Below are 56,057 nucleotides of genomic sequence, written 5' to 3'. Positions count from 1 at the left end.
TTGCCCACGTGTTGGAATGGTCGCCGTATTCCTTTTTGACGCCAAATGAATTGGAAGAACGTCATAAGCGCCGTGGTGAAGAACTAGAGCGCGCAGAAGCTGCGATAATTACTCCAGCTGTTGAAAGCCTGAAAGATAGCGGGCTGCAGGTCGACACCGCACTTAAATACGGAAATATCGCCACGACCCTTGGTGATATTGCCAACGAATGTGGTGCTAACCAGATCGTGATCGGCCGCAATGGCGAGCCTGGTCTTTCTTCGCGTGTATTCGGTTCCGTTGCTATCAGCCTTGCACAGGCTGCACCGGTGCCAGTGACCATCGTGCCTTAAAGCGAACAGGAAACATCATGACCAATCAAATTAAGGCGGCAGCCCTTGCTGTGCCCGCCATGTTGGCAGCATCCGCGCCAGCCATGGCACAATCATTGGACCAGACCATCAATGAAGGTTTCGCAAGCGCGACCGGATGGTTTGTAAGCTTAATCTTCAGCCCGTTCCCCGGAACCACCTTCCCGTGGATCGTGATGTGGCTGGTTATCGCCGCAACCGTATTCACGCTTTATTTCGGCTTTATCCAGTTCCGGGCATTCCCGCACTCGATCTCGCTGGTCAAAGGTGACTACTCCGACCCCAATGACGCCGGCGAGGTTAGCCACTTCCAAGCACTTGCAACTGCCCTTTCAGGCACCGTGGGCCTTGGCAACATTGCCGGCGTCGCAGTCGCGGTCGGCATTGGTGGACCCGGTGCAACATTCTGGATGATCCTCGCTGGCCTAATGGGCATGGCGTCGAAGTTCACCGAATGTACGCTGGGCGTGAAGTACCGCAATGAGTACGAGGACGGCACCGTTTCCGGTGGCCCTATGTACTATATGACCAAAGGCTTTGCCGAACGTGGTCTGCCAGCAGGCAGCTTCATGGCGGTCCTGTTCTCGGTCTTCTGTATCCTGGGTGCTTTGGGTGGCGGCAACATGTTCCAAGCCAACCAAGCGCATGCACAGATTGCAAACGTTGTCGGTGACTTCCCGGGTTGGATCACAGGTGTGATCTTTGCCGTAATCGTATTTGCCGTGATCGTTGGTGGCCTGAAATCCATTGCCAAGGTAACTGAAAAAGTCGTTCCCTTCATGGGCGTGCTTTATGTGCTGACCGCACTGGTTATCCTGATCATGAACGCAAACATGATCGGCTGGGCTTTTGGCGAGATCTTCTCTGGTGCATTTACCGGAGCCGGTGTTGCTGGTGGCATGGTCGGCGCTCTGATCCAAGGCTTCAAACGGGCTGCGTTCTCGAACGAAGCTGGTGTTGGTTCCGCAGCGATTGCCCACTCGGCAGTTCGTACGAAAGAACCTATCACCGAGGGCTTCGTGTCCCTGCTTGAGCCGTTCATTGATACCGTTGTGATCTGTACGATGACCGCTTTGGTGATCATCATCACTGGCCAGCTGGTCAGCGATCCGAACACAGGCCTGTATCTGCTGGATGAAGGTGCATCGACCATTCAAACGGTTGATGGCAACAAAGGCGTCGCGCTGACATCTGCAGCGTTCTCGTCAGCCATTCCTTTCTTCAAGTACATCCTGGCGATTGCGGTTATCTTGTTTGCTTTCTCGACCATGATCAGCTGGTCCTACTACGGCCTTAAGGCCTGGACCTTCCTGTTCGGTGAAGGCCACACCAAAGAGCTGGTGTTCAAGGTCATCTTCTGCATCTTCGTTGTAATAGGCGCTTCGGCCAACCTTGGCCCTGTGATCGATTTCTCAGACGCAGCAATCTTCGCCATGGCGGTGGTCAACATCGTCGCGTTGTACTTCCTGATGCCCGTGGTGAAAGGCGAGCTGGACAGCTACCTGTCACGCCTCAAGTCAGGCGAAATCAAAAAGTTCCACTAGTGTAGATACTTCCCCTTTACGAGGGATCGGAACACAAAGCCGCCGGGTTTTCTCGGCGGCTTTTTTCTTTTCTGATTCTACGGAAATTCAGAAACATCAATCCAAGCAGCGTTCGCCCGCTCAGACGATCCCTGAGAACAACATCTTCTATTGATCTGAAAATATGGCGATCCCGGGAGGACTCGAACCCCCAACCCTCTGCTTAGAAGGCAGATGCTCTATCCAGTTGAGCTACGGGACCGCACACCAGAGCATTACCCTTGCGTGCGCCCGTAATTCAACCTGAAACTTTCAAGTCATGCGTCGATCTGTTTGGCAATGAACCACGAGACCGGAAGACCGACCAAGAACCCTGCCGCGGCGGCCCAGATGATGGGCTGTGCGGTGTCCATGCCCATGGTCAGCGCTGCGACCATGAAGATACCTGCAAGAGATGTGCCAATGATGGCGTAAAGGACCAAAGCCAAGCGGAGCATCGTGAATTCCTTGTGTTAGATGCGATATATCGAATGGATATAGGCACCCCGTTTGAACCGCTTCTTTGATCCGGATCAATCGCCCATCATTGCGCGCGCGACATAGTAACTCACCGGCAGACCGATCACGAATCCAACCGCCGCCGCGCCCAGCAATGGCCACAGGCCCGTGACACCGTTCACCAACGCGATCACCACCAGCACAGATGCCAGCGTGGACCCGATGATCCCGTAAAATGTCATGACGATTTTGAATAATGGCGAGCGCATGAGGGGTCTCCTTGCCGGGCGGAATAGCCGACAGACCCTGCCCTGCCTACTTCTTCTTCACGAACTGCGTCAGTATGACAATGCGCTGCCCTTCAACGCGACCCTCGATATGTTCCGGGTTGTCCGCCACAAGGCTGATCCCACGCACCGCTGTGCCGCGTTTCGCCGTGAACCCCGCGCCCTTCACGGGCAAGTCCTTGATCAACACCACGTTGTCGCCTTGGTTCAGCACCGCCCCGTTGGCATCCTTGTGGTTGGAGGCCGCGGCAACATTGTCGACCCACGCCTGCGTGTCCTCGTCCAGATACACTTGGTCCAGCAAATCCTGCGCCCAAGAGGCCTCAATCCGCTTCAACATCCGCACAGACAACACCTGAACCGCCACATCCTCGGACCACATCGAGGACGCGAGTCCCCGCCAATGGGTCTCTTCCGGTGTGCCGTCGATCTGAGCGGCGCAGGTGGCGCAAATCTCAGCCGAGGCATCTGCGGGTCCGCCGGGAACGGGGATGGAGGATAGAGGGGCGTCTGAGGCGCAGAGGGGGCAGGTCATGTGGGCTCCGGGGTTGGGTGAGGGAGCTATAGGGGGGATTGGGAATGGGAGTCACGCGGAAATTTGGAGGCGGCGCCTGACTATGACAAGCCAGCTATTTTAAGGAAGATGAAACATCTTTCACCAGTGTTCCCAACATTTTCAGAACATTTGGATCAAAGTTTGTCTCACCATGTGAATCTTTGGACTCTTCAGTTTCTTGCCCAAAAAGCCGTTCACTAAACTTCGCAATCAGCTCTTTTCGTTTAGTCTCGTCTAAAGATTCGATGAATGGCCCTATCGCCTTGACTTCAAGCGCAAACCAACGCGTTCGCTTCTCATTTTGTCTATGAAGGCTTGATTGTTTAGAGGAAAAGACAGCTCCGTAGAGTAGGACCGCGGTCAACGAAGCCGCTTTCGCAATTTGCGCCCAGTCGAGTGTCCCTGCAAACGAAATGTTCACAGAGCCTTCAGCCGTAGAAAAACTCATAGTGTTCCAGTAGGTGAGAGCGATCCACAACACTGTCAATCCAATGAAGACTATAGATATCCAACGCCATACATTTGCTTGCCCTCGTTCGTGGTCTGCCAAACTTTTGTAACCACCTGCAACGCTGTCTTCTGCAACAAGCCCGTGCATTTCCAAGATTGAAGCATGACGATTTTCAGAATCCTTCGTTATCTCGTCAACTTTCGATTTGAAGTTCTCAAAGAGTGCGTTGGTTTTCTTCACCCATGCAGCATCTCTTTTTTGAAAGACAGCATCCTTTTCAGTTTGAAACATCTGGGACCATGCCGAGTATTGCTCATCTCGATCTATTTGCTTTTCTGAGAACTCCTTAGCGCGCTGTGATTGGTCGCTAGAAAATTGCTCAAGCCATTCTGACATCTTTTCCCTCTGTGAACCATCAAGAGCATCCACGGCGTCACTTAGAGCCTGTTCCTTTTGCTTTAGGCTTTCGAGTGCGGCTTTTTGATTGCCAAGCTCGACTGAGAATTCGGACGATTTCTTTGTAATTGAGGAACAAAAGGAGTCGAATGTTTCTTCTAGGGTTTTCTGGCTATTTATCACGGTAACATCGGTAGAAAAACCTGAGAGTTGGAATATTGCTGCTGCCTGACTGCTAATATAGTTGTTTGCTGTGGTTAGATGGCCAACGGTAGGGGAATTGTGAAAAGTGCTCAACTGACCCCAAAAACTCGGATTTTTTAGGTGTTGTTCAATTTGATCCATCAGAACTATTGGCGTAATCTCTGGATCAATCGAGGCAAGCACACCATTGAGATTTTCGAGGACCTTTTTTAGCCTACGTAGTTCAATGGTGAGTTCTTCGTTTGGCTCGTCGATAGCAATCTCTAGCCACTCTTGTGACTGTCTGACTGTTTCATGAATGGCATGCTTTTCGAACTCAGTTTTCCAGCGGGACACGGGCTACCTCAGAATATATTTCCGTTTAACGAACCAGAAATACCCATGGTTGAAGCGCAGAGCAACAACTATCGGCAACGGATCTGGCATGCCGTAAACTGAAAGCAAGAAAAGTGCAGCAAGGGTTCGCACGCGATTTGCTTTGCAATTCGCTGCCGCGCACTGTGCTCATAAACGGATTACTTTAGTCATCCATTTTTAAAGCACTAATGAAAGCTTCCTGCGGGATATCCACTTTCCCGAATTGACGCATTTTCTTCTTACCCTTTTTCTGCTTCTCCAGCAGTTTCTTCTTCCGGGTCGCGTCGCCGCCGTAGCATTTCGCGGTCACGTCTTTGCGCAGGGCAGACAGAGTCTCGCGCGCAATCACCTTGCCGCCAATCGCCGCTTGGATCGGGATTTTGAACATGTGGCGGGGGATCAGGTCTTTCAGCTTTTCAACCATCGCGCGGCCACGCATTTCGGCGCGGTCACGGTGAACCATGGTGGACAGCGCGTCGACGGGTTCGTCATTCACAAGGATCGACATCTTGACCAGATTGTCCTCGCGATAGCCCTCCATCTGATAATCAAATGACGCGTAGCCCTTCGTGACCGATTTCAGGCGATCGTAGAAGTCGAACACAACCTCGTTCAACGGCAGGTCATAGACAGCCATGGCGCGCGACCCGGCATAGGTCAGGTCCAACTGGATGCCCCGGCGGTCCTGACACAGTTTCAGCACGTCGCCCAGATATTCGTCCGGCACAAGGATCGTCGCCTTGATGCGCGGCTCTTCCATGTGATCGACCGTTGACAAGTCGGGCATGTCGGCGGGGTTGTGCAGCTCGATCATCGAGCCGTCTTTCATATAGATGTGATAGATCACCGACGGCGCGGTGGTGATCAGTTCAATGTTGTATTCACGTTCGATCCGGTCGCGGATCACCTCAAGGTGCAGCAGACCAAGGAAGCCACAGCGGAAACCAAAGCCCAGCGCGGCGGATGTTTCCATCTCGGAGCTAAACGACGCGTCGTTCAGCGCCAGCTTTTCGATGCTGTCACGCAGGTCTTCGAACTCGGAACTGTCCACAGGGAACAGGCCACAGAACACAACCGGTTGCGCAGGCTTAAAGCCCGGCAGAGCATCTTCGGTGCCTTTCTTCTCGTGGGTGATCGTGTCGCCCACCCGCGTGTCACGCACCTGCTTGATCGAGGCGGTCAGGAACCCGATTTCACCCGGTCCCAGCACGTCAATCGGCTGCATCTCGGGCGTGAAGACACCCACACGGTCGACGGGATACACAGCGTTGGTCGACAGCATGCGAATACGCTCGCCCTTTTTCAGTTTGCCGTCGATCACGCGGATCAAGACGATCACGCCCAGATAAGAGTCATACCAACTGTCCACCAGCATCGCCTTCAGCGGCGCGTCTGGGTCGCCCTGCGGGGCGGGCAATTCGTTCACGATGGCTTCCAGCGTTTCGTGGATGCCCTGCCCTGTCTTGGCGGACACCTGAATAGCGCCAGACGCGTCGATGCCAATCACATCTTCGATTTGCTCGGCCACACGGTCACAATCGGACGCGGGCAGGTCGATTTTGTTCAGGATCGGCACAATGTCGTGGTCCGCGTCGATGGCCTGATACACATTCGCCAGCGTCTGCGCCTCAACCCCTTGAGTCGAGTCCACAACCAGCAAAGACCCTTCGACCGCGCGCATCGACCGGCTGACCTCATACGCGAAATCCACGTGGCCGGGGGTGTCGATCAGGTTCAGGACGTATTCCTGCCCACTGTCGGCGGTGTAGTCGATCCGCACCGTGTTCGCCTTGATGGTAATCCCGCGTTCCCGCTCGATATCCATACTGTCGAGCATCTGCTCTTTCATGTCACGGTCAGCAACGGTGTTCGTCTCTTGGATCAGACGATCAGCAAGCGTGGATTTCCCGTGGTCGATATGTGCGACGATCGAGAAATTGCGGATATGTTTCAGGTCGGTCATGGGCCGGATATGATGTGGATTTAAAGGGTCGTCAAGGACTTCGATGCTTCCCTCACTCCATCGGCAGCACATTCCGCTTCACCATAGTCCGCAAGGTGAAGCTTGACCGCATCCTTGCGATGCCTTCGACGCGCATGAGTTTTTCCTCCATGAAGCGATCAAAGGCGGTCAGGTCGGCGACGACGATGCGTAGAAGGATGTCTCGGTTGCCGCTCATCAAATGGCATTCCATCACCTCATCCATGCGCGATACGGCGCGTTCGAAATGGGTGATAGCTTCGCGTTTTTGGCTTTCCAATTCGACGGAAATGAAGACCGTCACAGGCAGCCCCAACTTCGACTGGTCCACCCGCGCGCCGTAGCCGGTAATGACCCCATTTTGCTCTAACGCTGCAATCCGTCGGGCGCAGGGCGTAGGGGACAGACCGACGGAATCAGCAAGGTCGCCGAGCTTCTGGCGTCCGTCCTCTTGCAGGGCGGCGATGATGCGGTGGTCGATGGCGTCCATTAGATAAATCTCGTTTTGGCGGGTTTCTCATCAGATAATCGCCAAGATTTCACAAGTCCACGCCTAATTTTGGTGAAATTCCCCCAAGTCACGTTGTTAGCTTGTGCAGAACACGGAGGACATCATGAACATCACACAAGTGGCAACGCCCACCCACGAAGGCGTGTATCGCGTCGAAGCACCCGAGTTCGGCTTGGTTGGATTTATCGCTATTCACTCGACCACGCTTGGCCCTGCGGCAGGCGGTTTGCGGATGAAGCCATATGGATCAGAAGACGAGGCGCTGACCGATGCGCTGCGCTTGTCCGAAGGCATGACTTATAAGAATGCAGCGGCGGGGCTGCCTTTGGGTGGCGGCAAATCTGTCATCATGGGCGATCCAACAAGCTTGAAGACACCAGACCTTCTGCGTGCCTTCGGCCAAGCTGTAGACGCTTGCGAGGGGCGGTATTGGACTGCTGAAGATATGGGCATGACCCCGGCGGATATGGCTGAAGTGGCCAAGGAAACGCGGTTTGTTGCGGGGCTGGCCGACGGTAAGTTTGCGTCCGGCGATCCGTCCCCCATCACTGCGCGTGGTATCTTCAACTCGATCCGTCAGGTCGCCCGTCATGGTTTGGGGGACGCCCGATTGAAGGGACGTACTGTGTCCGTTCAAGGCTTGGGGCATGTCGGGTGGCATCTGTGTCATCGTCTGAAAGCGGCTGGTGCCAATCTGGTCGTCACGGATATCGACGCAGACCGCGTGCAAGCCGCTGTTACCGGGTTTGGCGCAGAGGCCGTTTCTCTGGACGAGATTTATGGCGTCAAAGCTGATATTTTCGCGCCCTGCGCGATTGGCGGAATTTTGAATGCAAAGACCATTCCGAACCTGAATGTAAAAGCTGTGGCAGGTGGTGCAAACAACCAATTGGCGACGTCGCAAGATGCGGAACTTCTGCACGGTCGCGGCATCCTGTATGCACCTGATTATGTCGCCAATGGCGGTGGTATCATCAACGCAGCGGCTGAGATTCTTGAGATCGAAACCCGCGTAGAATGGGTTGATGAAAAACTGCGCGCTTTAGACGATACGATGAACAACATCCTGATTTCTGCGAAAGATGCAGGCGTCAGCCCGGCCGTGGTTGCGCAGGATGTTGTGGCGCGTTCAATGACCTCGCGCGCGGCATAAACCAGAAGGGGGCGTTGTGGCGCCCCCATTCTCGGCTTAGTCTCTGGCTAAAAGCCCGAGAGACATGACCCAAACACAATCAGACATACTGACCATCACGCTGAACCCAGCGCTGGACATGTCCACTCAAATGGGCAGTGTGCGCGCAAACGAGAAATTGCGCTGTGATGCACCCGCAATAGACCCCGGTGGTGGTGGCATCAATGTCGCCCGTGCGATCCGGTATCTTGGGGGCGACGCAACGGCCTTTGTCGCTTTGGCGGGGTCGCGAGGGCAACAGCTTTCCGACCTTTTGGCGCAAGAGGGCGTACCGCAGTTGGTGCTGAATCTTCCTGGGGAAACCCGGTTCTCTCTGGCTGTCACCGAACAGTCGGCGCAGTCTCAATATCGCTTTGTCATGCCCGGCCCCGAATGGACGGAGGATCATGTTGCAGAGCTGTGTGAACGTCTAAGGCAAGAGCTGCGCGAAGGGGCGCATGTTGTGCTGTCTGGTTCGCAACCCCCCGGTCTTCCAGCGCAATTTCCATCACAGCTGGTCAAACTGGCGCATGCCAAAGGGGCCATCGTTTATCTGGACACATCAGGCCCAGCCATGATGGCTTTGCAGGAAAACGCATCACTTGCACCAGATGTTCTAAGGCTTGATGGCACAGAAAGCGAAGCACTGGCAGGGCGGCCGCTTGAAACTGTTTTGGATGCCGTGCAGTTCGCACAAAAGCTGGTCGAAACCAGCAAGGCGCATTGCGTCGTCCTAGCGCGTGGGGCCGAGGGGTCGGTGCTTGTGACCCCAGATCTCGCCCTGCATGCGCAAACGCCCCCTGTGCCGGTCCAAAGCAAAGTTGGGGCCGGTGACAGTTTCATGGGCGGATTTATCCTGTCGCGTGCACGCGGTGAAAGCTGGGCAGACGCGCTGCGATGTGGTGTCGCATCGGCAAGTGCGGCTGTAATGAGCCCCGCCACAGAACTTTGTAACGCAAAGGATGTCGCCCGCCTGATGCCCGAGGTCTCGATCACGGAACTTTGACCCATTACACAAATTGCATTCGACTGATCCAATCTGTATTCTGAAGACTAAGCGGGCAATTCAGACCTGCATATGAGGCGGACATTTAAGAGGGTAAAGATGAAACGAGTGGTTCTTGCGGCGACGCTGATGGCGGCGCTTTTACCAGGACAATCTGCAATTGCTGGTGGCACGATTGAACGCGCTTGCATGAAAGCCGATCGACCCAGCGCGACGCGTAGCCTTTGCAGCTGTGTTCAGAAAGTTGCCAACGCGACATTGACCGGCGGAGAACGCTCAAAAGTCGCCAAGTTCTTCAAAGAACCCCACAAAAGCCAATCGACCCGGCAATCTGATCGCCGCACGGACGAGAAGTTCTGGAAGAAATACAAGAAATTCGGCGCTCTTGTCGCCAAACACTGCAGCTAATCCAAGTGCTTGATCAATCCGACTGACGCCGCCTGAACCAGATCCAGCGTCTGGTCGAAGTCACGCGTGTAGTATGGGTCGGGAACGTGATCCATGCCTGCCTCGGGCGCGAAATCGGTGAACAATCTTACCGGCGTAAGGGACCCTTCTGGGCGCAGGTGTTCGATGTTCTCGATATTGCTGTCATCCATCCCAATGATCAGATCGAACTGCTCAAAATCTCGGGCCGTGAATTGCCGCGCACGAAGGTCGGACAGGTCAAAATCGCGAAGCTTTGCAGCCGCTTGCATCGGCGCATAGGGCGGATCGCCTACGTGCCAGTTTGATGTACCAGCGCTGTCCGTCAAAACATCCAACCCTGCTTCGGTCGCAAGAGAACGAAAGACGCCTTCGGCGCTGGGGGAACGGCAGATATTGCCAAGGCAAACGAATAAAACGTGTGTGGTCATAAGGCGGTTGTAACAATGCCGGGCGGGGCTGTCACGAACCAGCCGGTTTGTCGCGCCAGATCATTTTCATATACAAGCGTCCGCCTTCCAGTTCGTTGCACATTTGATCAATACGCTTTTGTCGTGTCTCAGGGCGTTTGGCTTGTGCAATCCACCCAAGATAATCGTTTTTCTGATAGGGCGGGCGCTTGTCATAAGCGTGTTGCAACCCTTCGGATCGCAGCCGAGCAGCAACATCAGAAGGCATTGGTTGTTTAGGGCGTTTCAGTGCCATGTACTCAGGATGCAACGCCTGTTGAAACCGGTCAACCAAACGCAACGGGCGCTGTTTCGCTTAAACTGCACTTCCTCTCTTGCAGGCCCCTTAGCACTGCGCCAAAAGCATCTCATGTCGCGCGCAAAACCATACTCTTTGAACTGTCCGATTTCCCTATCCCTTGACCTTTTGGGCAACCGTTGGGCCTTGCATGTCCTGCGCGAGCTGCATGCGGGTCCGTCAGGCTTTGGCAAGCTGCGAGAGGGCTTGCCGGGGATCGCCACGAACATGCTATCGTCCCGTCTGGCTGAACTGGTCGAAGCGGGTCTGGTTTCAAAAGCCGGACGAACCTATGCATTAACCGATCGCGGGAATGCGACACGTGGCATCTTGTTTGAACTTGCGCGGTTTGGACGGGATATTCCTGTGCCGGAAGGGGGCGTTTCTATGAATGCCCCGTCGTCCCGCGTTGCCATTCTTGCCGGTGCCATTGAACGTGCCGCCGGACCATTGGACGAATTGCGCGCCGAAATCTGGCTTGATGAAACCCCGTTTGCCTTGACGGTCTCCAAGGGGCGCGCCGCACTTCTGGCAGGGCAAATGCCACTTGCGCCTGTAAGGTTGGGCTTTTCATGGTGCGACCTAGAAGCCGTAGCCGAAGGTCATCAACGGGTTGCCAATTTCGCCGCACAAGGCGAGATCGAGGCGCAAGATCCCTTGCAAGTGGCCGCTCTGCTTGATCTGCTACAAAAAGCTATGGACATATACGGCGGCTTCAAATGACCCACATCCTGATCCTGACCGGCGCTGGAATTTCAGCTGAAAGCGGGTTGGGGACGTTTCGCGATGTAGATGGGCTTTGGACGAAGTACGATCTGGAAGACGTGGCGACACCCGAGGGGTTCGCGCGCAATCCGGTATCTGGTTCATGAATTCTATAATGCCCGCCGCGCCAATTGTCTGGATGCCACGCCCAATGCGGCCCATGATGCGCTGGGACGGTTGCAGGCAGAGCATACGGGGCGTGTCACGCTGATCACACAGAATGTGGATGACCTTCATGAACGCGGTGGCGCGACCGAGGTGATCCATATGCACGGAGAACTGGCAGGCGCACTTTGCGCGGATTGCGGGCACCGCTGGTCCGCCCCGCGCGAAATGTCGGCGGCTGCCCCCTGCCCCAACTGCTCCGTACCGCGCACCCGACCCGACATCGTCTGGTTTGGCGAACTGCCGTACCAGATGGATGAAATCTATGCAGCACTTGGCGAAGCCGACCTTTTCGTCGCGATCGGTACGTCAGGCAATGTCTATCCCGCTGCAGGTTTTGTGACCGAGGCGCGGAGCATGGGAATACCAAACCTAGAGCTGAACCTTGAGCCGTCGGATACGGCACGGATATTTGACGACGCACGCTTTGGCCCAGCGACCGAGCTGGTGCCGATTTGGGTGGACGACATTCTGGCGCAAGCTACCAGGTCTTGAAAAAGAAAGGCCGCAGCGAAACGCTACGGCCATCCGGGGTTGACGAAACCCCTATTCAGGGTGCGGGGCTGGGGACGCATTCACCGCCCCGCACCCCTTATCCTTAGTTGGTACCGGTGCCGCCTTGGACCGTGGCCCCGTGACCTTCGCCCATTTTGCCGTCTTCAGGCTTACCGTGCTGCATGCCACCACCCATTGGGTTGCGCTTCAGAATCCACGGGGATTTCGACCGTCATTTCTCCGGCTTTTTCGAAGACCAGCGTTACGGTCACGGTTTCACCATCCACAAAGGGTTGGGTCAGGCCCATGAACATGACGTGATCGCCACCACGCTGAAGTGAATGCATGCCACCCGCTTCCACGGGGAAGCCTTCTTCGACTTCCATCATCTTCATCACGCCGTCGCCCATATCCTTGTGGGTATGCAGCTCAACGCGTTTGGAGGCATCAGATTTGGCGGCAATCAGACGGTCATCTTCTGCGCCGTGGTTCATGATCTGGAAGAAGGCCGCGCCGGCCTTAGCGTTCATACCCGAGGCACGCGCGTAGGCATCGTTGATCATGATGTCGCCAGCCAGAGCGGGCAGAGCAAAAAGGGCAGCTGCACCGGCAGCCAGAATGGTTTTAATAGGGGTCATTGTCTTTTCCTTAGGTCTTTGGATTGGTCTTGATTGAAGGGATCAAACCAGAACCGGGGGACCTCGGGCAGACGGGGACAGTTCATCGCGTCCGGCAAGCGGCGTGACCTGCGAAGGAACAATGCGGGACACAAGCCGGGTTTCGGGCGCGTACATGGCGGGAAGGGCAAATGACGCCGCAAAGATCGATGTGCCATCAGGACAGAGATGCACCGATTCGATGGGTTCGCCATCTGGGCCAAGTGTGATCGTGGTCATACCGGTGCCCGTACAAAGCACCATCTCAAACGACCCGCCAAGATCAGGACTATCACCACGGGCATCTGCCAGCGCAAAGCTGGTGATGGTCAGCGCAAAGGCCAAAACATATGCAAATGCCACACGGATCATGCCCATTAGCTATGCTTCTTTTTCGGGCAGAACAAGCGACAAAGTGTATCAGGTGATCGACACGCGAAAACCGCCCAAAGCGTTAGCTTTAGGCGGCTCAATTCCGGTCGATCCGGGAAACGCTAGAGCTTAGGCGGCTGCCTGAGCTTTTGCGACTTCCTTTTTAATCTTCAATGCGTTGGTCGACAGTTCGTCGTTCTTGGCTTTCGCCAGGAACGCGTCCAAACCACCACGGTGGTCTACCGAACGCAGGGCCGCAGCCGAGATGCGAAACTTGAACGAGCGACCCAGTGCTTCAGACTGAAGCGTCACGTCGTTCAGGTTCGGCAGGAACCGGCGGCGGGTTCTGTTTTTGGCGTGGCTGACATTGTTGCCAGTCATCGGGCCTTTTCCGGTCAGTTCGCAAACACGCGACATGCTCTTATCCTTGCTCTCTCGGGCCAGATTGGTGAGATTTTCAGCGCGCCCTCGCGCTGCTCACGTCCAGCCGGTCAATACAAACGGGCGCCGCAATGGCAGCGCCCCGAATTCCGTTCGCGGTAATTAGACGCCTTTCAGGGGCGCGTCAAGTGAGTCGCAAGCAGAAGTTCACGCGCTGTATACGTGCCAGTCTTTGGCGTCGGATATTGCCTATTTCGTTGATAGACAAGGGCGAACTGGACGGCCTGAACAGGTATCTCAGACTACTCGGCCGCTCTGACCTGCCCCCCTGCGGACGCAAAATGATCCTGTGACCAACTGTAAGCTCCGAAACAGGGCTCAAAGCCCGCGCGATCGCAGCTTGCGCCGTGCTCGGCCAACAGAAAAATGGACCTGTCCCCAAGCGAAGTTGTGATGTTGCCCTCGCCCAGAAATTCGAACTGTTGATAGCCATGTTCTGCTTGCTCGGAAGATACGAAAACCACAATCAAGCGCCCGCCGGTGCCGCTGTTGAATGACGCCATCGTCGAGCAGGTATAGATGCCCGTATCAAGGATCGGATCTGTGATGCCATCCCCATTAAAATCCGCAACGGTCTGTAATCCACCTTGGTTGGTTTCAAGCGTACCGTTTTCGAACGATGCGCAATCCTTGGCCAAATCAACCTCGTAAGCCTCAAGCGCTGGCGCGAAAGCAGCTGAATGGTTTTCCCCGGGCATCTGCTGCGCCCCGACCACAGTCGCGGAAATCAACACGCTGGCAATGGCGAAGAAGGACAAACGGAATGACATGAATGATCCTTTCAAAGACGCGTATGCCATACAAAGATAAGTATCTGGATTGGCGACCGGAAGAGGATACATCGATAGATCGGTGGAACCGGCCAATAACAGCCTAATGAGGTTCCTTTGAACCACTCCTCGTCATTTTAATCGAGGCTCCGTGCCCAACTTCATACGCATCAGCCACGTTGTACTGGCATGACGTCCAGTGTGCTTCCAATCCTTTTGGCCACTGCGATGGATCCAGTAAAACCCGAATGATATCCCCTTCAAAAAACTGGACAGCCCCTGCCCGTGTATCAACATCCATTGGGTCAATATGTGATTGATAGTCAGCTCTGAAACGTTTTGCTGTTTCCCAGATTGAGTGCGATACCTGCATATCCACATAGACCTTTTCCAAGTCGCCATCATAGTCACGCTTTTTCGTCTGCCTGATAAACAGCATTTGGTCGCGCGGGATATCCAGAACAGCAATGTCTGACTGTGGTCCCGAGCTGGAATTTACATAGTCAAAAAAGTTCAGCCGTATCTGATTGGGCTGAAAGCACAAATACCATGCGTTTGCGCTTTTCAACCGCTTGGCCATGCGCACCGCGAAAATCGCCCCAATGCCGGACATCACAGCGATCAGAAGCAGAATGCGACGAAAGAACTGATCCACAGGAAGCAGCATTGCAGCAGCCGTCACAATCGATAGGCACAGCAAAACGATGCCAAGCGATGAATAACTATATGAACGATAGGTCAGGACCAAGGAATCTGAAGAAGTATTTTCAGTCATATCAACGGTTCGCCCAATGCCTATCTTTCAAAACCCTTACCTAAAAGGTTACCCTTGCCCCCGCTTGCGATCAACAAGCGAAGACAAGGGGTAAGATTTGAACGGCGATCAATCCTCGCCCAAGAAACCACCCGACTGACGTTCCCACAATCCGGCGTAGATGCCTTTTGTGGTCAGAAGCTGGTCGTGGCTTCCGTCTTCGATCACGCGCCCCTGATCCAGAACAACGATCCGGTCCATCTGGGCGATGGTGGATAGACGGTGGGCAATTGCGATCACGGTTTTGCCTTTCATCATTCCATAAAGCGTTTTCTGGATGGCGGCTTCGACCTCGCTGTCCAACGCAGACGTCGCTTCGTCCAGCACCAGAATGGGCGCGTTCTTAAGCATAACTCGCGCAATGGCGACACGCTGGCGTTGCCCGCCAGAAAGCTTCACGCCACGTTCGCCCACATGGGCATCATAGCCAGTGCGCCCCTTGGGGTCTTCCAGCGTCTGAATAAACTCATGCGCTTCGGCCCGATTGGCGGCAGCGATCATCTCGGCTTCGCTGGCCGAGGGACGACCATACAGCAAGTTCGCGCGAACCGACCTGTGCAGAAGAGAGCTGTCTTGCGTGACCATACCGATCTGTGCCCGCAGGCTGTCCTGCGTGACGCCTGCCACATCCTGACCGTCGATCAGGATACGCCCGCCTTCAGGATCACGAAAACGCAGCAGCAGGTTTACAAGGCTGGATTTGCCCGCGCCGGACCGACCAACCAAGCCCACTTTTTCACCGGGTTTCACCGACAGGTTCACTCCATCAAGACCGCCCGAACCTTTCCCATAATGATGGGTCAGTTCGTCAAAACGGATCTCTCCTTTCGACAGCTTGAGCGCAGGGGCATTCGGCGCATCGGTGACTTCGTGCTCGACCGAGATTGAGCGCAGACCTTCACGGATAACGCCTGCATGTTCAAACAGCCGCACGGTGACCCACATGATCCAACCGGACATGCCGTTCAGACGAATGGTCAAGGCGGATGCCGCGGCGACCTCGCCCACGGACACGACACCGCGGCTCCAGAACCAGATCGACGTACCCAGAACGCCCGTAATCAAGAACCCGTTCAGGATGTTTAAGCCAAAGCTAAGTTCCGTCATCAGGCGCAAGAACCGTTGAAGACGCAAACGGTGGCGTTTCAGGGCGGAAAGCACATAGCGTTCTTCGCTTTCGCCTTGGCTGAACAGCTTGACGCTTTCGATATTGGCATAGGCATCCACGATCCGTCCGGACAGCAGCGAACGTGCGTCGGACCATTTCTCGGACGCCTCAGCGACGCGCAAGGCGACCCATCGGGTATAAAAGATGTAAAACACCAGCCAGATCACAAGCGGCAGCGCCAGACGTGGATCGATCTGGCTTAGGATCAAGGCAGCCGCGATGACATAAGTCAGTGCGTACCAAATGCCTTCGAATGCCATATAGGTGCCGTCTTCAACTGCGCCACCCAGCTGCATCACACGGTTGGACAACCGCCCCGCAAAATCGTTCTGGAAGAAGCCCATGCTTTGGCCCAACAGGTGCTTGTGCGCACGCCACCTGACCTGATCATGCAGGTTGCCCACAAGGGTCTGTTCCAGCAGCAAGTGGTTTAAGCCGATCATGGACGGGCGCAGAAACAAGATGAACAGTGCAGCCAACAGCAGCTCCAACCCGTGGGTCTGGAAAAACGTCGGCGCGTCGGTGCCGTCCATCAGGTCGATCACGCGACCGGAATAAAAGATCAGCCCTGTTTCGATCAGGGCCACAACAACACCCGACAACGCCATAAGGGCCATCAGCTTACCAAAGCCGTCATATTGCGTCTTCAGAAAGGGCCACAGTTTCGTGGGTGGAGTTTTGTCCGAAAAAGGACGGAAAGGGTCGATAAGATTTTCGAAAAACCGAAACATGATGCGCTCCGTGCGCTAAAGGAAATACAAAGGATAATCGGGGCTGACGTCAGCCCAACAGGACCAGCGTCTAGTGTCGCGGTGGGGTCCTGAGCTGATTCATCCTGCACTCTCCTGCATGTTTCGAAGTCACGCTAACCCAGCTGTTAGCGCATATCAACCCCCGATGGCAGAGCCATGGATTTCAGCTATCAGACGCCAATTTCAGGTGGGCGAGCATCTCGTCCGCAGCGCGCGAGGCCAACAATTCACCTGCCGCCACCTGCCCACCAAGCACGTCAATCTGCGCGCGCGCATCACCCGTTTCCAGCGCCGCCAAAAGGCCGATGCGCAGGTCTTCTTCGAACCAGTGGCGCGCCTGCGCGGCACGGCGTTTGTCCCAGTGGCCGTGTTCACGACGCCAAGCAATCAGCTCTTCCATGGTCTCCCATGCATCAGGCAACCCATCATGTGTGACGGCGGACACCATCATCGCCTTGGGAAAGCCTTCCGGGTCATAGACACGCTTGCGCAAAAGACGCAAAGCGCCCGCATAGTCAGCACAGGTGCGCATGGCGGTATCTTTCAGCGGTCCGTCAGCCTTGTTCACTAAGATCAGGTCGGCGATCTCCATGATGCCGCGTTTTACGCCTTGCAGCTCATCGCCACCGGCAGGCGCAAGGAGCAGAAGGAAAAGGTCCGACATCTCGGCCACCATCGTTTCGGACTGGCCGACGCCCACGGTTTCGATCAGAACTATGTCAAAGCCTGCAGCCTCACACAGTGCGACAGCCTCGCGGGTGCGGCGTGCGACCCCGCCCATATGGGTCTGCGAAGGTGACGGGCGGATGAAGGCATTTTTCTCGCGGCTCAGGCTTTCCATCCGGGTCTTGTCGCCCAGAATAGAGCCGCCCGAACGGGCCGAGCTGGGATCAACCGCCAACACAGCAACCTTCAACCCTTTTTCAATCAGGAACATCCCGAAGGCTTCGATGAAGGTGGACTTGCCCACACCGGGCGTGCCGGATAGTCCGATACGCAACGCTTGGCGACCTTCTGGCGCTGTGGCTTCAAGCAACTTAACCGCTTGTTCGCGATGATCTGCACGCCCGCTTTCAACCAACGTAATGGCGCGCGCTAAGGCACGGCGCTCGCCTGCAATCACCCGTTTGGCCAGATCCTGAATGTCCATGTTGCCTCCGCCTGTTCGCACCGTTTTTGACGCCTGCACCTGCGCCTGTCCAGAGGCCGTGCACATGTTAGCGCCGATTGGGTCAAGGATTGGAGCCAAGTTCCGGGCTGGACCCGGCAGGCGGGGCATCGGATAAGGGCAGGATGACGGATCAACTGCCCATCCATGACGCAATCCCCGCGCTGCTTTCCGCGCTGGCGGATCAAGGCCGCGCGGTGCTGATGGCGCCGCCGGGGGCCGGTAAGACCACCGTTGTTCCGCTTGAGATGCTGAAGGCCGGTGCGTTTACCGGGCGACTTGTCATGTTGGAACCCCGCCGTTTGGCGGCACGCGGGGCCGCCGAACGCATGGCGCAGACCTTGGGCGAGAAGGTAGGCGAGACCGTCGGCTATCGCATTCGTGGCGAAGCCAAGGTGTCTAAAACCACACGGATCGAAGTGGTGACCGAAGGCATCCTGACACGCATGCTGCAATCGGATCCATCACTGGACGGCGTCGGTGCGGTGATCTTTGATGAATTTCACGAACGCTCGCTGAATGCGGACCTTGGGCTGGCCCTGACATGGGAGGCGATGGGGGCGCTGCGCGATGACCTGAAGCTGGTCGTTATGTCCGCCACGCTGGACGCGGATCCGGTGGCAAAACTGTTGGATGACGCGCCCATCATACGCTCCGAAGGTCGGGCGTTTCCGGTCGAGACCAAGCATCTGGACCGCCCCTTGGCAAAAGGCGCACGACTTCCCGAGGTAACAGCCGATCTGGTTCTGACTGCACTGCGTGAGACCGAAGGCGGCGTTTTGGTCTTCCTACCGGGCGAAGGTGAGAATCCGGCGGTGCGAAGGCGCGCTTAAGGGGCATTTGCCCGGCGATTGCCAGTTGCACACTCTTTTCGGTGCGATGGAGTTTACCGCCCAGCGCGCGGCCATTCAGCCTGCCAAGACCGGGCGTAAGATTGTGCTGGCGACCGCGATTGCCGAGACATCCCTGACCATTCAGGACATCCGTGTTGTAGTGGATGCAGGACGGGCGCGGCGTGCCAGGTTTGATCCGGGTTCCGGCATGTCGCGACTGGTGACCGAGCGTGTGTCTAAGGCCGAAGCGGAACAGCGCCGTGGTCGTGCGGGGCGTGTCGCCCCCGGCACCTGTTACCGGCTTTGGACCAAAGGCGAGGAAGGCGGAATGCCCCCCTTCGCACCGGCCGAGATCGAGACCGCCGACCTTGCCCCGCTTGCTTTGGAGCTGGCAGGCTGGGGCAGCCCGGATGGGACGGGCTTAGCCTTTCTGACACCGCCAAATTCGGGCGTGCTGGCCGAAGCACAGAGCCTTCTAAGAAGCCTCGGCGCGCTTGATGATGGCGGGCGGATCACCGATCATGGCACAAAGCTTGCCCGCTTGCCGCTGCATCCGCGCCTTGGGCATATGCTTCTGACCGCGGGTTCTGACGCCGCGGATTCTGGCCGCGCTATGGGGTGACCGTGACCCCCTGCCCCGTGGCGCTCCGATGGATCTGACGCTGAGGCTTGAAGCGATCCGTGATCCAAAAGGCTTTGCGGCGAAACGCGGGGTTCAGGCAAATCGCGGCGGGATCGAGCGTATCCGAACCGAAGCCAAACGGCTGCGGCGGATGGCCGGCGATGCGCGCCCAGACCTCAGTCCTGCACAGATGGCCGCGCTGGCCTATCCCGACCGTGCGGCGCTGCGCCGCCCCGGTGACATTCCACGCTTCGTGATGTCCGGCGGAAAAGGCGGGATCATGGACGAAGGCGACGTGTTGGCGGGGGCACGACTTATCGTGGTGACCGACACGGACGGCAACCCCCGCGAGGCACGTATTCGGCAAGCGACCCATATCAGCGAAGGAGAGCTACGCGATCTGTTCACGGATCAGATTGCGTGGGTCGAAAGCTGCGCTTGGTCGAAACGCGACGGGCGGGTGGTGGCACGGCGGCAGGAATGTCTGGGCGCCGTGGTGTTGGATGATCGCATCTGGAAAGACGCACCTGCTGACGCCGTTGCGCGTGCGATGTTGGATGGGGTGCGCGACCTGGGGTTGCGCCCGTCGGATGCAGCCAAACGGTTCATCGCGCGGGTCGAATTGGTGCGCGCGGGCGGGGACACCCTTCCAGACATGAGTGAAGATGCGTTGATGGCAACGCTCGACAATTGGCTGCTGCCACATCTGTCCGGCGTGAAGACCTCTGCCGGTTGGAAGAAGTTCGACATACTGGAAGCTCTGCGCGGCCGGCTGGATTGGAACCAAATGTCACGGCTGGATAAAGAAGCCCCCGCGCATTTCTCAACGCCATTGGGGCACAAAACGCCCATCGACTATTCTGGGGATACGCCGGAAATCAGCCTGCGCCTGCAAGAAATGTTTGGCGTTACCCGCCACCCAATGGTGGGCAAAACACCCCTGCGCGTGACGCTTTTGTCACCTGCCCGCCGTCCTGTTCAGACGACAACCGACATCCCCAATTTCTGGGCGACAAGTTATGCCGACGTGCGCAAGGACATGCGCGGACAGTACCCAAAACACCCCTGGCCCGAGGACCCCACGCAAGCCGATCCCACCCTTCGCGCCAAGCGAAGAGGCACCTGACCCACGTCACTTCACCGTGATGAAATCCCATTAAATCTCTAGTTTACTTGCATTTTTACCTCGTTTCCCCATATAGTGACCGTTAATCAATATCGTTCAAAAACGAATGCAGGTACAAAATGTCATCGCTTCTAAAACAAGCCTGGGAAGAGGTTGTCTTTCCTATGTTCAAACGCCCCAACCGACTGCAGGTGGCGGCGCTCTGCTATCGTGGCGCAGGTGATGACAAAGAGGTTCTTTTGGTCACATCCCGCGGCACAGGTCGCTGGATCCTACCCAAAGGCTGGCCAATGGACGGCAAAAACGCAGCCGAAGCCGCACGTGAAGAAGCGTGGGAAGAGGCCGGCGTTAGCGAAGGTCAGCTCGACCGCGCACCGATTGGCGAATACTCTTACGACAAAGCGTTGGACACAGGCGGCGTGGCACGTTGTTCGGCATCAGTTTATCCGCTGAAGGTGGAAAAGCTGGTTGAGGAATTCCCGGAATCCGACGAACGCACGCGCAAGTGGGTGTCCCCGGAAGAAGCCGCGGAAATGGTCGATGAAAAAGACCTAAGCCAACTTCTGCGCGACTTCTAAGACGCGGGCACCGGTATCCATCCCTTTCCCCATCGAATCTATTGCATTTGAAACGCCGACGGGCTAGCGCAGGCGCTGAATTGTAACGTCTAAGTTACAGCCAGAAGACAGCTGCAGCGCGGGGGACAGGCCATGAGCGGCGAGAATAACGGCAACCAGTGGAAAACACTGGATAAAGACTTGAACCGGATCAGTCAGGTCGAATACGCCACACAATACGTCGCGCGTCCCTTGGTGGGCATGGGCGTTGCATTGGCGTTCATCGTGCTGGCAGCCCTTGGGGCGGCCGTGTTCTTTGGGCAAACTCCCACCTCGCTTGTCGTCGTGATCGCAGCCGCTTTTGGTGCCTATATGGCGCTGAACATCGGCGCGAATGACGTTGCCAACAACATGGGTCCCGCAGTGGGTGCAAACGCGCTGACAATGGGCGGCGCCATCGTGATCGCCATTTTTTGCGAAAGCGCTGGTGCCTTGTTGGCCGGGGGGGACGTGGTCTCGACCATCTCAAAGGGTATTATTGATCCATCAGGTTTTGATCATTCGCGCACATTCGTCTGGGCAATGATGGCGGCACTAATCTCGTCTGCGCTTTGGGTGAACCTTGCCACTTGGGTTGGCGCGCCAGTCTCGACCACACACTCGGTCGTAGGCGGAGTGATGGGCGCAGGCATTGCAGCAGCAGGATTTGCTGCGGTCAGCTGGCCCACAATGAGCAAGATTGCTGCCAGCTGGGTTATCTCTCCTGTTCTGGGCGGCGTCATCGCAGCCCTATTTCTGGCCCTGATCAAGCACAAGATCGTCTATCAGGAAGACAAGATCGCCGCTGCAAAACGCTGGGTGCCCGTGCTGATCGGGATCATGGCTGCAGCTTTCGGGGCGTATCTGTCGATCAAAGGTCTAAAGCGGATTGTTAAGATTGATCTGGGAACCGCGCTGATGATCGGTGCCGCCGTGGGCGTGATTGCCTATGTCGTCACCGCACCGCTGATCGCGCGTCAGGCTGCGGGCCTTGAGAACCGCACCAAATCCCTGAAGACACTGTTTGCTCTACCGCTCATTTTCTCAGCCGCACTTCTCTCATTTGCACACGGCGCCAATGACGTCGCCAATGCAGTGGGTCCGCTTGCCGCCATCGTTCACGTGGAAAGCGTTGGTGATTTCGCCGCGAAGGTGACGATCCCAACATGGGTCATGGTCATTGGCGCGTTCGGCATCAGCTTTGGCCTGATGCTGTTCGGCCCGAAACTGATCCGCATGGTGGGCAGCCAGATCACAAAGCTGAACCCAATGCGCGCCTATTGCGTGGCGTTGTCTGCCGCCATCACTGTGATTGTGGCCAGCTGGCTGGGCCTGCCCGTAAGCTCGACCCATATTGCTGTGGGGGGTGTTTTTGGTGTGGGTTTCTATCGCGAATTCCATATGGAGCGCCGGTTACGTAAGTCCATGGCAGCACGGCCTCAAGCCAAGCGCATCGCATCCGAGGAACGCCGCCGCCGTAAACTGGTCCGCCGTTCGCATTTCATGACCATCGTCGCTGCTTGGGTGATCACTGTCCCCGCGGCCGCCCTGATGTCCGCTGCGATCTTCTATGTTCTGAACTCGGTTATGGCTTGATTGCCAAGACACAGAATAGAAAAAGGCGCTCAATTTGAGCGCCTTTTTTTGTGGGAACTGAGCTGATTTACTTCCCCAAGCACCATCGCATCACGGCCTTCTGCGCATGCAGACGGTTTTCGGCTTCGTCAAAAATCACTGATTGCGGGCCGTCCATAACCGAGTTCGTCACTTCCTCTTCCCGGTGGGCCGGAAGGCAGTGCATGAACAGTGCATCTGGTTTGGCATGCGCCATAAGTTCGTCATTGATCTGGTAGGCTCGCAGCAAGTTATGGCGCCGCTCACGAGCAGACGGTGCATCGTGCATCGACACCCACGTGTCTGCGACGAGTAGATCGGCACCTTCAACAGCTGCAATGGGGTCACGGACAATATCGACATTCACTCCCTTTGCGCGCGCTTCTTCCACAAAGCCCATTTCGGGATCCAAGGGCTCCGGCCCTGTGAAGGTCAGATCAAACCCGAACTGCCCGGCGGCATGTAGGAAGGAGGCGCAAACATTGTTGCCGTCACCTGCCCAGACCACCTTTTTCCCTGCGATCGACCCGCGATGTTCTTCGTAGGTCAGAATGTCGGCCATGATCTGGCACGGGTGCGAGCGGTTGGTCAGGCCGTTGATCACCGGCACATCAGCGTATTCCGCCATTTCCTGAAGCGTCGCCTCTTCAAAGGTACGGATCATGATCATATCGACGTAGCGGCTTAGCACTTTTGCGGTGTCCGCAACTGTTTCACCGTGGCCAAGCTGCATTTCCGAGCCCGACAGAACCATCGTCTGCCCGCCCATCTGGCGCACACCCATATCAAAGCTGACGCGCGTCCGGGTCGAGGGCTTTTCAAAGATCAAAGCAACCATGTGACCATCCAACGGACGTTCGTCATCAAGCGTCCCTTTGGGTTGGCCAGCGCGCGCGCCTTTGATCCGATGCGCTTCTGAAATGATGCCCTTAAGATCTTCAGGGGATGTGGCGTTGATATCCAGAAAATGTTTCATTTGCTCTGGCCCTCATGGGTTTGTGTTGTGGCCGTGGCGGCTTGATCAAGCCGCGATATGGCCTCTCCGATGTCTTCGTCTTCGATGGTGAGTGCGGGTAGAATACGTAGCACGTTGTCTGCCGCGGGGACGCACAGCACGCCCGCGTCATAGCATTTCGACAGCACGTCCAAGTTTGTCACTTTGCACTTGAGACCCAGCATCAGGCCCGATCCTCGCACGGCTTCGAACACATCGGGATGAGCAGCGATGAGGCCTTCCAGTTTCTGACGGAATAGCCCTGCTTTGCGGCTGACATCCGCGAGGAAATCAGGATCCGCGACAATCTCGGTCACTTTCGATCCGACCGCACAGGCCAGCGGGTTGCCGCCATAAGTCGACCCGTGGGTGCCTGCGACCATGCCGCTTGCCGCATCCTCGGTCGCTAGAACAGCACCCAAAGGAAAGCCGCCGCCAATGCCCTTCGCGACCATCATGATATCTGGCGTGATGCCCGAGAACTCATGCGCAAATAGCTTGCCAGTCCGGCCCATGCCGCATTGCACCTCGTCAAAGATCAAAAGCGCACCGGCTTCGTCACACGCAGCCCGGATCGCTTTCAGCTCATCATCCGGGACGGGGCGAATTCCACCCTCTCCCTGAATAGGTTCTATGATCACGGCGGCCACATCACCTTCCGAAAGCGCATTGGTCAGACCGTCAAGGTCGCCAAACGGCAGATGGGTAAAGCCGGGCAATAGCGGGCCAAAACCAGTGGTCAGTTTCTCGCCACCTGCGGCAGCAATCCCAGCGGACGACCTGCCATGGAACGAGCCGTCAAAGCCGATGATCTGCGTGCGGTCATGCTGGCCTTTGTCATGCCAATACTTACGCGCCATCTTCACGGCCAGTTCGCAAGCTTCGGTGCCGGAGTTGGTAAAGAACACCGTGTCCGCAAAACTCAGATCGACCAGCTGGTCCGCCAGTTTCTGCTGCTGCGGGATCTTATAAAGGTTCGAAACATGCCAAAGCTTTGCGCCTTGCTCGGCCAGAACCTCGACCAACGCAGGATGCGCATGGCCCAGCGCGTTCACCGCGATGCCCGCACCCAGATCCAAATATCGTTCGCCCCCATCCGTGACAAGCCAGCTGCCCTGGCCATGCTCGAAAGCAAGATCAACACGGTTATAGGTCGGCAAAAGCGACGGGATCATGGTGGTATCCTCTTCAAAAAGAAGCCTTTGGGTGCCGGATGGCAGGCCTCAAGTCAACAATTTCCAGATGGGTTTAGATGGGTTTGCGCAAACGGAGCGCAGGATCAAACGGGGACGGACGTCAGGCGCGGGTGCATCGGCGTCGGGTGTCAGCGATATGTGTCTGTTTGATCATGAGGGCGGGATAGGGGATCACGCGCGCGCTGTCCAGCCTTTTCAATCCCCACAAGGGCGCATAGGAGGGTGATATGGAAACGCGCAATTCCCCCTTAGCGGCGGCTGGCTTTATGCTGGTTGCTGCGGTCTTCATCGCAGGCACAACCCTGATGGCAAAGCTTGCTGGGCGGGACCTGTTGGGCGACGCTTTGCACCCCTTTCAGATCACCCACGGCCGTTTCACCTTCGCGTTCTTGGCCATTGGCAGCTTCGCGCTGTTCAAACGTCTACGCGTGACCCAGCCCAATCTGAAGCTGCATGTGGCGCGGTCGGCGGCGGGGTTCGCAGGCGTGACCCTTATGTTTGCGGCGGCCACTTTAATCCCATTGGCAGACGCTACGGCGATCAGTTTTCTGAACCCAGTGATTGCGATGCTTTTGGCGATCCCCCTTTTGGGCGAACGCGTTGGCCCATGGCGTTGGTTGTCCGTGGCAATGGCCCTTATTGGGGCGTTGATCCTGATCAAACCGGGCGCATCGAGTTTTGATCCCGCCGCCCTTCTGGCCTTGGGGGCTGCAGCCCTTCTGGGACTTGAGACCATTTTCATCAAACGGCTTGCGGGCCGCGAGGCACCTTTGCAAATCCTTGTGATCAACAACGCCATCGGATTGACCATTGCCTCTTGCGCAGTGCTGTTCATCTGGCAGCCCCCAACACCTGCCCAATGGGGCGTGTTGGCGGCGCTTGGCTTCATGATGGCCGCAGCCCAAGCATGCTATGTGCAAGCAATCCGCCGTGCGGATGCAAGCTTTGTTGTGCCGTTTTCCTACGCCACTTTGATCTTTGCAGCGCTGTACGATTTCGGAGTGTTTGGCGTGCGCCCCGGCCTGACCAGCCTGATTGGTGCCAGCATTATTGTCGCCGGAGGGGCCATTTTGGCTTGGCGCGAGGGTATTCACCGTCGCTAGAGTCCGATCTGCGCTTGTATCCGGCGCGTGGGTGATTAGTATAAGGGCTTCTGAATTCACAGGGGGCGTTGGCTGATGACGGCCTGCCCCAAGCAGACGGGAAGAAAGCATGTCCTGGACCGACGAGCGCGTTGAAATCCTGAAGAAGATGTGGGGCGAGGGTCAATCGGCCTCGGTCATCGCAAAAGAACTGGGTGGAGTGACCCGCAATGCGGTGATTGGTAAAGTGCACCGTTTGGGCCTGTCCAACAGGTCCAGCAGCACCAAAGCGCCCGCCAAGGAAAAAGCCGCACCGAAGGCAGCGGCCAAGCCTAAGGCGGCAGCCAAACCCAAGGCAGCGCCGAAAAAGGAAGCCGCTGCGGCCAAGGCCGAGACCCCCGAAGCGAAGCCCATGTCAGCTGCGCGTAAAGCCATTATTCCTGCGGGCCAGCCTTTGCCCCCGCAACCTTCGGCGAATGAGATCAGCCCAGAGGCCCTGGCCAAAGTCAGCGAAATCGAAAAGGACGCCAAGCGTCTGAACCTGATGGAACTGACCGAAAAGACCTGCAAATGGCCTGTTGGCGATCCGGCGACAGATGATTTCTGGTTCTGCGGCTTGTCCGTTCAGCAAGGCAAACCTTACTGCGAAGCCCATGTGGGCGTGGCGTTCCAGCCCATGTCCTCGCGTCGAGACCGTAAGCGGTAAGAAGCGCTCATACAGAATTCCGAAAGCGCGCCCTTGTGGCGCGCTTTTTGTTTGGCAAGACTGCAACCCTTTCCATAACGGATCGCTTTGGCTATATGCCCGCCATGACCAATTCAGCCAATCCGCCAGATCTGCGTCCCGACCTTGCCCCGAAAGCCCGCTTTTCAGAGCCCGCCCGCGATGGCCAGCCTACCGTGGGCATGGTCAGCCTTGGCTGCCCCAAGGCGCTGGTCGACAGCGAGCGTATCCTGACCCGCCTTCGGGCTGAAGGCTATGCGATCAGCCCCGACTATTCGGGCGCAGATGCAGTGATCGTGAACACCTGCGGGTTTCTTGATTCGGCCAAGGCAGAAAGCCTTGAAGCAATTGGCGAAGCTTTGAACGAAAACGGGAAGGTGATCGTCACTGGCTGCCTGGGCGCCGAAGAAGACTACATTCGCGGCACCCATCCCAGCGTTTTGGCTGTTACTGGCCCGCATCAATACGAACAGGTTCTGGACGCCGTGCACGGTGCTGTGCCGCCCAGCCCCGACCCGTTCATAGACCTGCTGCCCGCCACAGGCGTCAGCCTGACCCCGCGCCACTACAGCTATCTGAAGATTTCCGAGGGCTGTAACCACAAGTGCAAGTTCTGCATCATCCCGGATATGCGGGGGCGTTTGGCCAGCCGCCCGGCCCATGCTGTAATCCGTGAAGCCGGCAAGCTGGTGGATGCGGGCGTGAAAGAGCTTCTGGTGATCAGTCAGGACACATCGGCCTATGGCGTGGATATCAAACACGCAGAAGAGAACGGCCACCGCGCCCATATCACCGATCTGGCGCGTGACCTTGGCGCGCTAGGGGCGGGCAAGGACCTGTGGGTCCGCCTGCACTATGTCTATCCCTATCCACATGTGCGCCAGCTGATCCCGCTGATGGCCGAGGGGCTGATCCTGCCTTATCTCGACATTCCGTTCCAGCACGCCCACCCGGACACTCTGAAACGCATGGCCCGCCCGGCGGCAGCCTCCAAAACTCTGGACGAGATCGCCGCATGGCGCGCTGATTGCCCCGACATCACACTGCGCTCGACCTTCATCGTCGGCTATCCCGGCGAGACCGAAGAAGAGTTCCAGACCCTTCTGGATTGGATGGACGAGGCGCAATTGGACCGCGTCGGTTGCTTCCAATACGAAAATGTCGACGGCGCGCGATCGAACGACTTACCGGATCACGTTCCTGCCGAGGTCAAACAAGATCGCTGGGATCGCTTCATGGAAAAAGCGCAGGCAATTTCCGAAGCCAAACTTGCCGCCAAGGTCGGGCAGGTGATCGACGTGATCGTGGATGATATCGACGAAGACGGCATCGCCACCTGCCGCACGAAAGCCGACGCGCCCGAGATCGACGGGAACCTGTTCATCGACGACGGAACCGAGGGATTATCTGTCGGAGATATCGTATCAGTCGAGGTCGACGAGGCTGGAGAATACGATTTGTGGGGCCAACTGCGCTAGGGAGCAGTCCCCAAAACTGATCCAAGCACCCTTTTTCCGCGTACTATAACCAGTACAAGGAGAAGGATATGCGACATATATTTATCGCCGTTGGCCTGATCAGCACGATTGGTTTTGGTGCTTTTGCGCAGGAAAACACGATCGAAGACGTCATCTCGGACCAGATCAGTGCGCTGAAATCAGGTGATATTGAGGGCGCGTTTTCACATGCCTCACCCAACATTCAACGCCTTTTTGGAACGCCCGACGTGTTTGGAGATATGGTGCAGAACGGCTATCCCATGGTGATGGACCCCGCACAGGTCGAGCACCTCGACCAGATCACAAATGGGAACTACACTCTGCAGCGTTTGCGCATCCAAGACCGATCCGGCGACGATCATTGGTTCGCTTATGAGATGATCTTGGTGAACGGCAACTGGCGGATCAACGGCGTCTACCGAATTGATCCACCGGGTCTTAATGTATAACGCCAAAACGCCACACGCTTAAAGCGAGTTCACAACATATTCCATTATTCACTTGCTATGTTGACCCGATAGTCTATCCGATTGGCCAGACACCACTTAAGCAGGCCCATGACAGAACTTTCAAAGATCCCGCAGCCCGAACAAGATGCAATCACAGCACGCGATTGGGTCAGAACTCTAGCGAAATATCGCGAACCAAGTACGCTCCGCAGTTCGTTTGAGCTTGTCGTCAGTGCCGGGCCGTTCATTCTTCTTTGGGCTCTTGCGTGGTATTGCCTTTCCATTAGCCCGTGGCTGAGCCTTGCAATTGCGGTTTTCAACTCTGCCTTTCTGCTGCGGCTGTTTGCGATCCAGCATGATTGCGGGCACGGTTCGGTTTTCAAAAGCAGGAATGTAAGCGACTGGGTTGGCCGGGTGATCGGCGTGGTCACATTGACCCCCTATGACGTCTGGAGACGTACCCATTCCATTCACCACAATTCAGCCGGCAATCTAGGCAAACGCGGCATCGGGGACATCATGACCCTGACCGTTGAGGAATACAAAGCACTGTCACCGTTGCGTCAGCTCCAGTACCGCCTCTATCGCAACCCGATCACTCTGTTCGGGTTTGCCCCTGGCTACCTGTTTTTGCTGCAAAATCGCGTACCCGTTGGCTTGATGAATGCCGCGCGTTACTGGGTCAGCGCCATGGGAACAAACATCGCCATCGTCGCAGCGCTTGTATTGATTTGGTATTTCGGAGGTCTGATGCCTGTGCTTCTGATCTTCTTGCCAACCACCCTTTTGGCGGCAACCGCAGGCATGTGGCTGTTCTACGTCCAGCACCAGTTCGAAGAGACCCACTGGAATGTCGAGGAAGACTGGCAGCTGCACGATTCTGCGCTACATGGTAGCTCGCATTATGTGATGCCTTCGGTGCTGCAGTGGTTCAGTGCGAATATCGGCATTCACCATGTGCATCACCTGCACAGCCGCATCCCGTTCTATCGGCTGACAGAGGTCCTTAAAGAAAACGAATATCTGGCGACGATCAACCGCATGACCATTCGTGAAAGCTTGGCCAGTGTGCGTTTGCATCTGTGGGACGAAAAAAGCAGAAAGCTGATGTCGTTTTCGCAGGCGCGGCAGATTTACGGCTGACCACGCCTGACGCTGTCTTTCGGATCAGATCCCGCGCGGTACGCTGAACAGAACCCATCCATCAATCCGCGCGACCTCGGTCCCGCCGGTGTCGACTTGGAACACACCCAGACCTTCGTAGTCTTCCGGGCAACCGACCAGATCGGCGGTGTGGTCCAGATAGTTGATGGTCAATTCATTCTCGCCCAACTTTTCACACTCATCCGCCGGGGTGCGATACCCGCCCATTAGCGGAAGGTCGGTCACATTGGTGGTGGGGGTAGTTGTCGGGTTGAACGCCTCGCAACCGGTCAAAAGACCGATAAGGGCAACCGGGACAATCATGGGGGCAAAGGGTTTCATCACTGCTCTCCTTCTGTTTGCGAAGAGCATATCACAAGTCGTGCGGATGGGGCGAAATTTTCGCCAGACCACTAAAAAAGGGCGCGGAGTTGCCGCGCCCTTGCTATTCCTGTTTTACCGCTGGGCTTAGGCCTCTTGCAGCGCTTTCACCGTGATCTCGCGTTCGCCGCGGATCATCATGGCACGGGCCGCAGCGTGGCTACCAGCCAGCGTGGTAAAGTAAGGGATCTTGTCCATCAAAGCGACGTTGCGCATATCACGGCTGTCGTTGATCGACTGAGCGCCCTCGGTCGTATTCATGACCAGATGCACTTCACCATCTTTCATAATGTCGATGATCATGCGGCCGGGCTCATAGGCTTTGGCGACCACATCTGCTTCGACCCCATTTTCAGCAAGGTACTTGGCCGTGCCGAAGGTTGCCAGAATCCGGAAGCCCTGCTGGGCCAGAAGTTCGGCGGTTTCAACCAGTTGCTCGGTCTTGTCGCCGTCCTTGATCGACAGGAACACAGTGCCTTCGGTGGGCAGCATGGTCCCTGCGCCCAACTGTGCCTTCAGGAACGCCATCGCGAAATCTTTGTCCGCGCCCATTACTTCGCCAGTCGAACGCATTTCTGGACCAAGGATCGTATCGACACCTGGGAAACGCGCGAAGGGCAACACAGCCTCTTTCACAGCGAATGTATCGATGTTGGGATCAACCAGATCAAAGGCGTCCAGCTTCTCACCCGCCATGACACGTGCGGCGATCGACGCGATAGGCGACAAAACCGCTTTGGCCACGAAGGGCACTGTGCGCGAGGCACGCGGGTTCACCTCGATCAGATAGATCTCGCCCTCTTTCACAGCAAATTGCACGTTCATCAGACCGACGACATTCAAGGCCAGTGCAAGCTCACGCGATTGGCGGCGCAGCTCGGCGATGATTTCGTCCGACAAGCTGTAAGGCGGTAGTGAACAACTGCTATCGCCCGAGTGTACACCCGCCTCTTCGATGTGTTGCATGATGCCCGCGACATGCACGTTTTCACCATCACACAGAGCGTCAACGTCCACCTCGATCGCGCCGGACAGATAGCTGTCCAACAGCACCGGGCTGTCACCTGACACAACCACCGCTTCAGCGATATAGCGTTTCAGTTGCCCCATATCGCGCACGATTTCCATCGCGCGACCACCTAGAACATACGACGGACGGATCACCAGCGGGAAGCCGATCTCGTCTGCAATCTTAAGGGCCTGATCGTCAGTCGAGGCAATGCCGTTGTGGGGTTGTTTCAGGCCAAGCTTGTTGACCAGATCCTGGAACCGCTCGCGGTCTTCAGCAAGGTCGATTGCATCCGGAGTGGTGCCAAGGATCGGGATACCTTCTTCTTCCAGCGCATTGGCCAGCTTCAACGGGGTCTGCCCGCCAAACTGAACGATCACGCCGTGCAGTTCTCCGTTTTCCTGCTCGGTGCTCAGAATTTCCATGACGTGTTCGAAGGTCAGCGGTTCGAAATACAAACGGTCCGAGGTGTCATAATCGGTAGAAACGGTTTCTGGATTGCAGTTGACCATGATGGTTTCATAGCCCTGTTCTGTCAGCGCAAAACAGGCATGACAGCAGCAATAGTCAAACTCGATCCCTTGGCCGATCCGGTTCGGTCCACCACCCAAGATAACCACTTTCTTGCGGTCCGAGGGACGTGCCTCGCATTCTACTTCACCCATCATCGGGACTTCGTAGGTCGAGTACATGTAAGGGGTCTGCGCTTCGAATTCAGCGGCGCAGGTATCGATACGTTTGAAGACTGCTTTGACACCTTCCCCCCGACGCACATCACGCACATCTTTTTCGATGCGTCCGCTAAGCGTGGCCAGACGGGCGTCGGTAAAGCCCATCATTTTAAGCTTGCGCAAACCACCGGCGTCCGACGGCAGGCCATTTTCACGGACTGCGTTTTCAGCCTCGACGATTTCGCGGATGCGATCCAGGAACCACGGATCAAACGCAGTCACGCGCTGGATATTGGCATTCGACATGCCATGACGCATGGCCTGAGCAATTTTCAGGATGCGGTCTGGACGCTGTTCGGAGATGGCTTTGATGATGGCGGCCTCTTCTGGGGCGCCTTCGATCTCGATCTCGTCAAAGCCGGTCAGACCGGTTTCCATCGACGCCAACGCTTTTTGCAGCGATTCATGGATGGTACGGCCGATCGACATGACCTCGCCCACGGATTTCATCGCGGTGGTCAGCTCGGGCTTGGCGCCGGGGAATTTCTCGAATGCAAAGCGCGGTATCTTGGTGACAACATAGTCGATGGTCGGTTCGAAGCTAGCAGGTGTCACCTTGGTGATATCGTTATCCAGTTCGTCCAGCGTATAGCCCACTGCCAGTTTCGCGGCGATTTTCGCAATCGGGAATCCGGTAGCTTTTGATGCCAGTGCTGATGACCGCGACACGCGCGGGTTCATCTCGATCACAACCATACGGCCATCTTCGGGGTTCACTGCCCACTGCACGTTCGAACCGCCGGTTTCCACGCCAATCTCGCGCAGCACGTTGATCGAGTGTGTGCGCATCAGCTGATATTCTTTGTCGGTCAACGTCAGCGCGGGCGCAACAGTGATCGAGTCGCCAGTGTGCACCCCCATCGGGTCCACGTTTTCAATCGCACAGACGATGATGGCATTGTCAGCGGTGTCACGCACGACCTCCATCTCGAATTCTTTCCAGCCAAGCAGGCTTTCATCTACGAGGATCTGATTGACGGGCGACGCATCCATGCCGGTGCGGCAGTAATGTTCGTATTCTTCGCGGTTATACGCGACGCCACCGCCGGTACCACCAAGGGTAAAGGCCGGGCGGATGATGGCAGGTAGGCCAATATCATCCAACGTTTCCAAGGCTATTTTCACGCCCGCATCAAGATCAGCGTGGCCCTTTTCGTTGGTCGGCGCAGTGACGATGTTTGCGCGGGGGTTTTCGATCCCCAGACGGTCCATCGCTTCGCGGAACAGCTTACGATCTTCGGCCATTTCAATGGCGTCACGCTTAGCGCCGATCAGTTCCACGTTGAACTTATCCAGTACACCCAGATCATCAAGCTCCAGCGCGGTGTTCAGACCGGTCTGACCGCCCATGGTGGGCAGCAGAGCATCGGGGCGTTCTTTTTCAATAATCTTGGCAACCACGTCTGCGGTGATCGGCTCGATATAGGTCGCATCGGCAAGGCCGGGATCCGTCATAATCGTCGCCGGGTTCGAGTTCACCAGAATGACGCGGTAACCTTCCTCGCGCAGTGCCTTACAGGCCTGAGCACCGGAATAATCAAACTCGCAGGCCTGCCCAATAATAATGGGCCCCGCGCCGATGATCATGATCGAATTGATATCGGTTCTCTTTGGCATGGTAACCCCCATCAGCAGACTGGACACACGCGGGAATCCCAACCGCGCGCAAATTGTCGTGGGTTATAGACACCGAGGGGCTTTGTGCAAGCCCTGAAAGCACGGCTGGCCAGGATTTGACGAGATATAACACACTCAAGCGATGAACGCTGCTCACATAGCTCGACACCCAGAACCCGACCAAAAAATTAGTGCTTAAACTCCACAGCTCCCATCCTTAGTCAGGAACAAACCCAGCCCGCCATTGACTTGCTGGCTGTGCGCCAGTTAGTCAGCGTTGCATTGTGAGAGAACAGTAACAGCAGGTTAATTCTTGTGAAGTTATTCATAAAATTTACAATAATTTACGCGATTTTTGCGGTTACGCTTGTCATGCTCGCTCGCGAAGAGCCTGTCGATGTTCTGACTGCCACAGCTCTGCTGTTTCGATCAAAGCTAGATGTTCTCTTGCTATTCATACTTGCCTTTTCGCTGCTTGGTATCGCGATCAATGCCATCTCGAAGAAGCGCAGCTATGCCGACGTTGCGCTCTCTGTGGCATTGGCCATTATCGGTGTTCTGATTTTTCAGAATGCATTCACATTGGTTAAAACTACGATTCCATATGTCGTGCCTTTCTTTGCAGATCCGGCATTTGCAGAGATTGATCGCTATCTGCACGGTGGCGTAGACCCTTGGAAATATACACATGATTGGGCAACGGCACTTCCAATCAGTTGGTTGACACCCATCTATTCTGGCTTCTGGATCTGGGTTCCCGCCGCTGCTCCCGTGTATTTTGCAGTAGTCGACGCCGATGAAGTTCGGGTGAACCGTTCAATCATCGTCTATCTCGCATCATGGATTTTCATAGGAAACGTGCTGGCTGCAATGGGCAGTTCAGTTGGACCCGTTTTCTATGACCGTTTACTGGACAGCGATCGTTTCCCCGAATTGGCGATTGCGCTTGAGGCCAACACCACGGTCATGGATGGAATCGACAAAATACAAGGCTATCTTTGGATGATTTACAGCCAAAACGGCCAAGCCTTCGGATCTGGGATATCAGCTTTTCCCAGTGTTCACGTTTCCGTTGCAGTTGCCTCGGCTCTGTACTTGTTTGAACGATCCAAATACCTACTCCCAGTTGGATTGCTGTTCGTTACCCTCATCCTGTATTTGTCGGTCTACACAGGCTACCACTATGCCATTGATGGATATGTTTCGATCATCTTTGTAGTCGCACTGTGGTACGTGCTGCTTAGAAAAGATCGGGATCGACAAGAGCAACCAGACTGAAACTTTTGCGTGACCCCCTTTGGGGTCTAATTGGCAAGCGCATGAGCAAAGTTTAACAGTTTAAACCCAGAGAATGAAACTTTCCGGCTATTTTCAGGGGTTCGGCTTGACTTTGCCCGCCAAGGCAGGTGTATCGGCCCGAGACTTTTAACGCTCGTGGGAGCCTGACATGCACGCCTATCGCAGCCACACCTGTGCTGAACTGAACAAATCCAACGTCGGTGACACCGTCCGCCTGTCGGGCTGGGTCCATCGTGTCCGCGACCATGGCGGCATCCTGTTCATCGACCTTCGCGACCATTATGGCGTGACGCAGGTTCTGTGTGACCCGGACAGCCCCGTCTTTGCCGAGATGGAGAAGGTGCGTTCGGAATGGTGTATCCGCATCGACGGCAACGTCAAAGCGCGCGACGCAGATCTAATCAACGACAAGATCCCGACCGGTGAGGTTGAGGTGTTTGTACGGGACCTAGAGGTGCTGGGTGACGCGGGCGAATTGCCTTTGATTGTCTTTGGCGATCAGGAATACCCGGAAGAGACCCGCCTGAAGTATCGCTTTCTCGACCTGCGCCGCGAAGTCATGCAGGAAAACATGAAGCTGCGCTCGGACGTTGTGGCGTCGATGCGCAAGCGCATGTGGGATGCGGATTTCCGCGAATACCAGACCCCGATCATCACAGCATCCAGCCCTGAAGGCGCACGTGACTTTCTGGTGCCGTCGCGTCTGCATCCGGGTAAGTTCTACGCTCTGCCGCAGGCCCCTCAGCAGTTCAAGCAGCTGATGATGGTTGCAGGCTTCGACAAGTATTTCCAGATCGCGCCGTGCTTCCGTGACGAAGACCCGCGCGCTGACCGTTCGCCGACTGATTTCTATCAGCTGGACATGGAGATGTCTTTTGTCGAACAGCAGGACGTATTCGACACAATTGAGCCCGTTCTGAAAGGCGTCTTTGAAGAGTTCGGCGGCGGCCGCAAAGTCGATCAGGACTGGCAGCAGATTTCCTATAAGGATGCTGCACTGTGGTATGGCACCGACAAGCCTGACCTGCGCAACCCGATCAAGATGCAGATCGTGTCGGAACATTTCCGCGGCTCGGGCTTTGCAATCTTCGCGAAGCTTCTGGAAAACGAAGGCACGGAAGTGCGCGCCATTCCTGCCCCGAAAGGCGGCTCGCGCAAATTCTGTGACCGGATGAACAAATTCGCCCAGCAAGAAGGTCTGCCCGGCATGGGCTACATCTTCTGGCGCGAGAAAACCGCAGATGGCGTGGCGCAAGAGCTAGGCATCACGGTGAAAGAAGCACAGGCCAAGCTGAAATCCGGTGAAGTCGAAGGTGGCATGGAAGCCGCTGGTCCTTTGGCCAAAAACATTGGGCCCGAGCGTACCGAAGCCATTCGTCAGCAACTGGGCCTGAACGTGGGCGACGCGGCCTTCTTCCTAGGTGGCAAGCCGAAAGCGTTCGAGGCCGTCGCAGGCCGCGCCCGTGCCGTCATCGGAGACGAGCTGGGCCTGACCGACAAGGACCGTTTTGCCTTCGCTTGGATCGTGGACTTCCCGATCTATGAGGCGGACGAAGAAACCGGCAAAATCGACTTTGAACACAACCCGTTCTCGATGCCGCAGGGTGGAATGGATGCGCTGAATGGCGATCCTCTGGATGTTCTGGGTTATCAGTATGACCTTGCCTGTAACGGGTACGAGCTGGTGTCGGGCGCAATCCGAAACCACAAGCCCGAGATTATGTTCAAGGCATTCGAACTGGCCGGCTATGGCAACGACGAGGTCGAAAAACGCTTCGGTGCTTTGGTCAACGCGTTCCAGTATGGCGCACCGCCCCACGGTGGCTGTGCCGCTGGTGTCGACCGCATCGTGATGCTGCTGGCGGATCAGGACAACATCCGTGAAGTCGTGATGTTCCCGATGAACCAGCGTGCCGAAGAATCTGATGATGAACGCACCCTCTGATCCGATGAACGAGCAGCTACGCGAACTGCACCTGCGCGTTATCCCGCAAGAGTGATTTGATCACCGATATCGCATATCAATAATTCCCCTAGCATTATCTGGCTTGCCCACAGACCTTCTGCGGGCCAGTCTGGTGCTAGGAGAACTTGATGTCATTCGATCCCATTATTGCACAGAACCGCTTTGGCTATGGGCCAAGGCCGAGTTTAAGCGCACCCAAATCTATTTTCCAGATGTTGGACTTTTTGTCTGGTCCAGACACTCAGGCCGACCGCTTACCCATCCCCGGGTTTGTCGACATTTACGATGACCTGAAAGAAATCCAGAAACTGACCGTTGCTTTCCGCAAGGCACGCAAAGAAGGCGGCCCTGCCGTCGAAACAGCCAAAGCCGCGCGTAAAGAAAAATATGCCCAGATGAATCGCAAGCGCGAGGCTTGGTTCACTACGACTCTGGTGCGTTGCACCAGTGCTGAAGATGCGTTCCGGGAACGTTTGGTACGTTTTTGGACTGATCATTTCACCGTGATCGGCAAGGGCCCAAAGTTCAAAAGAGTGGCGTCTACTTTCCCTGAAGACGTCGTAAGACCGCATGTGAACAGACGTTTTGTGGATATGCTGAAAGCAAGCAGCACCCACCCGGTAATGCTCCATTACCTGGACCAGTTCGCATCCGCCGGAGAAGGCAGCAAGTTGGCAAAAAAGGGAAAACGGAGCCTGAACGAAAACCTAGCACGCGAGAATCTGCTTGAGCTGCACACGCTAGGGGTAGACGGCGCTTATACGCAGAAAGATGTGCGTGCATTTGCTAACCTTCTTGCGGGCTTCGCACTGGGCAAAGACGGCCGTTACAGGTTTCGTCCTGAAAAGGGAAATCCGGGGCCCGAGACGGTCTTGGGAAAAAGCTATGGAGATGAAGAGCCCAGAGTCGAAGATGTTTTTGAAGCGCTTGAAGACATCGCCCGGCACCCCGACACGGCCCGTCACATCGCACGCAAATTGGCCACACATTTTGTTTCGGACAATCCCAACCCTGATCTGGTCAACGCGTTAAGCGAAAGCTTTACGGCAAGCGATGGCGACCTGATGGCACTGTACGAAACGTTGCTGAACCACCCTGCCGCATGGGTTCCTGTACGCGGAAAAGTCAAACAACCGTTTGATTTTGTTGTTACAGCCGTTCGCGCCTTAGGGGTGCCAGAGGACGCACTGACCGACCTAAACCGTAGACAGCTTAATCTCATATTCTTTGGTCCACTGAAACTAATGGGACAGAGATGGGAAACCCCCGGTGGGCCTGATGGATGGCCCGAGGATGCAGCCCATTGGATCACACCGCAGGGTCTTGCGGCGCGTATTCAGTGGGCTATTTCAGCCCCTTCCGCTTTTGAGGTTAAGCTGCCTGATCCGCGAGATTTCGTAAAAACTGCGTTGGCGGGCCAGGCATCGGACAGCACCGAATTCTCCGCTCGAGCCGCGGAAACGCGGTGGGAAGGGATTGGAATCATCCTATCGTCGCCCGAGTTCCAGCGCCGTTAAAAAGGAAACCGATCATGACGAAACAAACATCTTTTTCGCGTCGCGGCTTTCTGAAAAATGCAGGCGTCCTTGGTTGTTCGCTTGCAGCAAGCCCTTTATTGACCCCTGTCAGTCTTGCGGCGACGCCCGGCGACCATCGGCTGGTGGTCATCGTTCTGCGCGGCGGGATGGACGGGCTGGACCTAGTACGCCCTATTGGTGACCCTCTGTTTTCCACCCTCAGACCTGACTTGTCTTCAGTTGAGGATGTACTTCCGCTGAACGATTTCTTCGCATTGCACCCTGCGGCCCATCAGCTGCATGGTTTGTGGAAGGCCGGGGAATTGGCCTTTGGACAAGCCGTCTCCACGCCATACCGCGACAAGCGCAGCCATTTTGATGGGCAGGACATTTTGGAAGCAGGTGTGGCGGCAAACGGTGCGATCCGCGACGGATGGCTGAATCGCCTGGTGCAAACCATGCCCGGCAGCAAACTTCGCACTGCCTTAGCCGTTGGCCGCGAGGATCTGTTGATCCTCAGCGGTGACGCTGCGACTTCGGGGTGGTCGCCAGATGTTACCCTATCCCTGTCCGAAGCAACGCGTCATCTTATGCGGAAGGTCCATCAAAGTGACCCACTGTTCTCAGCGGCATTGATCGAGGCCATCGACCTGACTGAGGTGCTGCACCCTAAAATGCTGATTAATGCCGAGGATTCCGCAGACGATCCGGCCGAAATGATGTCAGACGCCATGAACTTCGCGCGCAAACACGGGGGTATCTCCAGCATCGCGTCGTTCACCGCCGACATGCTAAAGCTAGATACCCGGATTGCATCATTCTCAATCGGCGGATGGGATACGCATGTCGGACAAAAACAAAACTTCAAACGTGCACTGATAAAGTTGCAGGACGCGATCATGACACTGAAGGAAGAACTGGGTCCAGTCTGGGAAAAGACCACCGTGATGGCCATGACCGAGTTTGGGCGCACCGTGCGTCAAAATGGCAGTAAAGGAACAGATCACGGAACCGGCGGGTCCATCGTGATGGCCGGTGGGGCCATCCGTGGGGGGCGTATTTATGGAAACTGGCCCGGGCTAGAGGAAGAAGCGCTGTATAATCGGCGTGACCTGATGCCGACCGCAGACATTCGCCTTTATGCTGCATCGGCAATGCAGGGTCTTTTCAGCGCCAGCACTTCCGACATTGAGGGAAAGATATTTCCAAGCTTGGACTTGGCACCCGGCATGCCAAAAATCATCGCTTAAAATGAAATAGGGCGCGCTCGAAAGCGCGCCCGATACTCATAACAACAGAACGCTACAATAAAGGTCGGGTTAACCTGCCAAGGGCTGCGTTTTGATGATTTCACCTGCTGCTTCGTTAACCGGCGAACCGGGTTCGACAACAGCCAGAACAACCGCGGTGACCATCATAACTGCACCAGCAATTAATACAGTCCAGTCAACGACAGCGTTTCCAAGCTCTTCATCAGCAAATTTCTTGATCAGGTCATTCATGTTATCAACCTCGCAATTGATTGGTTTTACCCTTCCTCGATCTTCAATCTGCATCTGAAAAAGGGCGGAAATGAGGAAGGCGGGGGTCCATTTCGTGCCGAATTGCCCGGATTGAGGATTCTAAAGCTGCCTTCGATCCTTCAGGCGATCCTCGACCAGATGGATCACCCGGGCCATATCTGCACCTGTTGCACGTCCTGCATCCCGTGAAGCCGCAAGGCTTTTCGCCGCAATCGCCATCGGCTGATCGTGCGCGCTGAGTGCAAGTCCGCCCAAAAACTGCGCGACATAATCCTGGGCCTGCCCGTCGTCACGATCCCGCAAAATCTTTGCCAGATGTGAGAGGTCATCCTGAAGTGCCAGTTCATCGGGCTGAACAATCTCGCTTGGTAAAACCTTTGGGCGGACCGGTCCTTCTTGAGGCGGCAAGACCGCTAAGATGGCCTGTTGGAATTCCGCAAGAGACTCAACCGGCTTGACAAGAAACCCGTCCGCACCGGCCTGAAGGGCGCTGTCTTGTGTTCCAGCATCACCGCTCATCCCAAGGATCACCGGCACGCGAACTGTATCTTTGGTAAGCTCCGCGATCAGCTCTGCCCCGGACCCATCAGGAAGCCCCATATCAATTATAACAGCGGTGGGGCGATAGACCCGCAAATGTCGATGGGCGGCTGCAAGATTGTCCGCCCTGCGAATGCGTGCGCCTGAACGCAAGCACAAAAGGCGGATGGCTTCGGATGCAAATCGACTGTCCTCTACCACCAGCACCGTCATCCCGTTCAAGGGACGGTCTGCCGTTGGCGGTTGGGTCATCATGAAGTTTTCAAGATCGTCGCTCATCGTCTGGCTCCTTACACGGTCACCATGGCTCAGAACTGCCTAACAGGAGGTTAAACTTGCATCCGCGCGCGCTACATACACCTGTGGCACCGTGCCGCTTGCCCAAACCGGGTCGCTTGGGCATAAGCAGCACAGCATTTGAAACGGGAGAGACAAGATGATCGGACGCCTGAACCACGTAGCCATCGCCGTACCGGACCTCGAGGCCGCCTCGGCGCAATATCGCGACACGCTGGGCGCTAAAGTGAACGCCCCTCAGGATGAACCCGATCACGGCGTAACCGTCGTTTTCATCGAGCTGCCGAACACCAAAATCGAGCTGCTTTATCCGCTGGGCGACAACTCTCCGATCACCGGCTTTCTGGAAAAGAACCCGTCGGGCGGCATTCACCACATCTGTTACGAGGTCGATGACATCATCGCCGCACGTGATCAGCTTCAGGCGTCAGGCGCGCGCGTTCTGGGCACTGGCGAACCCAAGATCGGCGCGCACGGCAAGCCGGTCCTGTTCCTGCACCCAAAAGACTTCACCGGCACCTTGGTCGAACTGGAACAAGTCTGATGTCCATCACCGCGGCCATCGTTCTTTATGTGGTGATCTGGTTCGTGACCATGTTCGTGGTCCTGCCAATCCGCTTGCGCACCCAAGGCGACGAGGGCGAGATCGTGCCCGGAACACATGCTGGCGCGCCTGCCAATTTCAAGCTGGGGCGCACGCTGATCATCGTGACCATCGTCGGAACCATCGTCTTCACGATTATCGCGGGGATCATCGTCTCGGGTTGGATCGGGATTGAAGATATCGACTGGTTTGATCGGTATGAAGACGTGAGTGGGTAAGTAAGGGCGGCGAGCGAGCGCCCTTAGTAAGAATTGTGCCATCCTTGGCGGAGACGATTGTATTGATTGATTGTTCGAAACGAGTTGCCGCTAAGGCTTTAGTTCTGATCTTGCTTTTATGCACTTCCGCACAGGCTGAGCAATCTAGAAAACTGATCATAACCGGCGATCTTCCTGAAGCAACGGATGCCGATATCAGTTTCTGCGATGAGGCGTTGCGAGGGTATTCATGGGAGTATTCTGAGGAGTTCGGAGAATTGGCGACCCAGCGCGAAGCGGCGGTGTTTGTTTATGCTTTGGGGTTCCCTTTCGCGCCCGAATACGTCCAATCCTTGGAGAACTTACCTCTGTTGAATGAATACTTCTTGGAAGCTGTGGAGGAAGGAAAACTACCAGGCAACCCTGTAGTATTGCCGGGCGGTTTCGAAGGAACGTGGAAGAACAACTTACGATGCTCACCAAAGGGCAAGCAGAGAAGATGCTTGTTTATTGTACCAAGGTTAGATGCTTTCGCTCTTTCGAGACTTTGTGACAAACTGCACAATGTTCTCAAGTAATAGCCAGATATCACATCTAAAGGCACCCGACGGACGCCCTGTTTCGTTCTAACGCCCCGCTAACCTATGGAACATGTGGGTAAAACTTGCCGCACCCAGAATGGGAATCAAAAGGTTCACCAGAGGGATGGAAAGCGGCACTGCCATCAAACAGCCAGCCAGCCAGATCTGGGCGTTGTGGCGTTTGCGCAGAAGATGTGCTTCGTGCCGCCCGATGCGCCGCATGGCGGCCATTGTGAAATACTCGCGGCCCAGAAGGTATCCGTTCACGGCGTAAAACAGGATCGGTGCAAGCGGTCCGACAAAGAAGAACATGATCAAGGCGATCAGGTTCACACCCACGATCACCCCGAAGAACCCAAGGCTTTCGCGTACAGCAACCATAAGAGGCTGCTCTGGGTTGGGGGCAAGATGGGGATAGTGCTTGGCCTCGACCGCGTCGGCGACCTCGTCCAGAAACAAACCGGTGAAGGCACCCGCAACGGGCACCATCAGAACGACGGATAAGACGATCATCAGCAGGATAGACGCCCAGAGCGCCAGACCCTCAATCCAGTTAACCTCGCCAATAAACGGGAGCGAAAACGTGTCGGGCACCAGAAAGCCAACCAGCCACGTCATGCCGAAGGTCACCGCCACCAACAAGCCGACCGTCAGGCCAAGCCCCTTCAGCAGCACATTGCGAAAGCGCGGGTCGCTGAGCTGGCCCAGCGCGCGGAAGAAATCGTCAAACATCATGTCTCGATCCAAGTGGTTTTTGCGTCCAAATCCGGGCGCGGACGCTCGGGTGGGGCGACTGTTTCGGTGCCAATATGAATGATCCCTGCAACGCTTTCATGGCGTTCCAGCCCAAAGGCGTCGCGGGTAAAATCCGCGTCAAAGCTGGCCCAGCCCGACAGCCAATTCGCCCCCCAGCCCGACGCCAACGCTGCATTCAAAAGCGCAAGACACACGGCGCCTGCGGAATAGGTCTGTTCGATCGCGGGCACTTTTTCCGAGGCAACCGGGCTTTCAACCACCACCACAGCCAGCGGGCTGCGACCGTAGGCCAGTTGCTCTTTCTCGATCTTGGCGGCGTCATAGCCCAGCGATGCACCACGGTCCGCCACAAGGTCATGGGCCCGCGCCATCGCGGCACCCGATAGCACAACAAAGCGCCATGGCTCTAGCTTGCCGTGATCCGGCGTACGTGCAGCAGCGGTAAGGATTGTAAGCAATGTGTCGCGATCCGGACCGGGACCGGTCAGTGTTTTGGCGGGGCGGGATCGGCGGGTCAGCAGAAAATCTAGGGCGGCTTGGTTGCGGTCAGGCATGTCTTGTCCTTTGGTCAAAGCAAATCTTGCTTGGCCGCACACCCGCGGCTGGCTGAGGCTTATGTCGGGTTTGCGGGCGGCCTCGTCAAGATGTTAAGTCACTTTACATTGAAGAAATCTGACATCTCACTCAAATGATCCGAGAAGAAGGCCTGCACCTTCGCGCTTGGCTGACGGGCGGCAAATGTCTCGGCCATGGGATCTGGCGCATGGATTTCAGCCCCCGACATCTCTTCCAGCACCGCATGGCCGCAGAAGGGGACATAGACTTCGGAATAGCCGCCTTCATGCGCCATCATCAGACGCCCGCCACACAGCTCATCCGCCAACTCCATGACCATGCGGGTCATTTGACGGAATGTATCTGCGGTGGCCAACATGCATGACAACGGATCAATCACTGCCGCGTCATAGCCATTGGCGATCACGATCACTTCTGGCTCATGGGCGCGGATCGCAGGGATAACCAACCGCTCCATCGCTTCAAGATAAGTTGCATGCCCACCACCCGGAGGCAGAGGGATATTCATATTTGCGCCCTGCCCGGCCCCCTCGCCGCGTACCTCAGCGTCGCCCGTATCCATCGGATAATTGCGTTCCTGATGGATCGAGATCGTCAGAACGTCTGGGTCTTCGATAAACACAGCCTCGGTGCCATTGCCGTGATGCACATCCCAATCCAGCACCACGAAACGTTTGGCCAACCCTTTGGTCTGTGCAGACCGAATTGCGATGGCCAGATTGGCCAGCAGACAAAACCCATTGGGAAAATCGGGAAGGCAATGGTGCCCCGGCGGGCGTGACAGCGCATAGGCATTGTCGACCTCACCACGCAACACAGCTTCCAGCGCCGCCACAGACAAGCCCGTGGACAGCGCGGCGATCTCGTACCCACCTTGACCAAATGGCGTGCGCAGCCCCAGTTCGCCGCCCCCAGCATCTGACGTGGCTTTAAATTCCTTCAGGAAGGATGCGGGATGCACCAATGACAGCGTCTCAAACGTTGCTTCGGCGGCGCTTCGTGCCTCTAGCGACCGAGTCAGACCGGTCACATCCATCAGGTTCTTCAACCGCCGTTTGGTTTCAGGATTCTCCGGCAATCCGCCTGCAGCCAAGGGCTGTACCAACCCACCAACTGGAAGGTTGCCCGCATAGTTGCCACCTGAATGCCAAAAGCACTTTTCGTCCCAGAAAAACCCTGTCTTGCGCATGCCGACCTCCTGTTTTCTGCACAGTGACCGAGGAACCTTGCGTCGTCCAGTCCAGCGCGGCACTGTGATCAAATGAAGAAGGGTGAACTATTACATCTTGCGCAAGATGGCGCACGGATCACAGTGCGAGTCACACCAAAGGCATCGCGGAACGAGGTCGCATTGCGTGATGGTCAAATACGCGTGTCCACGACAGCCATGCCCGAAGACGGCAAAGCCAACAAAGCGGTTCAGAAACTTCTTGCCAGCGCCCTTGGTATTGCAAAATCGCGCCTTGAACTGATCCAAGGCGCGACTTCAAAAGATAAGATATTTCAGATCAAAGGTTGATCAGCTGCCCGAAGGCGGGATGGACGATGTCGCGTAGTCACCATCATCATGATGGTCAATTGCACCACCCAGCGGGTCATTGCCATACTGGTTCGGCCCATCGGTACCCTTCTGACACATCCAGTAGATCAGAACGATCCAGCCAATGATCGGAATAAGGATCAAAAGCATCCACCATGCGGATTTGTCATAGTCATGCAGGCGACGAGATGTAACAGCCAAGCTGGGTAGAAGCGTTGCCAGAGAGAACAGATCGCTGAGCGGCGAAAACAGTTCGCCCCACCCAAAGATGGTACCGTCGACAAGCCCAAGTACGATCGATGCGACAATGATGAAAAGTGTATACCACCAGTACTCGCTGCGCGCGGCACGGCCTGAAAAGGTCACGTATTTCTGAAAACACGTTCTGACTGCGGTTTGAAAATCCATATTCACATGTCCTTGCTATTCTTGGCTTTGCTTGCGCCCTATGCGTGGCTCTTCGCCGGATTTGATGCGCGCGATATTTGCGCGATGCCGGTGGAAAATCAAGACCGCCAATGCAACCGAAATAAGAACCAAGCTGTTCCAGCCAAAAATCAGAGCGATCACCGGCGACAAGGCCGCAGCAACCAAAGCAGCCAAAGATGAAATGCGGAACACCAGCGCCGTGACAAGCCAAGTGGCACATGCAGCAAGCCCCAGTGGGAAGGCCAAGGCCAGCATTGTTCCCAGCCACGTGGCCACGCCCTTGCCGCCTTTGAATCCCAAATAAATCGGAAAGCAATGGCCCAAGAAAGCCGCAAACCCTGCCAGTTGGGCTGCGTCCTCGGCGAACAACGCTCGTGCAATCAGGACGGCGGCTCCGCCCTTACCCGCATCCCCAATCAGGGTCAGAAATGCCGCTACCTTATTCCCAGTGCGTAGGACGTTGGTTGCACCTATATTGCCCGATCCAATTTGGCGAAGGTCGCCCAGACCAAACACACGCGCCATTGCGATGCCGAAAGGGATAGATCCCAGCAAGTAACCAGAGATTGCAACAAGCACCAATAACAATGGCGCCGTAGTTATGTCAGGCATAGTCCGTCCCTTTTTTCGGGTAGCTTTGCTAAGCCGCCCCACCATCGTCAAGTGCGAAGTCCAGAAGCGGAAGCATCCGTCCAGCGAAAGAGCCGGATGGCACCTCTCCCACGCGGAGCGCGCCCATTTTAAGATAAAACGGCTCGGCATATGGGTCACTGTCGATCCGCATGACTCGCGCAGCTTTGGATTTGGAACGCGAAATGGCCCAATCAAACAGATTAGCCCCCACGCCTTGTCCCATCGCACTGGGGTCAACGAACAGATCTTCAAGCTGGGCCCTATCGCCAGTGACAGATAGTTGCGCCATGCCGCACAGATCAGGGTTCGCAAAAACCACCAACTCGGGGCCAAGGTCGCTTGGCGATATTGTAATCTCATCTACAACCGAAGCCATGAATTCTGCGTCATAGCCCCAATGGGCTTTCGCACGCAGGATCATTGCGTTCATTGCATCCAGATCAGAGGTTTGTGCAGGCCGGATCATTTTCTGGTCCGCTCATCCATAGATTTGCTCGCCCCCAACCCAAGTTCCCAACACGCGACCCTCCATTCGCGTACCGTCGAATGGCGTGTTCTTGGATTTTGAGTTCAGCTTGAAACGGTCCAATACGAACGGGGCGTCAGGATCAAACAAAACCAAGTCGGCGGGGGCACCCTGCGCCAACTCGCCTCCGGGAAGGCCCAGACGACTTGCTGGGTTCAGTGACATCGCGCGCCACAGCGTTGGCAGATCGATTAGCCCTGCATGGACCAGCCGCATGGCGGCAGGCAGAAGCGTTTCCAGCGCCACCGCACCTGATGCGGCTTCTTCGAACGGCAGGCGTTTGCTTTCCTCATCCTGCGGCGTATGCATGGACGATATGATGTCGATCAGCCCCGAAGCCACAGCTTCAGCCATGGCAAGGCGGTCGTCTTCTGAACGAAGCGGCGGTTTCACCTTGAAGAAGGTGCGATAGTCGCCCACGTCAAATTCATTCAGCGTCAGGTGGTGGATGTTCACGCCTGCACTAACATCAAGACCAGCCTCTTTCGCGCGTTCCAGCGCAGGCAGGGCTTTTGCTGTCGACAGGTTGTCCGCGTGATAGGCCACCCCGGTCATCTCAACCAAGGCAAGGTCTCGTTCCAACCCCATGCGTTCGGCGTGTGGGCTGACAGCTGGTAAACCGCGCAACGACGCGAACTTACCCGAGGTCACAGCAGCCCCTTTCGACAGTTGCGGTTCTTGCGGATGACCAATAATCAGCGCACCCAGCGATCGCGCATAGGTCATGGCACGGGAATAAACTTTGTTATCCGTCACCACGTGATCACAATCAGTGAAAGCCACAGCGCCAGCGTCCAGCATAAAGCCCATCTCGACCATTTCGCGCCCGGCGCGTTCCTTGGTCAAAGCGCCCATGGAATGCACATTCACCGGGGCCACCTGCCCCGCGCGACGGGTGACAAAGGCCAGTGTTTCAGGCGTGTCTACGGCAGGCGTTGTGTCCGGGCGAATGACCATGGTGGTCACGCCGCCCGCTGCCGCCGCCATTCCAGCCGTGCGGAAGCTTTCCTTATGACGCTCACCCGGCTCACCGATTTTCACGCCGATATCAACAATGCCGGGGGCCAGACATTTGCCACCGCAATCAATGACATCACCCGCTTCGCCAGTGTTCACGCCGGTGATCAGCCCGTCTTCAATGGTCAGACTACCAAGCGTATCTGTTCCGGCTTCCGGGTCGATCAGGCGGGCATTTGTGAAGGTGGTGGTCATCTGGCAGCCTCTTTTTGCTGAACGTCGCGCATTAATCGATATACCGCATTACCTTGATTGAGACGTTCAAAGCCGATTGGAACCGTGTAGGTTCCATTTTGTCCGCGCTTGATCTCTTCTGCGAAGAAAATACTGGCTAGGTCATCTACCCGGAAGTCCAACACCGTTTGTGCCGTAATCGGATAGCTTCTCAACTTTCGTCCAACAACGGGATATTGGCTCGCAATGAAGGCCCTGCGATCTGTGAGCGTGTACCAGCTGCTTCTACGCCGCACAGTTGAACCAAAGATGGACCAGCACAATTGCCCCAAACCGACAAAGAAAAATAGCAATCCAAACATCCAAAACATCCCTCCTGCTCGAGATGCACCAAACATCCAGAAAACCGAGAATGCTATGAAGAAAATAGACATTCCAAACTGAAGCACGCCGTCGATCTGGACTTTGAACCCTTGATCGGGCCGTCCCTGCCAAAGGATCTCTTCCCCTTCGTCCAGATAACTACCCCAACCAATTTCCCGCAGTTGATCGTGCATCAGCCCCCCCGCGCGCGATTTATCGCGGCCTGTGTGGCTTTGGCATCTGCCTGATATTTCAACATGTACTTGTCGCCCGAAAGCGTCACGACCTGCGCTGCGGTGAAAATAACGTTCATCTTGTTAATAGATGTTAGCAGGATTGTACGGTTGCCCGGCCCAACTAGGCGGCGATTGGTTAGGTACCATGTGAAGCCAAGCTGTTCCTTCGCAACGTAAAGCCCGCGCACTGCGATGGCGGCAACAGCGCCAACAACACCCGTCCAAGCATGGGGATTGCCCATATACATGAGCACACCTGACATAAGAAGCGACCCTAGGACCGCAAGCATCACGTGCTCTTTCACATAGGTCGACAGGTTGCCCGAAAAACTTTCGATCAGCTTCTCGCCCGGCTCAAGATCGGGGCCAGTCTGGTTTTCCAAGCGGGGTTCCAGTTCGAACTCTTGCTCAGACATAGACGCCCTCAGTCTTTTCGGCCCGCTCCGCTCTCAAGTTGCGCGCCAGTAAGTCCATCGCGGCCATGCGCACAGCGACGCCCATTTCGACCTGTTCCTGAATGACAGATCTGTTGATGTCGTCGGCAATCGTTCCGTCGATCTCGACCCCGCGGTTCATCGGACCTGGGTGCATAACGATGGCATCGTCCTTGGCATGGGCCAGTTTTTCGGCGTCCAGCCCGTAGCGGTGATAGTATTCACGCTCAGATGGGATAAAGCCGCCATCCATCCGCTCGCGTTGAAGGCGCAACATCATGACGACATCCGCGTCTTTCAGGCCCTCTTCCATATCGTCGTAGACCTCGACCCCGAACTGGTCGATCTGGCTGGGCATAAGGGTCGGCGGACCAACAAGCCGCACGCGGTTTTCCATTTTACCCAGAAGGATCAGGTTCGAGCGCGCCACACGGCTGTGCGCAATGTCGCCGCAAATCGCCACGGTCAGGCGATGCAAGCGCCCCTTCTCGCGACGGATGGTCAGCGCATCCAAAAGCGCCTGAGTTGGGTGCTCATGTTTGCCGTCGCCCGCGTTCAACACGGCGCAGTTCACCTTCTCAGCCAGCAAGTTCACGGCACCCGAATGCGGGTGGCGCACGACCAGAAGGTCCGGATGCATGGCGTTCAGCGTCAGCGCCGTATCGATCAGCGTCTCGCCCTTTTTGATCGACGAGGCCTGCATCGCCATGTTCATCACATCCGCGCCCAAACGCTTGCCGGCGATCTCGAACGAAGCCTGCGTGCGGGTTGAGTTCTCAAAAAACATGTTGATCTGGGTAAGCCCGGCCAGCACGTCAGAGCGCTTCTGAGCAGATCGGTTCAAATCCACATAGCTGTCAGCAAGGTCCAGAACGGATTTGATCTCTTCGGGGTGAAGCGGTTCGATCCCCAGAAGATGGCGTTGGCGGAATGTCATACGGGCCCCCGTCCTTGGTTCTCAGCGCTTATAGGGTCGGGCGGGTCTTTCGTCTATCCCTTCTGTGACGTCAGGGGCGTTTACCTTCCGTGCGGGCGCGCATAGGCTGCGGGCATGGAATCGGCACAAGACTGGCACAGCGCAAAAGCGCTTCTGGAATGGCATGTGGAACTGGGCGTGGTGGATGCGATCGGGGATACGCCCGTCGACCGCTATGCGTTGGCTCCATCCGATCCGAAACCCGCGCCTGAAGCCCAGAAATCCACTCCGGTTGATCTGCCCAAGCGGACAGCACCGACACCACCGCCCGCGGCCCCCAGCATCGACTATGTTGCGCTGGCCAAACAGGCCGCAGCAGGCGCGCAAGATCTGGACGGATTGAAAGCCGCCATGAAAGCATTTGACGGCTGCGAGCTGAAGAAAGGCGCGCGCAACACGGTTATTTCAGACGGAAACCCCGCCGCCCGCGTGATGATCATTGGCGAAGCACCTGGCCGCGACGAGGATATTGAAGGCAAGCCCTTTGTTGGTCGCGCTGGGCAACTTCTGGACAAGATGTTCGCGGCCATCGGCATGGGACGTGACGTGCCCCTTTCAAAGGATGCGATCTACATCACCAACGTGATGCCATGGCGTCCGCCGCAAAACCGCGATCCCGAACCTGCTGAGATGGCGATGATGGTGCCGTTCCTTGAGCGCCATGTGCAACTGGTCGCGCCCGAAGTGATTGTTCTTATGGGCAACACCCCGTGTCAGGCCGTACTGGGCAAACGCGGCATCACCCGAATGCGCGGCCATTGGGGCGAAGCGTGGGGTAAGCCAATCATGCCGATGTTCCACCCGGCCTATCTTCTGCGCAATCCGGCCGCCAAACGCGAGGCGTGGGCGGATTTGTTAGAAATCCAAGCTAAGCTGAGTAGTGATGCATGAGGATATTGGCGTTCTCTGATCTACATCTCAGCCGGAAAGCGGCCCACACTCTTTTGACTGCCGCCAAGGATGCGGACCTGATTTTCGGGGTCGGTGATTTCGCGCAGCGACGCGAAGGGTTGACGGAATATGTAACGCAGTTCGCCGATTGGGGCGCACGCGCGATCTTTACTGCGGGTAATAACGAAAGCGACTCCGAACTGCGTAAAGCAGTTGCCGGGACCGGAATTCAAGTGTTGCATGGCGAATGCGTCGAGGTTGATGGAGTAACCATCGCTGGGATCGGAGCCGCTGTCCCACCATTGCCCCCTCTGTCGTGGCAATCCTACGACTTGACTGAATCTGAAGCCGCCGATCTGCTGGCCCCAATTGCACATGCCGACATCTTAATCTCGCATTCTCCTCCGAACGGTGTTGCGGATCACCACAAGGAATTGGGGGCGTTGGGATCAACGGCAATCCACGATGCGGCCATCCGATTGGCGCCCAAGTACCTTCTATGTGGCCATGTGCATGACGCGTGGGGGGAAACTGGCCAAATCGGCGAAACTCACGTGATAAATCTTGGTCCAGTCCCGAACTGGATCACATTGGAAAGGGCTTAACGTGTCGCATATCCCCGCAGACAACCAACGCGACTTCATTCCCGTACGAATTGCAGTTCTGACCGTGTCCGACAGCCGATCAATGGACGAGGACCGATCAGGCGACACATTGGTCAAGCGGATTGAAGAAGCCGGACATACGCTGGCCGACCGCAAGATCATCCGCGACGAACGCGGAGAGATTGCAGATCAGCTGCGTGCGTGGTCGCTGGACCCTGAGATTGATGTGGTGATCTCAACCGGTGGCACAGGGCTGACCGGCCGCGATGTCTCGGTCGAGGCGCATCGCGATGTCTATGAAAAGGAAATCGAGGCTTTCGGGACCGTTTTCACCATCGTCTCGATGAAGAAGATCGGCACCTCAGCCGTGCAAAGCCGTGCGACAGGTGGCGTTGCCAATGGGACTTATTTCTTCGCCCTACCCGGCAGCCCCGGGGCGTGTAAGGACGCCTGGGACGAAATTCTTGTCCATCAACTCGATTATCGCCACCACCCCTGCAATTTTGTCGAGATTTTTCCGCGTTTGGACGAACACAAGCGACGGAAGTGAACCGCTGAACCGTTTGATCCGTAAGGATCATATATGCACCGTCTATCGAAACTGTGACCACACGCCGCTTGCCCAAGCGGATGGTGCAGTTCAGGATGACGGCGGAAGAAACGGAGCGACACATGCGATTTCTAGGACGCAGCCTGATTGGGCTATTCCTGCTGGCGGCGACAATCGGACTGCTGGCGATGGCTGCCTTGACCGTGAGATCGGCCTTTCAAGCCCGTGCTGAACGCGACGGCGCCGCGCCGTCAGGTCGTGAACGGGTCTTTTCTGCCAATGTCGTGACGCTCTCGCCCTCGACCATCACGCCAGTGCTGTCGTCGTTCGGCGAACTAGAAGCTCGTCGAGCGTTAGACATCCGCGCCCGCGCAAGCGGGACAGTGGTCGAAATGTCAGACGCCTTTGTAAACGGTGGCGAGGTCGCTGAAGGCGCGTTGCTGCTGCGCATCGACCCAACCGATTATCAGGCCGCATTAGATCTGGCACAGACTGATCTGGTTCAGGCCAAGGCCGAGCTTCGTGACGCACGCGCTGCCTTGGAACTGGCGCGTGATGATTTGGAAAATGCCAAGCGACAAGCCGCTTTGCGTGATGCTGCGCTGGAACGTCAAAGCGACTTGGTGCGCCGCCGTGTCGGCACCGAAGCCGCCGTGGAAAATGCAGCACTTGCGGCAAGTTCAGCCGCTCAGGCTGTGTTGGGAAAACGGCAGGCGGTCATCACTGCTGAAGCCCGCGTCGCAAACTCCGATGCGGGTCTGTCCCGTTCAGAAATCGCATTGGCCGAGGCTCAGCGCCGCCTGAATGAAACCAAAATCCGTGCCGAATTCGACGGCACGCTGACAGATGTCACTATCCTGCGTGGCGGACTTGTTACTCCGAATGAAAAGCTTGGGCGTTTGGTAGATTCGACTAAGCTTGAGGTCGGATTTCGCGTTTCCACTGCACAATATGCGCGCTTACTTTCAGACAACGGGAATTTGGCCAATCTTCCAGTTTCTATCCGACTGGAGGCCACAGGCGTGGACCTGACGGCCACCGGCCAGGTGGACCGGGAAAGTGCGGATGTGGGCGAAGGGCAAACAGGTCGGATGCTGTTTGCCAATCTGGACGCGACACCTGGTTTCCGTCCGGGTGACTTCGTAACTGTCGAATTGTCCGAACCCCCGTTGGATCGGGCGGTAAGACTTCCTGCAACTGCGCTGGATGCTTCGGGCAATATCCTTCTGTTGGGCGACGAAGACAGATTGGAAAGCGCGCAAGTCACGCTTTTGCGCAGGCAAGGCGATGATGTGTTGGTTCGCACCGACGGCCTTGAGGACCGCGAGGCAATCACCAAGCGCAGCCCTGTTCTGGGCGAAGGCATTCGCGTGCGTCCTGTGCGCGATGGCAAGATGGCCCCAGAGGCCAAGCCAGAAATGGTTGCACTAGACCCGGACCGCATCGCCATTCTGAAAAGCTTCGTGGAAAGCAGCGAACGGATGCCGGAACGCGCCCGCGACCGCATCTTGCGTCAACTGGAAGATGGTGAGCTGCCTGCCGACACCTTGGCGCGGCTTGAAAAGCGCATGGGGAACTGACCCATGAAACCTGCAGTCGGCATACTTTCCTACTTTACCCGCCATGCGACGGTGGCGAACCTGCTTCTTGTCATTCTGGTGGCGCTTGGCATCGCGAGCTACCCGCAGATGCGAGCGCAGTTTTTTCCAGATGTAATCGTGGAAAGCGTCACAGTATCGACCACTTGGAAAGGTGCCGGTGCTGAAGACGTAGACACTGCCATCGTACAGGTGATGGAACCCTCGCTTCTGGCCGTGGATGGAGTTTCCAGTGTCAGCTCGCGCGCGTTTGAAGGTCGTGCCCGGATCGACATGGAATTTGAACCCGGCTGGGATGTCAACCAGGCCGCGGATGACATTCAGGTCGCTGTAGACGAGATTTCGGACCTGCCAGAGGATGCAGACACGCCACAAGTCCGGCGCGGAGCCTGGCGCGACAGTGTGACGGATGTAGTGATCTCGGGTCCAGTGGCCATCGAACAGCTTGGGCGTTTCGCCGATGAAATGGTGATCCGGCTGTTTGAACGCGGAGTGACGCGCACCACGATCCGGGGATTTGCCGCACCGCGCACGGTGGTTGAGGTGACATCGCTGTCACTGATCGAAAACGATGTGACCATGGCGCAAATTGCCCAAGTGATCGCTGGCGAAGTCACTGCAAACCCGGCAGGCAACGTATCGTCTGGTGCGGCGCGCGTGCGCACAGGCGACCCAAAGCGTAGCCCGGATGACATCGCATCGCTTGTATTGCGCGCCAACCCCGATGGGTCGAACCTGACCGTTGGGGACGTGGCGACCGTCCGCGTCGAGGGCGTGAACCGCAACCGATCCTATTTCGTGGGCGATAATCCCGCGATGGCATTGAATGTCTCACGCTCCGCCAAAGGGGATGCGATCGAGCTGCAAGAGATCGTCGAAGAGGTCCGGGCCGAAATGCTGCAAACCCTTCCTGAAGGGGTGGAGATGGAGCTGATGCGGACGCGATCCGCCTTAATTTCAGCGCGTCTAAAGATGCTGACCGAAAACGGTTTGCAAGGCTTGGGATTGGTGCTGCTTCTGCTATTCCTGTTCCTGAACGCGCGCACTGCCTTTTGGGTTGCCGCCGGATCCCCGTGGCGATGACCTCTGCCGTCTTTCTAATGTATATGGCCGGGCTCACGATCAACATGATCTCACTTTTTGCTCTGATCATCACGTTGGGGATTGTCGTTGATGACGCCATCGTCGTGGGTGAGCATGCTGATTTCCGGGCAAGACGGTTGGGGGAAAAGCCATTCACGGCTGCTGAAAACGCCGCCAAACGAATGTTCCCCCCTGTTTTCTCTGCCACTTTAACGACGATTATCGCCTTCTTCGGGCTGACCTCGATCGGGGGCCGATTTGGGGATCTGATCACGGACATCCCGTTTACAGTTATCGTGGTGCTAACTGCATCATTGATCGAATGCTTCCTGATCCTGCCGCATCACATGGCGCATGCGCTGACACATACCGCCAAGGAGCATTGGTATGACTGGCCATCGCGGCAAGTGAACAAAGGTTTCCGGTGGGTGCGCGACAAGGGGTTCCGCCCCTTCATGGCGTTGGTGATCAAGGCGCGTTACCCCGTGATTGCGGCAACGATCCTGATCTTGGCCAGTCAGGCCTCGATCTTCATTCGGGGGGATTTGACCTTCCGTTTCTTCAACGCACCTGAACGGTCTACAATCACTGCAAACTTCGCCATGGCCGAAGGTGCGACACGCACTGACACACGTGCCATGCTGGACAATGTGCAAAGCGCACTAGGACAGACTTCCACGCAATTCGAGGCAGAACACGGCGCTAGTCCTGTTGCTCATGCGCTGGCGCAGATTGGCGGGAATTCTGGCCGCGGTTTGTCGGGCGTAGACAACAAAGATGGTGACCTTCTGGGGGCAATCGTGATCGAGCTGATCGACGCTGATCTTCGCCCCTACTCAACTTTCGACGTTGTGTCCGCCCTTCAAGAAAACATCGAAAACCACCCGCTGCTTGAGGTTCTTTCCTTCAGGGGTGGCCGGTACGGGCCGGGGGGTGACAGCCTTGACGTTGACCTGTTTGGCACGACATCCGAGGCCTTGAAGGCCGCCGCAGAAGACCTGAAATCCCAGCTTATTCAGTATCCCGAAGTATCCGCGTTGGAAGACAGTCTAAGTTACGACAAAGAAGAGCTGGTTCTGGATCTGACCCCGCAGGGCAAGTCTTTGGGCTTCACAATTGACGATCTCAGCCGCGTTCTTCGCAACCGCCTGAATGGGGTCGAGGCAGCGACATATCCCGACGGAACACGATCCGCAGAAATCCGGGTTGAGATACCAGATGGGGAACGCTCGGCTGATTTTCTGGAACGTATGCAGCTGAGAACGCAGTCCGGAGCATATGTCAGCCTTGCCGATCTGGTGTCTGTTCAGGCGCGCACTGGGTTTGCCACGGTTCAGCGTGAAAATGGCATTCGAATGGTCAATGTCTCGGGCGAAGTCGCAGAGGATGATCCTGCACGCGCGGAAGAAATTCAGCGCACCATCGAAGATGAAATCTTGCCTGAATTGGCCGAGACCCATTCGATCGAATATCGCATTGGTGGGCTGGCCGAACAGCAAA

55 protein-coding genes, 1 tRNA gene and 4 pseudogenes (2 of these 60 running past the window's edge) are annotated in these 56,057 nt (G+C 56.3%); 28 read left to right on the top strand and 32 right to left on the bottom strand.

The genetic code is table 11. From position 1 onward, the window contains the following. On the top strand, positions 1-332 hold the 3' portion of the coding sequence (locus AC0L6A_RS03695) for a universal stress protein (RefSeq protein WP_473292279.1). The gene continues 103 nt to the left of window position 1, outside the view; the window shows 332 of its 435 coding nt (coding positions 104-435); the start codon falls outside the window, past its left edge; the stop codon is at positions 330-332. A 17-nt stretch (positions 333-349) separates the two neighbouring features. Beyond that, a complete protein-coding gene (locus AC0L6A_RS03690) occupies positions 350-1,894 on the top strand; it encodes an alanine/glycine:cation symporter family protein (RefSeq protein ID WP_473292277.1) in 1,545 nt (514 codons plus the stop codon). Positions 1,895-2,058: 164 nt separating this feature from the next. Here the strand turns inward: AC0L6A_RS03690 and AC0L6A_RS03685 are convergent. The 7 genes from AC0L6A_RS03685 to AC0L6A_RS03655 form a co-directional block, all read right to left on the bottom strand. Then, a tRNA-Arg gene (locus tag AC0L6A_RS03685) sits at positions 2,059-2,135 on the bottom strand. 55 nt (positions 2,136-2,190) lie between these two features. Then, positions 2,191-2,370 carry a CTP synthetase gene (locus AC0L6A_RS03680; RefSeq protein ID WP_473292276.1) on the bottom strand — a complete coding sequence of 60 codons (180 nt, stop codon included), beginning with the start codon at positions 2,368-2,370 and terminating at the stop codon, positions 2,191-2,193. Between the two features lie 75 nt (positions 2,371-2,445). Beyond that, positions 2,446-2,640, bottom strand: a complete 195-nt coding sequence (locus tag AC0L6A_RS03675; RefSeq protein WP_473292275.1) for a CTP synthetase — start codon at positions 2,638-2,640, stop codon at positions 2,446-2,448. Between the two features lie 46 nt (positions 2,641-2,686). Next, positions 2,687-3,193: a PhnA domain-containing protein gene (locus tag AC0L6A_RS03670; protein ID WP_473292273.1), complete on the bottom strand. Its 507-nt coding sequence runs from the start codon at positions 3,191-3,193 to the stop codon at positions 2,687-2,689. 94 nt (positions 3,194-3,287) lie between these two features. Beyond that, positions 3,288-4,601, bottom strand: a complete 1,314-nt coding sequence (locus tag AC0L6A_RS03665) for a hypothetical protein (RefSeq protein WP_473292272.1) — start codon at positions 4,599-4,601, stop codon at positions 3,288-3,290. A 184-nt stretch (positions 4,602-4,785) separates the two neighbouring features. After that, positions 4,786-6,585 (bottom strand): translation elongation factor 4, encoded by a 1,800-nt coding sequence (gene lepA / locus AC0L6A_RS03660; RefSeq protein ID WP_246928393.1) that lies wholly within the window; start codon positions 6,583-6,585, stop codon positions 4,786-4,788. A gap of 52 nt (positions 6,586-6,637) precedes the next feature. Continuing rightward, positions 6,638-7,093: an Lrp/AsnC family transcriptional regulator gene (locus AC0L6A_RS03655; protein ID WP_473292271.1), complete on the bottom strand. Its 456-nt coding sequence runs from the start codon at positions 7,091-7,093 to the stop codon at positions 6,638-6,640. 124 nt (positions 7,094-7,217) lie between these two features. Between AC0L6A_RS03655 and AC0L6A_RS03650 the strand changes: the two genes are divergently transcribed. The 3 genes from AC0L6A_RS03650 to AC0L6A_RS03640 all read left to right on the top strand — a co-directional run bounded on the left by AC0L6A_RS03650 (position 7,218) and on the right by AC0L6A_RS03640 (position 9,699). Continuing rightward, complete coding sequence (locus AC0L6A_RS03650) at positions 7,218-8,267, top strand: Glu/Leu/Phe/Val family dehydrogenase (protein ID WP_473292270.1); 1,050 nt, start codon at positions 7,218-7,220, stop codon at positions 8,265-8,267. A gap of 64 nt (positions 8,268-8,331) precedes the next feature. Then, positions 8,332-9,291 (top strand): 1-phosphofructokinase family hexose kinase, encoded by a 960-nt coding sequence (locus AC0L6A_RS03645; RefSeq protein ID WP_473292269.1) that lies wholly within the window; start codon positions 8,332-8,334, stop codon positions 9,289-9,291. Positions 9,292-9,390: 99 nt separating this feature from the next. After that, positions 9,391-9,699, top strand: coding sequence for a hypothetical protein (locus AC0L6A_RS03640; protein ID WP_473292267.1), 309 nt, complete (start codon positions 9,391-9,393; stop codon positions 9,697-9,699). Here the strand turns inward: AC0L6A_RS03640 and AC0L6A_RS03635 are convergent. Next, complete coding sequence (locus AC0L6A_RS03635; RefSeq protein ID WP_473292266.1) at positions 9,696-10,148, bottom strand: low molecular weight protein-tyrosine-phosphatase; 453 nt, start codon at positions 10,146-10,148, stop codon at positions 9,696-9,698. The two genes, AC0L6A_RS03640 and AC0L6A_RS03635, sit on opposite strands and share 4 nt — an antisense overlap. A 31-nt stretch (positions 10,149-10,179) precedes the next feature. Next, a complete protein-coding gene (locus AC0L6A_RS03630; protein ID WP_473292265.1) occupies positions 10,180-10,422 on the bottom strand; it encodes a YdeI/OmpD-associated family protein in 243 nt (80 codons plus the stop codon). A 114-nt stretch (positions 10,423-10,536) separates the two neighbouring features. Between AC0L6A_RS03630 and AC0L6A_RS03625 the strand changes: the two genes are divergently transcribed. Then, the gene (locus AC0L6A_RS03625; protein WP_473292264.1) at positions 10,537-11,187 is read left to right on the top strand and encodes a winged helix-turn-helix transcriptional regulator; all 651 of its coding nucleotides are present in this window, start codon (positions 10,537-10,539) and stop codon (positions 11,185-11,187) included. Next, positions 11,184-11,889 (top strand): annotated as a pseudogene (locus tag AC0L6A_RS03620) (NAD-dependent deacylase). Before AC0L6A_RS03625 ends, AC0L6A_RS03620 begins: the two are co-directional and overlap by 4 nt. Positions 11,890-12,059: 170 nt before the next feature. On the opposite strand, the gene AC0L6A_RS03615 reads toward AC0L6A_RS03620, so the two are convergent. The 7 genes from AC0L6A_RS03615 to meaB form a co-directional block, all read right to left on the bottom strand. Continuing rightward, positions 12,060-12,527, bottom strand: coding sequence for a copper chaperone PCu(A)C (locus AC0L6A_RS03615; RefSeq protein WP_473292262.1), 468 nt, complete (start codon positions 12,525-12,527; stop codon positions 12,060-12,062). A gap of 42 nt (positions 12,528-12,569) precedes the next feature. After that, complete coding sequence (locus AC0L6A_RS03610) at positions 12,570-12,923, bottom strand: hypothetical protein (protein WP_473292261.1); 354 nt, start codon at positions 12,921-12,923, stop codon at positions 12,570-12,572. A gap of 123 nt (positions 12,924-13,046) precedes the next feature. Then, positions 13,047-13,334, bottom strand: a complete 288-nt coding sequence (rpmB, locus tag AC0L6A_RS03605; protein WP_473292260.1) for a 50S ribosomal protein L28 — start codon at positions 13,332-13,334, stop codon at positions 13,047-13,049. Between the two features lie 266 nt (positions 13,335-13,600). Then, complete coding sequence (locus AC0L6A_RS03600; RefSeq protein WP_473292258.1) at positions 13,601-14,128, bottom strand: hypothetical protein; 528 nt, start codon at positions 14,126-14,128, stop codon at positions 13,601-13,603. Between the two features lie 103 nt (positions 14,129-14,231). Continuing rightward, positions 14,232-14,903: a hypothetical protein gene (locus tag AC0L6A_RS03595; protein WP_473292257.1), complete on the bottom strand. Its 672-nt coding sequence runs from the start codon at positions 14,901-14,903 to the stop codon at positions 14,232-14,234. 108 nt (positions 14,904-15,011) lie between these two features. Beyond that, positions 15,012-16,841 carry an ABC transporter ATP-binding protein gene (locus AC0L6A_RS03590; protein WP_473292255.1) on the bottom strand — a complete coding sequence of 610 codons (1,830 nt, stop codon included), beginning with the start codon at positions 16,839-16,841 and terminating at the stop codon, positions 15,012-15,014. Between the two features lie 184 nt (positions 16,842-17,025). Further along, entirely contained in the window at positions 17,026-18,012 is a 987-nt protein-coding gene (gene meaB, locus AC0L6A_RS03585) for a methylmalonyl Co-A mutase-associated GTPase MeaB (RefSeq protein WP_473293371.1), read from the bottom strand. Positions 18,013-18,155: 143 nt separating this feature from the next. On the opposite strand from meaB, the pseudogene hrpB reads away from it, so the two are divergent. The 3 genes and pseudogenes from hrpB (at position 18,156) to AC0L6A_RS03570 (ending at position 22,803) form a co-directional block, all read left to right on the top strand. Further along, positions 18,156-20,611, top strand: a pseudogene (gene hrpB / locus AC0L6A_RS03580) (ATP-dependent helicase HrpB). 119 nt (positions 20,612-20,730) lie between these two features. Beyond that, positions 20,731-21,189, top strand: coding sequence for an NUDIX hydrolase (locus AC0L6A_RS03575; RefSeq protein ID WP_473292254.1), 459 nt, complete (start codon positions 20,731-20,733; stop codon positions 21,187-21,189). Positions 21,190-21,321: 132 nt separating this feature from the next. Next, entirely contained in the window at positions 21,322-22,803 is a 1,482-nt protein-coding gene (locus tag AC0L6A_RS03570) for an inorganic phosphate transporter (RefSeq protein WP_473292253.1), read from the top strand. Between the two features lie 67 nt (positions 22,804-22,870). On the opposite strand, the gene argF is transcribed toward AC0L6A_RS03570, so the two are convergent. Together argF and AC0L6A_RS03560 are read right to left on the bottom strand one after the other, a co-directional pair. Continuing rightward, entirely contained in the window at positions 22,871-23,797 is a 927-nt protein-coding gene (gene argF / locus AC0L6A_RS03565; protein WP_473292252.1) for an ornithine carbamoyltransferase, read from the bottom strand. Continuing rightward, positions 23,794-24,990, bottom strand: a complete 1,197-nt coding sequence (locus tag AC0L6A_RS03560) for an acetylornithine transaminase (RefSeq protein ID WP_473292250.1) — start codon at positions 24,988-24,990, stop codon at positions 23,794-23,796. The genes argF and AC0L6A_RS03560 overlap by 4 nt, the downstream gene beginning before the upstream one ends. Before the next feature lie 248 nt (positions 24,991-25,238). On the opposite strand from AC0L6A_RS03560, the gene AC0L6A_RS03555 reads away from it, so the two are divergent. From AC0L6A_RS03555 to AC0L6A_RS03535, 5 genes are all read left to right on the top strand, one after another. After that, positions 25,239-26,114: a DMT family transporter gene (locus AC0L6A_RS03555; protein WP_473292248.1), complete on the top strand. Its 876-nt coding sequence runs from the start codon at positions 25,239-25,241 to the stop codon at positions 26,112-26,114. A 109-nt stretch (positions 26,115-26,223) separates the two neighbouring features. Next, the gene (locus AC0L6A_RS03550) at positions 26,224-26,799 is read left to right on the top strand and encodes a GcrA family cell cycle regulator (protein WP_473292247.1); all 576 of its coding nucleotides are present in this window, start codon (positions 26,224-26,226) and stop codon (positions 26,797-26,799) included. A 104-nt stretch (positions 26,800-26,903) separates the two neighbouring features. Beyond that, positions 26,904-28,295, top strand: coding sequence for a 30S ribosomal protein S12 methylthiotransferase RimO (rimO, locus tag AC0L6A_RS03545; protein WP_473292246.1), 1,392 nt, complete (start codon positions 26,904-26,906; stop codon positions 28,293-28,295). A gap of 68 nt (positions 28,296-28,363) precedes the next feature. After that, entirely contained in the window at positions 28,364-28,765 is a 402-nt protein-coding gene (locus tag AC0L6A_RS03540; protein WP_473292244.1) for a DUF4864 domain-containing protein, read from the top strand. 108 nt (positions 28,766-28,873) lie between these two features. Then, positions 28,874-29,908, top strand: coding sequence for a fatty acid desaturase (locus AC0L6A_RS03535; RefSeq protein ID WP_473292243.1), 1,035 nt, complete (start codon positions 28,874-28,876; stop codon positions 29,906-29,908). 24 nt (positions 29,909-29,932) lie between these two features. Here the strand turns inward: AC0L6A_RS03535 and AC0L6A_RS03530 are convergent, their stop codons facing one another. Both AC0L6A_RS03530 and carB read right to left on the bottom strand, forming a co-directional pair. Further along, on the bottom strand, positions 29,933-30,250 hold the full coding sequence (locus AC0L6A_RS03530) for a hypothetical protein (protein WP_473292242.1): 318 nt from the start codon (positions 30,248-30,250) through the stop codon (positions 29,933-29,935). Between the two features lie 126 nt (positions 30,251-30,376). Beyond that, positions 30,377-33,646: a carbamoyl-phosphate synthase large subunit gene (gene carB / locus AC0L6A_RS03525; RefSeq protein ID WP_473292240.1), complete on the bottom strand. Its 3,270-nt coding sequence runs from the start codon at positions 33,644-33,646 to the stop codon at positions 30,377-30,379. A 372-nt stretch (positions 33,647-34,018) separates the two neighbouring features. Between carB and AC0L6A_RS03520 the strand changes: the two genes are divergently transcribed. From AC0L6A_RS03520 to AC0L6A_RS03505, 4 genes and pseudogenes are all read left to right on the top strand, one after another. Further along, the gene (locus AC0L6A_RS03520; protein WP_473292239.1) at positions 34,019-34,924 is read left to right on the top strand and encodes a phosphatase PAP2 family protein; all 906 of its coding nucleotides are present in this window, start codon (positions 34,019-34,021) and stop codon (positions 34,922-34,924) included. A gap of 169 nt (positions 34,925-35,093) precedes the next feature. After that, positions 35,094-36,945 (top strand): annotated as a pseudogene (gene aspS / locus AC0L6A_RS03515) (aspartate--tRNA ligase). A 94-nt stretch (positions 36,946-37,039) separates the two neighbouring features. Beyond that, positions 37,040-38,428 (top strand): DUF1800 domain-containing protein, encoded by a 1,389-nt coding sequence (locus tag AC0L6A_RS03510; protein WP_473292237.1) that lies wholly within the window; start codon positions 37,040-37,042, stop codon positions 38,426-38,428. Positions 38,429-38,442: 14 nt separating this feature from the next. After that, positions 38,443-39,678 (top strand): DUF1501 domain-containing protein, encoded by a 1,236-nt coding sequence (locus AC0L6A_RS03505; protein WP_473292235.1) that lies wholly within the window; start codon positions 38,443-38,445, stop codon positions 39,676-39,678. Positions 39,679-39,747: 69 nt separating this feature from the next. Here AC0L6A_RS03505 and AC0L6A_RS03500 read toward each other — a convergent pair whose 3' ends face one another. Further along, positions 39,748-39,984, bottom strand: coding sequence for a hypothetical protein (locus AC0L6A_RS03500; protein ID WP_473292234.1), 237 nt, complete (start codon positions 39,982-39,984; stop codon positions 39,748-39,750). A gap of 66 nt (positions 39,985-40,050) precedes the next feature. Next, positions 40,051-40,770, bottom strand: coding sequence for a response regulator (locus AC0L6A_RS03495; RefSeq protein ID WP_473292232.1), 720 nt, complete (start codon positions 40,768-40,770; stop codon positions 40,051-40,053). A 157-nt stretch (positions 40,771-40,927) separates the two neighbouring features. Between AC0L6A_RS03495 and mce the strand changes: the two genes are divergently transcribed. The 3 genes from mce to AC0L6A_RS03480 are packed head-to-tail and all read left to right on the top strand — an operon-like array spanning position 40,928 to position 42,167. After that, positions 40,928-41,332, top strand: a complete 405-nt coding sequence (gene mce / locus AC0L6A_RS03490; RefSeq protein WP_246928048.1) for a methylmalonyl-CoA epimerase — start codon at positions 40,928-40,930, stop codon at positions 41,330-41,332. After that, the gene (locus tag AC0L6A_RS03485) at positions 41,332-41,610 is read left to right on the top strand and encodes a DUF1467 family protein (RefSeq protein ID WP_473292231.1); all 279 of its coding nucleotides are present in this window, start codon (positions 41,332-41,334) and stop codon (positions 41,608-41,610) included. Before mce ends, AC0L6A_RS03485 begins: the two co-directional genes overlap by 1 nt. A 44-nt stretch (positions 41,611-41,654) precedes the next feature. After that, positions 41,655-42,167, top strand: coding sequence for a hypothetical protein (locus AC0L6A_RS03480; RefSeq protein ID WP_473292230.1), 513 nt, complete (start codon positions 41,655-41,657; stop codon positions 42,165-42,167). 48 nt (positions 42,168-42,215) lie between these two features. Here AC0L6A_RS03480 and AC0L6A_RS03475 read toward each other — a convergent pair whose 3' ends face one another. The 3 genes from AC0L6A_RS03475 to AC0L6A_RS03465 form a co-directional block, all read right to left on the bottom strand. Continuing rightward, on the bottom strand, positions 42,216-42,902 hold the full coding sequence (locus AC0L6A_RS03475; protein ID WP_473293370.1) for an EI24 domain-containing protein: 687 nt from the start codon (positions 42,900-42,902) through the stop codon (positions 42,216-42,218). Beyond that, positions 42,902-43,480 carry a nitroreductase family protein gene (locus AC0L6A_RS03470; RefSeq protein ID WP_473292228.1) on the bottom strand — a complete coding sequence of 193 codons (579 nt, stop codon included), beginning with the start codon at positions 43,478-43,480 and terminating at the stop codon, positions 42,902-42,904. Before AC0L6A_RS03470 ends, AC0L6A_RS03475 begins: the two co-directional genes overlap by 1 nt. A 98-nt stretch (positions 43,481-43,578) precedes the next feature. Next, positions 43,579-44,691: a class II histone deacetylase gene (locus AC0L6A_RS03465; protein ID WP_473292226.1), complete on the bottom strand. Its 1,113-nt coding sequence runs from the start codon at positions 44,689-44,691 to the stop codon at positions 43,579-43,581. A 72-nt stretch (positions 44,692-44,763) separates the two neighbouring features. Here AC0L6A_RS03465 and AC0L6A_RS03460 point away from each other — a divergent pair, with 72 nt between their 5' ends. After that, positions 44,764-45,021: a DUF167 domain-containing protein gene (locus AC0L6A_RS03460; protein WP_473292224.1), complete on the top strand. Its 258-nt coding sequence runs from the start codon at positions 44,764-44,766 to the stop codon at positions 45,019-45,021. On the opposite strand, the gene AC0L6A_RS03455 is transcribed toward AC0L6A_RS03460, so the two are convergent. Genes AC0L6A_RS03455 through AC0L6A_RS03425 form a run of 7 tightly spaced genes read right to left on the bottom strand, consistent with a single transcriptional unit; the run spans position 45,022 to position 49,791 of the window. Further along, positions 45,022-45,450, bottom strand: a complete 429-nt coding sequence (locus tag AC0L6A_RS03455; RefSeq protein WP_246928055.1) for a DUF805 domain-containing protein — start codon at positions 45,448-45,450, stop codon at positions 45,022-45,024. 15 nt (positions 45,451-45,465) lie between these two features. After that, positions 45,466-46,083: a glycerol-3-phosphate 1-O-acyltransferase PlsY gene (gene plsY, locus AC0L6A_RS03450; RefSeq protein WP_473292223.1), complete on the bottom strand. Its 618-nt coding sequence runs from the start codon at positions 46,081-46,083 to the stop codon at positions 45,466-45,468. 28 nt (positions 46,084-46,111) lie between these two features. Beyond that, the gene (locus AC0L6A_RS03445; RefSeq protein WP_473292221.1) at positions 46,112-46,570 is read right to left on the bottom strand and encodes a GNAT family N-acetyltransferase; all 459 of its coding nucleotides are present in this window, start codon (positions 46,568-46,570) and stop codon (positions 46,112-46,114) included. A gap of 12 nt (positions 46,571-46,582) precedes the next feature. Beyond that, a complete protein-coding gene (pyrC, locus tag AC0L6A_RS03440; protein ID WP_473292220.1) occupies positions 46,583-47,842 on the bottom strand; it encodes a dihydroorotase in 1,260 nt (419 codons plus the stop codon). Next, positions 47,839-48,378 carry an aspartate carbamoyltransferase catalytic subunit gene (locus AC0L6A_RS03435; protein ID WP_473292218.1) on the bottom strand — a complete coding sequence of 180 codons (540 nt, stop codon included), beginning with the start codon at positions 48,376-48,378 and terminating at the stop codon, positions 47,839-47,841. Before AC0L6A_RS03435 ends, pyrC begins: the two co-directional genes overlap by 4 nt. Next, positions 48,378-48,836 carry a hypothetical protein gene (locus AC0L6A_RS03430; protein ID WP_473292216.1) on the bottom strand — a complete coding sequence of 153 codons (459 nt, stop codon included), beginning with the start codon at positions 48,834-48,836 and terminating at the stop codon, positions 48,378-48,380. The genes AC0L6A_RS03435 and AC0L6A_RS03430 overlap by 1 nt, the downstream gene beginning before the upstream one ends. Further along, positions 48,829-49,791, bottom strand: coding sequence for an aspartate carbamoyltransferase catalytic subunit (locus AC0L6A_RS03425; protein ID WP_473292215.1), 963 nt, complete (start codon positions 49,789-49,791; stop codon positions 48,829-48,831). The genes AC0L6A_RS03430 and AC0L6A_RS03425 overlap by 8 nt, the downstream gene beginning before the upstream one ends. Before the next feature lie 114 nt (positions 49,792-49,905). Between AC0L6A_RS03425 and AC0L6A_RS03420 the strand changes: the two genes are divergently transcribed. The 5 genes and pseudogenes from AC0L6A_RS03420 to AC0L6A_RS03400 all read left to right on the top strand — a co-directional run. Next, positions 49,906-50,721 (top strand): uracil-DNA glycosylase, encoded by an 816-nt coding sequence (locus tag AC0L6A_RS03420; protein WP_473292213.1) that lies wholly within the window; start codon positions 49,906-49,908, stop codon positions 50,719-50,721. Continuing rightward, entirely contained in the window at positions 50,718-51,326 is a 609-nt protein-coding gene (locus AC0L6A_RS03415) for a metallophosphoesterase family protein (protein WP_473292211.1), read from the top strand. Before AC0L6A_RS03420 ends, AC0L6A_RS03415 begins: the two co-directional genes overlap by 4 nt. A 10-nt stretch (positions 51,327-51,336) precedes the next feature. After that, positions 51,337-51,876: a molybdenum cofactor biosynthesis protein B gene (gene moaB / locus AC0L6A_RS03410; protein WP_473293367.1), complete on the top strand. Its 540-nt coding sequence runs from the start codon at positions 51,337-51,339 to the stop codon at positions 51,874-51,876. A 122-nt stretch (positions 51,877-51,998) separates the two neighbouring features. Further along, the gene (locus AC0L6A_RS03405) at positions 51,999-53,456 is read left to right on the top strand and encodes an efflux RND transporter periplasmic adaptor subunit (protein ID WP_473292209.1); all 1,458 of its coding nucleotides are present in this window, start codon (positions 51,999-52,001) and stop codon (positions 53,454-53,456) included. A gap of 3 nt (positions 53,457-53,459) precedes the next feature. Continuing rightward, a pseudogene (locus tag AC0L6A_RS03400) lies at positions 53,460-56,057 on the top strand (efflux RND transporter permease subunit); it runs 732 nt beyond the window's last position.

The sequence above is a fragment of the Aliiroseovarius sp. D2-2 genome (genome assembly GCF_055809455.1).
This window is presented reverse-complemented; position numbering and strand designations above follow the sequence as displayed.

Bases quoted from the DNA above. Each gene is read 5' to 3' on its own strand.
- AC0L6A_RS03425 (WP_473292215.1), bottom strand. From the start codon at position 49,791: ATGACATTCCGCCAACGCCATCTTCTGGGGATCGAACCGCTTCACCCC.
- AC0L6A_RS03470 (WP_473292228.1), bottom strand. From the start codon at position 43,480: ATGCCTGACCGCAACCAAGCCGCCCTAGATTTTCTGCTGACCCGCCGA.
- AC0L6A_RS03690 (WP_473292277.1), top strand. From the start codon at position 350: ATGACCAATCAAATTAAGGCGGCAGCCCTTGCTGTGCCCGCCATGTTG.
- AC0L6A_RS03630 (WP_473292265.1), bottom strand. From the start codon at position 10,422: ATGGCACTGAAACGCCCTAAACAACCAATGCCTTCTGATGTTGCTGCT.
- AC0L6A_RS03430 (WP_473292216.1), bottom strand. From the start codon at position 48,836: ATGTCTGAGCAAGAGTTCGAACTGGAACCCCGCTTGGAAAACCAGACT.
- AC0L6A_RS03560 (WP_473292250.1), bottom strand. From the start codon at position 24,990: ATGATCCCGTCGCTTTTGCCGACCTATAACCGTGTTGATCTTGCTTTC.
- meaB (WP_473293371.1), bottom strand. From the start codon at position 18,012: ATGGACATTCAGGATCTGGCCAAACGGGTGATTGCAGGCGAGCGCCGT.
- AC0L6A_RS03405 (WP_473292209.1), top strand. From the start codon at position 51,999: ATGCGATTTCTAGGACGCAGCCTGATTGGGCTATTCCTGCTGGCGGCG.
- plsY (WP_473292223.1), bottom strand. From the start codon at position 46,083: ATGCCTGACATAACTACGGCGCCATTGTTATTGGTGCTTGTTGCAATC.
- AC0L6A_RS03415 (WP_473292211.1), top strand. From the start codon at position 50,718: ATGAGGATATTGGCGTTCTCTGATCTACATCTCAGCCGGAAAGCGGCC.
- AC0L6A_RS03625 (WP_473292264.1), top strand. From the start codon at position 10,537: ATGTCGCGCGCAAAACCATACTCTTTGAACTGTCCGATTTCCCTATCC.
- AC0L6A_RS03595 (WP_473292257.1), bottom strand. From the start codon at position 14,903: ATGACTGAAAATACTTCTTCAGATTCCTTGGTCCTGACCTATCGTTCA.
- AC0L6A_RS03655 (WP_473292271.1), bottom strand. From the start codon at position 7,093: ATGGACGCCATCGACCACCGCATCATCGCCGCCCTGCAAGAGGACGGA.
- AC0L6A_RS03475 (WP_473293370.1), bottom strand. From the start codon at position 42,902: ATGTTTGACGATTTCTTCCGCGCGCTGGGCCAGCTCAGCGACCCGCGC.
- AC0L6A_RS03645 (WP_473292269.1), top strand. From the start codon at position 8,332: ATGACCCAAACACAATCAGACATACTGACCATCACGCTGAACCCAGCG.
- AC0L6A_RS03455 (WP_246928055.1), bottom strand. From the start codon at position 45,450: ATGGATTTTCAAACCGCAGTCAGAACGTGTTTTCAGAAATACGTGACC.
- AC0L6A_RS03575 (WP_473292254.1), top strand. From the start codon at position 20,731: ATGTCATCGCTTCTAAAACAAGCCTGGGAAGAGGTTGTCTTTCCTATG.
- AC0L6A_RS03670 (WP_473292273.1), bottom strand. From the start codon at position 3,193: ATGACCTGCCCCCTCTGCGCCTCAGACGCCCCTCTATCCTCCATCCCC.
- argF (WP_473292252.1), bottom strand. From the start codon at position 23,797: ATGAAACATTTTCTGGATATCAACGCCACATCCCCTGAAGATCTTAAG.
- AC0L6A_RS03510 (WP_473292237.1), top strand. From the start codon at position 37,040: ATGTCATTCGATCCCATTATTGCACAGAACCGCTTTGGCTATGGGCCA.
- AC0L6A_RS03635 (WP_473292266.1), bottom strand. From the start codon at position 10,148: ATGACCACACACGTTTTATTCGTTTGCCTTGGCAATATCTGCCGTTCC.
- AC0L6A_RS03460 (WP_473292224.1), top strand. From the start codon at position 44,764: ATGAAGAAGGGTGAACTATTACATCTTGCGCAAGATGGCGCACGGATC.
- AC0L6A_RS03590 (WP_473292255.1), bottom strand. From the start codon at position 16,841: ATGTTTCGGTTTTTCGAAAATCTTATCGACCCTTTCCGTCCTTTTTCG.
- AC0L6A_RS03495 (WP_473292232.1), bottom strand. From the start codon at position 40,770: ATGAGCGACGATCTTGAAAACTTCATGATGACCCAACCGCCAACGGCA.
- AC0L6A_RS03540 (WP_473292244.1), top strand. From the start codon at position 28,364: ATGCGACATATATTTATCGCCGTTGGCCTGATCAGCACGATTGGTTTT.
- AC0L6A_RS03520 (WP_473292239.1), top strand. From the start codon at position 34,019: ATGCTCGCTCGCGAAGAGCCTGTCGATGTTCTGACTGCCACAGCTCTG.
- AC0L6A_RS03640 (WP_473292267.1), top strand. From the start codon at position 9,391: ATGAAACGAGTGGTTCTTGCGGCGACGCTGATGGCGGCGCTTTTACCA.
- carB (WP_473292240.1), bottom strand. From the start codon at position 33,646: ATGCCAAAGAGAACCGATATCAATTCGATCATGATCATCGGCGCGGGG.
- AC0L6A_RS03535 (WP_473292243.1), top strand. From the start codon at position 28,874: ATGACAGAACTTTCAAAGATCCCGCAGCCCGAACAAGATGCAATCACA.
- AC0L6A_RS03435 (WP_473292218.1), bottom strand. From the start codon at position 48,378: ATGCACGATCAACTGCGGGAAATTGGTTGGGGTAGTTATCTGGACGAA.
- pyrC (WP_473292220.1), bottom strand. From the start codon at position 47,842: ATGACCACCACCTTCACAAATGCCCGCCTGATCGACCCGGAAGCCGGA.
- rpmB (WP_473292260.1), bottom strand. From the start codon at position 13,334: ATGTCGCGTGTTTGCGAACTGACCGGAAAAGGCCCGATGACTGGCAAC.
- AC0L6A_RS03445 (WP_473292221.1), bottom strand. From the start codon at position 46,570: ATGATCCGGCCTGCACAAACCTCTGATCTGGATGCAATGAACGCAATG.
- AC0L6A_RS03615 (WP_473292262.1), bottom strand. From the start codon at position 12,527: ATGACCCCTATTAAAACCATTCTGGCTGCCGGTGCAGCTGCCCTTTTT.
- mce (WP_246928048.1), top strand. From the start codon at position 40,928: ATGATCGGACGCCTGAACCACGTAGCCATCGCCGTACCGGACCTCGAG.
- AC0L6A_RS03505 (WP_473292235.1), top strand. From the start codon at position 38,443: ATGACGAAACAAACATCTTTTTCGCGTCGCGGCTTTCTGAAAAATGCA.
- AC0L6A_RS03555 (WP_473292248.1), top strand. From the start codon at position 25,239: ATGGAAACGCGCAATTCCCCCTTAGCGGCGGCTGGCTTTATGCTGGTT.
- AC0L6A_RS03680 (WP_473292276.1), bottom strand. From the start codon at position 2,370: ATGCTCCGCTTGGCTTTGGTCCTTTACGCCATCATTGGCACATCTCTT.
- AC0L6A_RS03600 (WP_473292258.1), bottom strand. From the start codon at position 14,128: ATGTCATTCCGTTTGTCCTTCTTCGCCATTGCCAGCGTGTTGATTTCC.
- AC0L6A_RS03500 (WP_473292234.1), bottom strand. From the start codon at position 39,984: ATGCAGATTGAAGATCGAGGAAGGGTAAAACCAATCAATTGCGAGGTT.
- AC0L6A_RS03610 (WP_473292261.1), bottom strand. From the start codon at position 12,923: ATGGGCATGATCCGTGTGGCATTTGCATATGTTTTGGCCTTTGCGCTG.
- AC0L6A_RS03650 (WP_473292270.1), top strand. From the start codon at position 7,218: ATGAACATCACACAAGTGGCAACGCCCACCCACGAAGGCGTGTATCGC.
- lepA (WP_246928393.1), bottom strand. From the start codon at position 6,585: ATGACCGACCTGAAACATATCCGCAATTTCTCGATCGTCGCACATATC.
- AC0L6A_RS03675 (WP_473292275.1), bottom strand. From the start codon at position 2,640: ATGCGCTCGCCATTATTCAAAATCGTCATGACATTTTACGGGATCATC.
- AC0L6A_RS03465 (WP_473292226.1), bottom strand. From the start codon at position 44,691: ATGCGCAAGACAGGGTTTTTCTGGGACGAAAAGTGCTTTTGGCATTCA.
- AC0L6A_RS03530 (WP_473292242.1), bottom strand. From the start codon at position 30,250: ATGAAACCCTTTGCCCCCATGATTGTCCCGGTTGCCCTTATCGGTCTT.
- AC0L6A_RS03420 (WP_473292213.1), top strand. From the start codon at position 49,906: ATGGAATCGGCACAAGACTGGCACAGCGCAAAAGCGCTTCTGGAATGG.
- AC0L6A_RS03570 (WP_473292253.1), top strand. From the start codon at position 21,322: ATGAGCGGCGAGAATAACGGCAACCAGTGGAAAACACTGGATAAAGAC.
- AC0L6A_RS03485 (WP_473292231.1), top strand. From the start codon at position 41,332: ATGTCCATCACCGCGGCCATCGTTCTTTATGTGGTGATCTGGTTCGTG.
- AC0L6A_RS03550 (WP_473292247.1), top strand. From the start codon at position 26,224: ATGTCCTGGACCGACGAGCGCGTTGAAATCCTGAAGAAGATGTGGGGC.
- rimO (WP_473292246.1), top strand. From the start codon at position 26,904: ATGACCAATTCAGCCAATCCGCCAGATCTGCGTCCCGACCTTGCCCCG.